The following is a 57450-nucleotide window of genomic DNA, read 5'->3' as shown; positions in this document are numbered from 1 at the left end:
GTCATTACTATTCCTTTACTCAATTACTTTAGGTACTAGGAAAAGACCGTCCATTTCATCGGGGGCATTCTTCATATTTTCTTCCCGGCGATTATGTTCGGTTACGTCATCCGGACGAAGGCGCTGAGCTCCGCCGAACGGGTGAGGCATAGGCTCAATCCCTTCGGTATTAATAGATTGAATTTGTTCAACCATTCCAAGAATGTCATTTAGCTGGCTCATTAACTCCGGGGCTTTTTCATCGGAGAGGTCGATACGAGCCAGATCAGCGATTCTGCGGACATCGCTTAAAGTCAAGGACATATTTGCACCTAATCAAATTAAAAATTTTTTGTTCTTTTTACGCCTGTTGTTTCAGCACGTAAAGAACGGTCACACAATCGAACAAGAATAACCTTTTTTAGTCTATCATTTTGGTTTATTTATTATTTATGTGCGCAGAGTGCCGCCTCTAAAGGCAGGGAGTTTTGATGTTTGGCAGCTTGAGAAATTATTTCTCCAACGATCTCGCAATCGACCTAGGAACCGCAAACACTTTAATTTATTGCCGCGGTAAAGGGATGGTTCTTAATGAACCAAGCGTAGTGGCAGTTCGTACTGATAAGGGAAACTCGAACAAATTGGACGTTCGTGCTGTCGGTAAAGAAGCAAAAAGTATGCTTGGCCGCGTCCCTGGAAACATCGACGCTATTCGTCCGATGAAAGACGGTGTTATCGCCAATTTCACCGTAACTGAACAAATGCTTAAGAGCTTTATTAAGAAAGTTCATACTCCCAGCATTTTTACTCCGCGCCCGAGAATCGTTATTTGCGTGCCCTACGGCTCCACTCAAGTTGAAAGAAGAGCTATTAAAGAAAGCGCTGAAGCTGCGGGAGCTAAGGAGGTCTTCTTAATTGAAGAACCAATGGCTGCCGCTATCGGGGCGGGGCTGCCGGTCTCCGAAGCTATCGGTTCCATGGTTATCGATATCGGCGGCGGTACAACTGAAGTCGGTGTTATTTCTCTCGGCGGTATCGTTTACGCTAACAGCGTTCGCGTCGGCGGCGATAAGTTCGATCAGGCAATCATTGATTACATCCGCAGAAACTACGGCATGTTGATCGGGGAACCGACGGCTGAATACATTAAGAAAGAAATCGGTTCTGCTTTCGTTTCAAGCGAAGTGAGAGAACTTGAAGTGAAAGGCCGCAACATCGCTGAAGGTGTTCCACGTGCCTTCTCCATTTCTAGCAACGAAGTTCTTGAAGCATTGAATGAACCGTTGAACCAGGTTGTTGGTGCCGTCAACAAGGCTCTGGAACAGACTCCGCCGGAATTGGGCGCTGATATTGCGGTCAGAGGCTTAATGCTTACCGGAGGCGGTGCACTTCTCAAAGACTTAGACCGTCTGCTGATGGAAGAAACGGGTTTGCCGGTTGTTGTCGCTGATGATCCTCTGAGCTGCGTTGTCCGCGGCTGCGGTATCGCTTTGGAAGGAATTGGCAAGATCGAAGACTCCATCTTCTGCTTCGGTTAGCGGTAATACAAACTAATGGCAGCACCCACTCCTGGTAAGAAGTTCTTCGGACCAAAGCCCTCTTCTGTAACCAGTTTTGCTTTCTTTGCAGTAATCTCCGTCCTTCTGATGGTCGTAGACCATCAGATGAGGATGATGGAGCCGGTCAGAAGCGGCTTGTCCGTTGTTTCAAATGCTGCCTACAACACCCTGAACGCTCCTGTAAGGTTAGCTGAAGGAGCGGCAGATCGTTTGCGATCCAAATCTTCCATGATTAAAGAAAACGAACGGCTTCAGGAAGAATTGGCTAGGAACAAGGTTCTGATCTCTCGTCTGACAACCTTGGACGAAGAAAACCGTATTCTCAAGCAGATGCTCGTCCAAAAGAAGACTTTGCCGGTTCGTTCAGAAATGTTTTCCGTCAGAAGAGTTTTGTCTGACGGCTTCACACAAAGATTCCAGATCGACGGCGGCTCTAACGACGGATTGGAAGTCGGTATGCCGGTCGTCTCTGATCAAGGTTTGGCAGGCCAGCTGATGCATGTTGCTCCTCGAGCCAGCCAAATCCAGCTTATCCAAGATAAAAACCAAGAAGTCCCGGTTCTCTTTGTTGATTCCGGTGTCCGCGGCATAGTCCACGGAACCGGTGACGATACGAGACTTCAGACCCGCGATCTGCCGTATACGGATAAAATCAAAGTCGGCGAAAAAGTCGTCACCTCAGGTCTTGACGGCATTTATCCGAAAGGTATCCCTGTCGGTACCGTCATTTCCGCTGTTCCGGGCGAAACCGGTGCTTATGTTGAAGTCACGGTTGAAGCTCCGAAGAGCATCGGCAAACAGGATGCTGTTTTGGTTTTGATGGTTGACCCGAACGTTAAGCCCCTTCCTAGCATGGAAGCAGAGGAGGAGAGCGCAGACGGTCAGACAAGAAGGAGGTCCCCTCGTGAGTGAGTTCTCTAAAGGCTATGAAACACGACGCAGGCCCGATCGGACTTTCTTTGATCCGGCTTTTTCCAGCAACTATTGGATTTACGGTTCTATAGCTCTGAGCTGGAGTATCGGTCTGCTTCCTTTTACGGAGTGGCCTTTCTTTCCTAATCTGCTGGTGATGACATTGGTTTTTTGGGGCATATATCAGCCTCAGAAAATCTACTACTGGCTGGCGTTTCTCTTAGGCTTGTTGGTAGATACGGATTCAGCGGCAGTTTTCGGACAAAATTCTTTAGCTTTTTGCTTGGTCGTATTCTGTGCGGAAGCTATGAGCCAGCGTCTTCAATGGCTGCAGCCTGTGGGTCAAGCCATTAATATTCTGCCCGTCTTCATGATTCCTCCGATTTTGCTGGTTATTGAAAGCTTCTGCTTCGGTTCCCTGCAAATTGATTGGGGATGGTTTACGCGTGCCTTAATGGGTGTAGTGCTCTGGCCTGCTTGGTGCTTTATTCTGACTCGTCGTTTTATCTCTCTCAAATCGTAAGGTAGAACGCAATGGCGACTCGCTTAACGGCCGAAGAACTAAAACAAATCTCAACTTTTCGGAGAAGATCGGTATTCTTCTGTTTTGTCACGATCATTCTCTTTTTGCTCTTGGCCAGTCGGTTCTTTTACCTGCAAATTCTTGAGTACGATAATTTCATCATCAAGGCGGAAGCCAACCGAAAAACAGAAACTGCTCATCCTCCGCGCCGCGGCATCATCATGGATAAGAACGGAGAGCTGTTGGCAGCAAACGAGCCAATCTACACCTTGGAAATTACTCCGGGGAGGGTAGTTGGGCTTTCCAAGACAATTGAAGCCTTGGAAAAAATTATTCCAATCACTAAGTATGACAAGAAGCGTTTTTATCGTTTAAAGGATGAATTGCCTCGTTTGAGTCCTGTGCCGTTAAAGAGCAATCTGACCGATGAAGATGTTGCGAGATTTATTGCGCAGGCATGGAAGTTTCCCGGCGTTGAGGTTCGCTCGCGCATGCATCGCTACTATCCGCAAGGAAAGGATGCGGCACACGTCGTTGGTTATATCGGACGTATCTCCCAGCGTGATCAGGCGGCTTTGGAAAAAAGCGGCAAAGAAGCTGAGTACTCCGGAACTCTTAACATCGGCAAACTCGGTCTCGAACAAAGCTATGAAGATGTACTGCACGGCAAGCCCGGTATTGAAGAGTTGGAGGTCCGTGCTTCCGGCCGTCCGATTCGGTCTTTATCTAAGAGTCCTGCAACCTCCGGTTCTAACTTGATTCTTTCTCTGGATATGGGTTTGCAGAGAGAAATTACTAAGGTTTTGGACGGCAGAAGAGGTGCAATCGTGGCGATTGAACCGGCTACCGGTGACGTGCTGGCTTTTGTTTCCAATCCTAGCTTTGACCCGAACCTATTCGTCGACGGTATTGATCAAGAGACTTGGGATGAACTCAATAACGATGAGGATAAACCGCTGCTTAATCGAGCATTGAGAGGCGCTTATCCAATCGGCTCCACCATTAAGCCCTTCTTGGCACTTTCTGCTGCACAGTTGGGGGTTAGAGATCCGAACCGCGTTATTCAAGACCGCGGTACTTTCCAGCTCGGCAACCACACTTTCCGAGATTCCACCCATGGAAGAGGCTACGGGCCGGTTGATATGAAGAGATCGATTGTGGTCTCAAGTGACGTTTATTACTACTCTTTAGCTCAGGACATGGGTATCGATAAGATTCATGATTCTTTGGCTCCTTTCGGTTTCGGTCAGATTACGGGCATTGACTTGAAAGGTGAGGTAAGAGGCATTCTCCCGTCTAAAGAATGGAAGGAAAAGAGATTTAAGCGCAAGTGGCTTACCGGAGACACCATTTCCGTTGGTATCGGACAGGGTTATAACGCCTTTACCATGCTTCAGTTGGCCCATGCGGTTGCAACTTTGGCTAATGACGGGGTAGTCATGAAGCCTCACTTGGTTAAGAAAATTGAAAATCCGACAACCGGAGAAGAGGAGTACGTAGCCAGAGAGCCGGTAGGAAAAATCCCGTTCAAGCCCGAATACCTGAAGTTAGTTAAAAGTGCGATGCATGAAGTAACGAAGAAGGGTACAGGGCGTTCGACTTTTGCCGGGGCTCCCTACGAGGTAGCCGGGAAAACCGGTACCGCTCAGGTCTTAGGTATTAAGCAAGGTGAAAAATACGATAAGAACAAGATTCGTGAAAGACACCGTGACCACTCTCTCTTCATTGCTTTCGCTCCTTACGATAAACCGGTGATTGCTTTAGCCATCTTGGTAGAAAACGGAGGCTTCGGTGCACAAGCAGCAGCTCCCGCAGCTAGAAAGATTTTGGATTACTACTTAGTAGAGCGTTTGAAGGCCAAAGAAGAAGCTGCACAGCAGAAAGAAGAGGCAAAGAAGGAAGACAAAAACAAAGAAAAGGACAAGGAGCAAAAAACAAAGAAAGTGCAGGCTGTTCGTAAAACTCCTACTAAAACAACTCCGGAAACAAAAGGAGCTCAACGATGAACCTCTACAAGAATTATTACGGAGACGCTCCCGTTCCTTGGTATAAAAAGGCCGCTATCGGCTTAATGGAGTTTTTGTTGGCCATTGACTGGCCTTTGCTTGTGATTGTCTCTCTTCTGACTGCGGTGGGCTTTGTGGCGCTGTATTCTGCGGGATACAGCTTCCCATGGCGTATCGAGGGGCAAATTCGAAATATTGCTGTAGCAGCGGCTGCTATGCTGGTGGTTGGCTTAGTCCCGATGAAGTGGGTAAAGAACATGTCTGTGCCTATTTACGTCATCGGGATCTTGCTGCTGCTGGCAACTTTGCTGTTTGGCGTCACCATTAAGGGTGCGACGCGCTGGCTTGATATTGGAGTGGGCAGAATTCAGCCTTCCGAGATTATGAAAATTGCCGTCCCTCTGTTTATTGCCTGGTATTTCCAGGTGAGAGACGAATACTTGCGGTGGTGGGATTACGTGATTGCATCCCTTTTCTTGGTCATTCCTGTGGCATTAATCTTGAAGCAGCCTGACCTTGGAACTTCTATCTTGGTATTCTGCGCCGGTTTTGCGGTCATCTTTTTTGCCGGACTCAGCTGGAAAGTTTTGGCGGCTTTAGTCTGCGGTGTTTTGGTCTCGATCCCGATTGCGTGGACTATGATGTACGACTATCAGAGACAGCGCGTGCTGACTTTGTTGGATCCGAGTTCAGATCCTCTCGGTGCAGGCTTCCATACCATTCAAGCCATTATTGCGATTGGGTCAGGCGGGATAGTCGGCAAAGGCTGGATGAACGGTACACAAGCTCACCTAGACTTTATTCCGGAGAGAACCAGTGACTTTTTATTTGCCGTTTACTCGGAAGAGTTTGGATTTTTGGGCGATGTGGGTCTTCTGATTTTGTATTCGGCTTTGATTTTCAGAACACTTTACATCGCCTGCCGTGCTAAGACCTTATTTGAGCGCTTAATTGCGGGTGCAATCGCGGCAATCTTTTTGATGTACTCTTTCGTGAACATGGGCATGGTCAGCGGAATTTTGCCCGTGGTAGGCGTACCTTTGCCGTTTATGAGCTATGGCGGAACGGCATTTCTTATACTCGGTATTTGCTGTGGCTTGTTGATGCGCATTTCTGCCGGAAGCAGAAGAAGACCGCGCAAGAAATAGTTTTTGTTGTCAGGAGAGAAGGATGAGAATCGTAGGTTGGATAGCGATATTTGCTGCATTTTCACTTCTTACGGCTTGTTCTTCAAATAAAGGCGGTAAGTATTTCGAAGATGACGGTCCTCCCGGAGTATTTTCTTTATCGAAAATGGACATGCGTGATGCCACGCCGGTTGTCGAAAAACCCATTGCTGCCACTAACAAACCTTATACGGTGATGGGCAAGCGCTACTATCCCGTCACCGGGGATAAGTCCATGGTTCAGATCGGCTACGGTTCTTGGTACGGTAAAAAGTTTCATGGTAAGAAGACTTCTTCGGGAGAAGTCTATGACATGTACAAAATGACGGCCGCCCATAAGACAATGGAACTTCCGAGCTACGCTAAAGTGACGAATCTTGAGAACGGCAGATCCGCTATTGTTCGCGTTAATGACCGAGGTCCTTTCTTGCATAACAGAATCATCGATCTGTCTTATGCTGCGGCGACTAAACTTGGCTATGCCGGTAAAGGGACGGCAAAACTAAAAGTAGAAAGAATTACGCGAGAGCAAATCGCCAAGGGTGAATGGGATAATGATTCCGCAGTCCGCAAGACTCTTCTTGCGGCAGCACCGGTTATTGTGCCGATACTGAAGTCCAACAGTAAAACGGCCACGGCTGCGGAGACTGGTCAGACCATTTCCGAAGCCTCTGAAAGCGACTTGGCAGACCAAGCCATCAGTCGTCTGATTCAAGAAAAGAAAGAGCCGACTCCTATCCTTACAGCAGAGACTATCTCGGTATCTGAGGAGAAGGCACCGGACCAGAACAATAAGTCAGAAGTGAAATATATCGAGGAAGGCGTGTTTGTCATGGCTGACGGCTCTTCCGGGGTCGGTAAGGTAGAAAAGGTTGTTCACAAGGCCGAGGCGAGCGGTTATTCCGTTCAGTTGGGTGTTTTTAAATCACAGCCTAATGCTGAGAACCTCAAAAAGAAGATTGAATCCGTTTTGAAGGAAAACACTCTTCCAACGGCTAAGATTGTGGATAAGGATGGTTTATATCGTGTGTTAGTCGGCGGTAACTTTCAGCACGATGCGGCTAAGGAACTTAGCCTGCAGCTTAAAGATCTGCTCCATCAAAATGCCGTAGTAGTCAAGGATATGAACTGATGATAGAGAAAATCTTCGAACAAGTTAAAGATAAGTGGAATCAGACGACAGAGCAAGGCATAAAAGATTTTATTGAGATTCCGGCTCTCTCTCCTGATTTTGATAAAAAGTGGGAAGAAAACGGAGTACTTCTCAAGGCCGTAGAGTTTGCTAAGGATTGGGTTGAAAAACAAGATATTAAAGGTCTCTCCACGAAAATCGTTCAGGAAGAAGGCTTTCCTCCGTGTCTTTACGTAGAAATTGAAGCCAGCGAGGGAAACACGGCAAAAGAGTCTGTATTTCTTTACGGACATTTGGATAAGCAGCCTCCTAACCTTGGGTGGGATGAGGATAAAGGTCCTTGGAAACCTGTTGTCCAAGATGGAAAACTTTACGGCCGGGGTGCAGCCGACGACGGTTATTCCTTCTTCTGCTCCTTATCCGCAATGAAGGCACTGCAAGAATTAAATATTTCTCATCCTCGCTGCGTAGGCCTATTTGAAACCTGCGAAGAGTCAGGCTCTGCCCACTACGAAACCTATCTGAAGCACGTGGAAGAGCAGTTGGGCGACATTGGTCTGGTTGTAGCTTTAGACAGCAGCTGCGGGGATTATGACCGTTTGTGGATTACAAATTCTCTCCGTGGAATGATTGGCGGCGCTATTAAAGTCGAGGTGCTGAAAGAGGGAGTGCACTCCGGAGAGGCCAGCGGGATTGTTCCGAGCTCCTTTATGATTCTCCGCAGTTTGCTTGACAGAGTCGAGGATTCAAAGACCGGGAAGGTCATTGGTATTCCTTTCCATACCGTTTTGACCAGCGATATTCTTAAGCAAAGCAAGAAAATTGCCAAGATTTTAGGTGATAAAGCTTGGGAACAATTCCCGTGGGCCGGAGAGACTTCTCCGCTCTGTGATGAGCCGATGGAATGCATCTTGCGTAGAAATTGGGAACCGGCATTGACGGTTACGGGAGCCGACGGGATACCTTCAGTAGAAAACGGGGGAAACGTTTTAAGACCTTGGACGAAAATCAAGATTGGCATGAGACTGCCTCCGAATGTGGAAGCTTCCTTAGCTTCTCAGGCATTTAAAGATGTTGTTACGGCACATCCACCGTTTAATGCCAAGGTGGATTATGAGCCCGTTGTGATGAGCAACGGTTGGGTTGCTAAAGAGCCGAAAAAGTGGCTGAAGAAATCTTTCAAAAAGGCCTCTAAGTCATTGTGGGGCAATGATTTCTGTTATTTGGGAATGGGTGCTTCCATCCCGTTGCTCAACGTTTTCTCCAGAGAATGGCCGAGTGCTGAATTCGTAGTTGCCGGGGTGTTAGGACCCAAATCGAATGCACATGGTCCCAATGAGTTCCTGCATATAGATTATGCTCAGAAGCTGACGGCTAGTGTGGCATATATCATTGCGAAGATGGCAAAGGCAGAGGAATGAGAAGAGACGTAGTAACACAGGTAATCGTGGAGTATTCGGACGGATGTGAAAATTTCGCGACCAAACTTGAGGCTGAAAGATTTATCAATGCCAATTTGGATATTGAGGAACCTCGTGCCGCATGGCTTGAAGAAATTAACGGCAAGAAAAAATACGATTATCGGTTAGTAGAAGACGGGGGAGAGATTCATTTAGTTGATTAATTTGAAGATGAATCCCTAGAGAAATCATTCAGACTTCCGATCTTCTGACCATAAGAAACCCGGCTGCGGCCGGGTTTCTTTTAGCTAGCTCGTAAAGGTTTTATTAAATTACGAACAATTGGACGATTGCAAAGGCAGACAACACTGCAATGGCTACCATCAAAATGCCGGGTAACTGGAAGGAGTGATTAAGGACGTATTTGCCAATATAAGTAGTACCGGAACGGTCCATACCAACTGCAGCCAATGCTGGGCCGGAAGTCGGGAGAATGAACAAGCAGTTAACAGCCGGGAACATTGCAATCAAGTACCAGGGGTTAATGCCAAGAACAAATCCCAGAGGCATGATGGCACGAGTAGTAGCACCTTGACTTGCCAACAAGGCAGACATACCGGCAAGAATGAATGAGAACAGCCAGGGAGCGGTTTGCGCTAATTGCCCAGCAACCTGAAGGAAGATTTCCTTATTAGCAGCAATGAAGGAGTCAGCCATCCAAGCAACACCAAATACGCATCCGAGAGAAACAACGGCAGCTTCCATGACGGGGCTCTTAACAACTTTTTTAACATCAGGTTTGCAGAAGAGCATCATGAGAGCACCGGCTGCGAGCATGACCGCTTCGATTACAAGTGCCATTCCAACGCCCTTGGTTTGACCCGGAAGTACTCTTAGTTCAGGGAAGAAGCCGGCTGCAACGATGACAACGATGGCGCCCAAGAAGATAAGAACAGACCATAAAGCTTGCGGAGGAAGCTTGTGATTTGAGATTGGTTGAGGAGGAAGAACAAGACCGGCTTTCAAACGTGCTTGATATTCTGGATCGTCATCTAAACCCTTACCAAACAGAAGGCAGATTGCAGAGCCGAGAACAACGCCGATTAAGCAGGCTGGGAAGGTAATCATCAAGATTGAGCCTAAGCCAATATCTCCGTGATTGTTTTGAGCAAACAAACCAATCATAGCAGCCATAGCAGCGGCAATCGGGCTGGCAGTAATGCCTACCTGACCTGCAACCGCAGTTCCGGCCATAGCCTTTTCAGGACGTACACCTGCGTTGTAAGACACTTCATAAACCACTGGCAGAATAGCGTAGACAGCGTTTCCTGTACCAGCAAAGAATGTTAGGAAGAAGCTGACAACCGGAGCGATAACTCCGACCATTTTTGGTTTTGCGCGAATGATGCGGGCAGCAATTCTAACAAGAATGTCTAAGCCGCCGACAGCTTCCATACAGGCTGCGCACATGCAGACAGCCAAAATGATGAGCATAACGTCGATCGGAGGGGCAGTAGGAAATACACCGAAGCATACGCCCAATACAACTAAGCCCAAACCGCCCCAAAAACCTAGAGCTAAGCTCCCGTGACGGACGCCCATGAAAATGGCTCCGAAGACGATAAGTAGTTCAATAAGAGTAATCATAAAAGCAGAAGGTACAGAGTCCTGAGACCTTCTTCCTCCTTGGATTGATAGTTGTTTTAGAAAGATGGTGCCCAAATATTCTCAAGACCTTAAATATTTGGTTCATATCCATTTTCTGAGAACCTCTGTCCGTTTGCACTTCTAATAATCCAAATTACATCGTGCCTATAAATTTGATTTATGGTTAGAGCAACGGGCGGATGATGCGCTCTTCAATGGAATGACACCACTCTAAAAGCGGGGATACGAGCAGCCAAGAAAATGAAGAGAGGTTTCTTTTTTAATTAAGTTCTACTTAATTTGTTTAGCGAGTTGAAAGAGTTCTGTATATTTAAAAAGTTCTTTTAAAAGCGGTTTAATTTCAGATTGAAGAACCGATTTGCATACCGACTCAATGGTATTAACTTCTGAGATAAAAAAATTCTCTTTACTCATCAAATAAAGGTGCCGGTCAAAACTTCCTTTAGGAAGCGGAAGTAAAGACACGCTAAGTTTGTCCTTTCGCGAAGCTAAGAGTGTTGAAGGGCGCGTTATCGCCCACCCTATTCCTGATTCAATCAATGAAATCATTATTTCATCAGAATCAATTTGATAGGGAGAAAAAAAATGAAGCCTGGAACTGCTTAAGAACCTCTCATTCAGTCTTTTTGCCTCACTCGATTCTGATGAAGAAAGAAGAGGCAGCTCTAGCTTTTGAAGGTCTTGCCAACTCCATTGTTTTTCAATTTCTCCAAATTTCGGAGGAAGGACAATTAAGGAAGGTTCCGTGAAGATCTTTCTACGGTAGAGCCCGCTTATTTCATCAAAGGAACCGCTGACCAAAATTACATCCAACTCGTTTGATATGAGCTTCTTGATAAGAATTCCTGAATTTGCGGTGATCTGTGAAAACTTAGAAAGACTGTCTCCAAAATGATTAATAAGAGCAGGGACGATGAAGCGGCATACACTGTCAACACAGCCAAAACGCAATGTAGGACGCAGATCTTTCTGAAGCCGCAGTTTCTTAATTTTTTCATCGATTGCTGCAGACATTACTAATAATTCTTCTCTCAGAAGTAGAGCTTCTGGCGTAGGAACAATCGGACGTTTAGTTCTGTCAAATAAAGGAAAGCCAAGTTCTGACTCAATACCTTTAATCGTTTTGGATAGAGCGGATTGTGAAATACCCACAGTCTCGGCTACATTGGAGAAACTTTGTGCCTCACAAAGAAGAAGAAAAGCACGCCAGCTCGGCTTCAAGGCTCCGGTTTCTTGTAGCTTCATGAAAATCTGCTCCCCATTTCTTCCAATGAGAAACTAGTGTACTAGACATCGGGAATTGTTGAAGAGCTCTGTATTTGCGAGATTTCTTGAGCCTTTGGATTAGAAGGTTTCTTCGGCTCTTTGGCAAAAAATACCAGAACAATGATAGATAAAAGGACGGAGGCAATTCCAAGTAGGGTTGTAAGCGAAGTTTCCTCCTTAAGAAGGAAGATGCCCCAGCAGACGGCACCTAAAGGCTCGGCCAAACAAAGAGTGGATGCGACGGCAGGACTTACAAGTCTGGCGCCTGAGGTTAAGAATGCAAATGCCATTCCTCCTGTAAATATACCGAGTCCAAGACAAACGAATATTCCGTTTAAAGAAGAGTAGGTCCAGGAAATAGGAAAGATAAAGAGGACGGGAGAGAGTGCTACGGCAATGATGGCAAGAATCAGCATAACTGCAGCATCGCTATCCAGCTTATCTCCGAGTTTTGAGCTGAAATTGATGTAGGCAGCATACGTCAACCCGTCGGTGAGGAGTATCAGGATAAAGAATAGTCTGGACTGATTTAGGTCGCCCCCATTGATAAGCGCGACTCCCGCTATGGCTAAAAAGGTAGCAGCGTACCAAGCCTTGGGGGGGGGAAATCTTGAAAAAAATTCTGGAAATAATGGCAGCAAATATCGGAGCAGAACCAATAGAGATCACAGCACCGGCAGCTACGCCGATATTGGCCATTCCCGTGAAGAAGCAAAGCTGACCTATCAGAAGGAAAATTGCACAGATGAAAAGTGATTTCCAAGGCAGGTCTTTGTAGCTATGGGGAAGCTTTTTAAAAGCTCGGCACCAGAAATAAAGGAATAAGGATCCGATGATCATTCGCATCTCCGTGATGATGAATGGATTGGACCCTTCCGGGGCAAGAGCTTGTAGAGTCCCGCTGATGCTGAAACAAAGCGCACTTAGCAGAACAAGGAGAACGCCTTTGATATAAGAACCACTGATATTCATTGTGACCTCTGAAAACTTAAGCCTTTTTGTTAATTTCCACGCCGCTAATGCATAGGTTGGTAAAGCAATCAATGGAACGCCTTAATAGTTCAACGCTTTGAAGGTAAGCCTTTAGAGAGAGAGAGGAGGTAGAAGCTGTCTCTAGCCATCCTGATTTGAGAGACATGCTGATGCCGGCGTGATCTGCATCCACTTGATCACATGTTCCGTAAATCATTTCTGCAATAACCGGATTCAGCTTTCCCGGCATGATGGAAGAACCGGGGGCAACTGCCGGAAGTGTTATTTCACTCAAGCCGCCTCTAGGACCGGAAGCTCGAATTCTGAGGTCGTTTGCAATTCTCCAAACCTGCGTGGAGAGGCCTTGCAGCAGAGCGTGCGAGTTAAGCAGCTTGACTCCGAAGTTCAAGAAATCTAAATGTCCCTGCAGATTGTCTAGTTTCATCCCAAACTGTTTTTCCAGCTCTTGTCCTAGGGCGTTCTGAAATCCCGGTATGTCTGTCGGAGCCTCTTCTAAACCTGGTCTGAAGGAGGTTAAATAATTGATATTCCAGCGGCTAAGTGAGCAGCCAATAAGTTCGGCTTGTTCGGAAATACCTTGCTCGAATATCTCGAATACGCTGGAGAAATTAATTTCATCTGCATCCCTCAAGTGGTCTCTTGCATATGTGTATTCTTTGGAAAAGGCTTTGGCTTTTTGCAAAAGCGTCTTTTTTAGATTGGTTGTTGAGTCAAGCAAAAGCCGAAGTTCTCGAAGAATGACATACTCTTTGGCAGTTAAGAAAAGCGCGTAGGGTGAATATCCCGCGGTTAAGGCCTCTCTGGCCTCAAGCTGTAAATTTCCAGGAATTTTTGATATGACGTCTTCAAGAATTTCCTTTGTCAAAGATAGATCTGAATTTCCTAAGATCTTCCAATCAAATGGAGCCTGCATAGCCCTCCGAATAGCTTCTTCAATTGCTCGAGAGGTGTCTTCAGAAACGAGTCCGATTTTGGATTTTGCGGTTACAATTACCTGAAGGATGGAGAGTATGGCACGAGGATATTCAGGGTAAGCGGACCATGTAATTGAGCTGGTAAGGTTTTTCATTTAGTGCCTCAACTTACTTAATGTTTCTCAAGGAACCGTATTTGGCAAACATCTGAACTAATGCCTCTCTGTCGATTAGTTTTTGGATATCGAATAGATCGTTTGCTTGCTCTTGAGTCAGAAGATTTTCTTCCAAAGCAGCCTCTCGACAAGAGATGCCTTCATTCCAAGCACGATGAGCAATTCTGGTACCGACCTGATATCCGAACAATGCACTGACCATCGTGGCCAAAGATGTTGACATTTCTGCATTCGTATTTACTTTTTCTTCATTTACCGTGATGCCGGAAATACAATCTTCTGCGAAGATTTTGAAGCCCTCCGTAATGTTGTCCAATGTTTCCATTAGACCCATGAAGCTTGGACTGTCTGTGATGGCTTCATCACTGTCATTTTCATTGACTGTTAAAGTAGCAGCCTGATCGGTAATAATGGACTGCTGCATAATTTCGAACATGAGCTGAGGCACCGAGGAATAATCCTCGTCTGCTTTTTGGGGAAGATTGATTTCTCCGAAACCGTGTTTCGGGCCTGATGAAAGGATACAGAGATCTTTAGAAATTCTTCCTGCCGCACAGCAAAGAGCTTTCAACAGACCTGCGAGGACAAGTGAATGGTCACAGTTTTGCATACCGTCAAAAGCCGCACTGTCCTGAATGACTTCCTCGTCCCATGAAGGCCACTGAACTTTCCAACCTAATACCTGGGAGAGGTTGTCCATAATATGTTCGGAATAGCCGGGCATTTGGCCCATTCCTGTACCGAGGACTGTTGCGCCTAAAACTACACTCGTGTACTCATCGCGATAGTCAGCAAGTCTGTTCTTCAAGCGATGAATCATGTGCTGCCAACCGCCAAAAACTTGACCGAAAGTATTGGGTACGGCATCTTGTAAACAGGTCCGACCGAGCCTTACGATGTTTTTGAATTCTTTAGCTTTGTGACCTAACGCGTCTTCCAACAGCTGGACGGATTCTAGGGCCTCGCCAATCTGTCTGTATAGAACAATGGACTGTACGGTCGGATAGACATCGTTGGAGGACTGACACATATTCACATGAGTGTTGGGATGGACTTCTTCATAGCCCTTGTGGCCAGTCAATATTTCATTGGCTCTATTAGCAATGATTTCATTGACATTCATGTTGGCCCCTGTTCCGTGTGAGCGCCAAACATTGATTGGAAACTGATCTTGGAATTTACCGGCAATAATTTCATCACAAGCTTGAACGATGACTTCCGCCTTAGCTTTCTCTAAGGCACCAATTTGTTGATTAGTTATTGCACAAGCTTTCTTTATCTCTGCAAGGGCTCTCTGGATTCGTGGAAGTTCGCAGAAAGTGTGATTGGTGACGTTGTGATTGGCTGCGCATCTGACAGTTTGAATGCCGTAATAAGCGTTGTCAGGAACCTCAAGCGTTCCTAAAGAATCTTTCTCTAATCGCATGACGTTGAACCTAAGATAGTTTGTTTTCTAAACTTTAAACTTAAGTACGAAAGGTTTTCTTTTTAGAATTAAAAAGACTACTAACTATAACTATACTTCATAATAAAAACAGACTACAAAGAGTCTAAACATATAGTTCATTTTTGAGAGGCCGAGGAAGTGCTGCTACCTCGGTTAAAGAACCAAAGGTCATGGATATACCTTAGGCACATTTGTAAGCCAAAAGATTAAACTGAAAAGACTTTCCCAAAAATTTCCTCATCGGAGAAGAGAATGAGTTTTTTATCTGATATGACTGAGAGCATGTTTTTCCGAGGAACATCGCTCCCTTATTGGAGCGCTCAGCATTACGGTTTAACAGCTGAGTATGGTGAGGCATCCATTTCAGATAAAGAGTCGGTTTGCTATCAAGTTCTCCAGCCAAGGTTATCTAAAGGGCAGTCTTGCAGAGGTTTTGTTCTCTTTTTCCATTCGGGGCAATTCAACATGTCCTACAACTTGCAGCAAGTCGCTTATTTGGCATTGGAAGGATATGCAGTAGGTCTCTTTGATTATCGCGGTATCGGCCATAGTCAAGGTTCAACGACTCTTGCCGGTATTGCCACAGACGGGGAAACTGCTTGGAAAGCCATAAATGAGGTTCCGGGAAATCTAGAAAAATACTGCATGAATCGTTTGGCTGTTCTGGGCCAAGGCGTAGGCGCAGATGCCGCCCTTCGTTTTGCTGCCGCTCATCCAAGCGAAGTGAAAGCGTTGGTTGTTGAGTCTATCTATGCGACCAGAAAAGGTTGGCTCAAAGAGAGGTACGGGCCCGTTGTTGGGGATGTGATTTCTAAATTACTTAAATCCGACGCATTGGAGCCGATGGAAGTACTTCCAACGATTCAATGTCCGTTAGTGGTTGTTAAACCTCAGAAAGATGACTTCGTTAGAAAAACGGAGCAGGCGCTGCTATCGGCAGTGCTGCCTGAACAAGCTGAAGTTTGGGACGTCCCGGGAAAGAGTTACCTTGGAGTTTTTTCAGACAATAATTCACCTTTCCGAGGCAGACTAGCAGAGTTCTTAAAACAGTCCTTCAAGTAGCCAAAGCATAAAAATTATTTATTGAACTTCCTTAAATTTTTAAATAAGGGACACCTAAGCAGCTGAACAATAGTACAGTGGTATCTCCTTCGGAGAATATAAAAAATGCTGTTAGGTGTTGGATTTGGCCTCCTTGCTTGTGCTCTGTGGGGCCTTACTTACTTGCTCCCGATTGTCCTTCCGGGCTATGACACTTTATATATTTCCATTGCAAGAGCCATAGTAATGGGGTTGACTGCGTTGCTCGGACTTTGGATCCAAAAGACGTACCTTTCTAAGATCAGTTTCAAAGATTGGAAGTTCGCTTTTGTGCTGACAATGATTGGCAACCTTATTCAGCCGTGGTTCCTGTTTACAGCGATTCAGTATGCAGGTGTACCTCTTGCAGCAACTTTCTTTGGCTTAATCCCTGTGCTGGTCGCTATTATTGCTAACGAAAGAGACCGGAAAAAAGGCAAACGTTACCTGCCTAATTCTCAGCTGGTTTTCCCGCTCGGCTTGATTCTTCTCGGATTGGCCTTTTCTAACTATAACGGCCTAGTCGAGTCCTTTTCTTCAGGAAATAGCGCGGTGAATTTCGCTATCGGAACCGCTTTTGCAATTGCATCCACGGTTGCTTGGACTTGGTACCCTATCAAAAATGCGGATTGGCTGTTAGAACATCCGAAAGTTAGTCCGGTGTTTTTCACAAGCATGCAGTGCAGTCTTCTGCTTCCTTTCGGGCTGGTTTTATATGTACTGGTATGGTATCTGAAGGGCGATATGCCCCAGTTCTTAGGCCCTCAGCCGGTCGACTTCGTAGGATGGAGTCTTTTTGCCGGTGTCATGTGTTCTTTTGTAGCAACGGCACTCTGGAATGCTATGAGCCAAAGAGTTCCGACAGCTCTCGTTGGTCAGATGCTGGTTTTCGAAACTATTTTTTCTGTGGTATGGGCCCATGTCTATGAGTGGAAGCTTCCTCCGGTCTCTCTTGTGGTTGGAATGGCCTGCCTTGTCGGCGGAGTTGTTTACGCATTAAAACTTTTCAGTGCTCTGGAAGAGAAAGATAAAAACGAGATTGTCCACGAATTGCCAACGGAAATTTAGAAGAAAAATTGGATGGAGAAGTTGGTCTTAAAACTTCTCTCATCCAAGGAAGGAAGAAATTACTGTTGAGCTTTGGTTTCTTTGACGATAGTCATGGCAGTGGCAATCATTGAGCCCATGTCGGCAAAGTTAGCAGGCAGAAGCATGGTATTGTTGGTTTTAGCGACATTTCCAAAGGCTTCTACGTATTTTTCCGCTACTTGAAGGTTAACGGCAGCTATGCCGCTTGGCTGGGCAATTGAGTCGGCTACTACACGGATGGCTTCAGCTTGTGCTTTGGCAACTGCTTCGATGGCTCTGGCCTCTCCTTCCGCTTTATTAATTGCAGCTTGCATTTCACCTTCCGATTGTGCGATTAAAGCGGCACGATTGCCTTCCGCAATATTGATTTCCTTTTGTTTTTGGCCTTCTGATGCCGCTACGACCGCACGTTTTTCCCTTTCAGCGGTAATCTGAAGCTGCATGGCTCTAAGAATTTCTTTTGGCGGTGTTAGGTCTTTGATTTCATATCTTAAGACTTTAACGCCCCACGTTTGAGCTGCTTCATCTACTGCCTGTACGACTCGCGCGTTAATTTCATCACGTTCTTCAAATGTCTTATCCAAAGACATGGTTCCAATAACACTTCTTAAAGAAGTTTGAGCTAGCTGGGTAATCGCCATCACATAGTCTGATGTTCCATAGCTGGCCAGCTCAGGGTTTGTGACTTGAAAATAGAGCACTCCATCGACTTGAAGTTGAGTGTTGTCTTTGGTAATGCAGATTTGGCTCGAGGTATCTAAAGGAATTTCTTTAAGGGAGTGACGGTAAGCGATTTTGTCAATTAAAGGGATGATGAAATTCAGACCCGGTTGCAAAACGGCATTAAATTTTCCAAAGCGTTCTACGACCCAAGCATCTTGTTGGGGAACTACCTTCACGGATTTGTAGATAAAAATGACGGCAAAGATAATTAAAACCGGAATGAGAGCCCCCCACTCCAATAACACAACATTTTCTGCTTCCATTCAAGTTCTCCTTATTTGTTATTGATAAATTTGATGATTAGTGTGTTTCCGGTCATGCCGATTATTTCCCATACGCCCGGAGTTGGAAGGTTCCCTTTGAGAGGGACGGCTTCCCAGTGAGACCCTCGGTAAAAGACTTTTGTTCTGCCGTACTTATCCCAATAATGGACTTCTACAAGCTGTCCTTCATTAATATTCTGAAGCTTTTCGGAATTGATTGTCTGCTTTAATGAGCTCTTCCTCCGGAGGCTGTAGAAAAGTACACCGATGACTGAAAATAGAACAAATCCCCAAGCTTGAGCTGTGAAAGAGTCGGTAAAAAGAGAAACCAGAAAAGCCAAAGCGGCGGCGATGCCGAGGATAAGAAGATAAGCTGTTCCGAGAAGCAAATCAGCGCATGCCAAGGATATGGCACAGATGAGCCAAAGATAAGTTAAGTTCATGCTTGTTCCTTAGGATTATCGTTTTTTCTAGTTGTTCTTTCCATGATAATGGAATGGTCCTCTTTGTCTAGAGAAGACTTTTCCTAGGAGAGCTCCTAAAAAAGAAAAGAGCGGCTTTCAACCGCTCTGTGCTTTTGTTAAGAAGAAAAGTTATTCAGCTTTTTTGTTTTTCAACAAACCTTTCTTTTCTCTTTCTTTCATGATGAAGCCCATGAAAGCCAGCATTGTCATAGCTCCCAGTCTTGGAGTGATGCCTGTCGGATCGTATTGAGGAGCAACTTCAACTAAGTCAAAGCCGATGACGTTGCCTTTTTTAGCGATGCCTTCGAGGACATCGGTGACAAAGTTGTAGTTCAAGCCTCCTGGAGAAGGAGAGCCAACACCAGGGGCGGTGCTCATGTCGTATCCGTCAATGTCAATGGTCACAAAATAATTCTTGGCTTCCGGAATCATCTTGATGACTTCCTGTGCTCCGAGTTCTAATGCTTTACGAGAAGGAATAACAACAGAACCATAAGCATAAGCGGCTTGAAAGTCTTCTCGGGTATTGCTGCCTAGACCTCTCATGCCGATTTGGCACATCTTTGTGAAATGTGGCATCTCGGAAATCATTCTCATTGGACTTCCGTTCGTCCAAGTTCTTTTTCCGAAGTCCAAGTGCGCATCAAATTGCACGATGCAAATGTCATCGTACATGTCCATTGCCATGGCTTGAGGGATGGTAACAGAGTGGTCTCCGCCCATCATGACAGGAATTGCACCTTTAGAAACGATCTTCCTGACAGCTTCTGTGACGTTTTCAAAGCTCTTGTGGAAATCCATCGGATCCATATCAACGTCTCCGGCGTCAACTACTTTGACCGGTGCTTCTAAATATTGCTCCATTCTTTCCGGATCCCAGAAGCCTGCGGGACCACGGCCGTAATGACAAGATACTTCACGGATTCTTCTTGGCCCGAACTTAGCACCGCTCAGGTAAGGAGCACCCATGTCGTAAGGAATTCCCATGACAACCATGTCGGCGTCGTCGATTTGGTCAAGATCTGTACAGATGGGATATTTAGCAAAGCTGGCAATGCCAGTAATAGGAAGATTGTGAATTACTTTCGGCATTCTTAGTTCCTTGAAAAATGAGGATTATGAAAAAAGTTTAGTTATTTATAATGAATTTGTGAATTAGAAGTGATTAATTTAATTAATAGTATTAGCGTTTACTTATGATGGCTATGGAAAACGATTCGCTCTTAGAGGATTCTCTTTTAACAAGGAATGCTGCAATTTTTCTTGAAGCGGCAAGCTCTCGCTCTTTTTCTTCCACTGCACAGCGTCTTCATGTCTCTCAGTCGTCAATTTCTCAGTCGATTAAAAGCTTTGAAACGAAACTGGGCTTCAGACTTTTTGAAAGAGACGCTCGTCCGTTACGACTGACGCATGAAGGAAGGCTATTACTTGCTGGTTTAGAAAAAGGTACACAAGAGTTAGGTGCCCTTTTACATCAGCTAAAAAACAAAGGTCAGACAAAACCTTTTTTGAAACTTGGAATGTTGGAATCTGTAGGTTCTTTCATAGGTGCGGATGTGGCCAAGGGGTTGTCTCAGGACATCAATGAGTTGGAAATCAAAACCGGTCCCTCGGATCGTCTTTTCTTCGCCCTCCTTAACCGTGAGATAGAACTCGGGGTTCTTTCCTCTCCAGTACTTTCTGACGATTCTCTTGCCTGGGATTTTTTATTTGAAGAGCCATGGGTACTTATTTTCCCTAGAGGCTTTGAAGTTCCTTCTCCTCTAACTTGGCAAGTGTTAAGCAAACTGGAACTCCCGTTCGTTCAGTATGGGAAAAATACTGCAAACAACAGAATAATCTCAACGTTTTTTGATCGTCTCTCTCTTCGGTTCTCCACGCGCTATAAAGTGGAGGATACCAATATGATCTTGAAATTCGTAAAGGCCGGTTTGGGTTGGGGACTCGTTCAGCCCTATGCTGTTTCGTCATTGGTTGGTTTGGAAGAGGTAACCATAGTAAAAGCACCCTCTCCGATATCACGGAGGAAAGTCTTTTTAGTCTCTAGAAATAGCTTTGACAAAGAATTGTTGGGGACCGTGAAGAACCTTCTTATCTATCTTATGCAAGAGAAGATTAAAGCCGAACTTTGTCCGATAATTCCTTGGATTTCAAGCGAGTATTTATTTGCAGAGTGAGACAAAGAAAAAAAGAGCCTCAGGCTTCAGAACCGAGGCTTGAGCTTTTTTATGGATTTCAAAAAGCTGGTATAAAAAACAGGAAGAAAGGAGTTTTCCTAAAAATTAAATAGCGTGCTTTTCTTTCTTGAAGGCGTCAACGACGGGTGCCATTGCATGAGGATTTGTCATCAGCATTGGATCAACCAACTTCTGCGCTTCTTCTTCAGTCATCAGACCCATTTCAATAACGGCTTCCTTAACTGTCTTATTGTTAGCTTCACAATAGTGAGCAACTTTTACGCCCATCGGATAGCCCAAAGCCGTAGCAACAACGGTTGATAGGGCGATAGAAGAGTTAGCTTCTTGGGCGCATCTTGCAGCGTTGGCTTTAATACCGTCTACACAATGAACACGCAAGATTTCAATTTCAGAGTTGACTAATTGGAAGCTTTCGAATAAGCATTTGTAGAATGTCGCATCCCAAACATTAAGGTCAAGTTCGCCTTCATCGTAAGCCATCGCTATAGCAACATCATTGCCGACAACCTGGTGAGAAATCTGAATAACCATTTCCGGAACTGTCGGATTGATCTTACCCGGCATAATGGAAGATCCAGGAGAAAGGGCCGGTAGTTGGATTTCCATGAAACCGGATCTTGGCCCAGAGCTCATAAGACGTAAGTCTTTGCAGATCTTAGACAAGGTCATGGCAACTTCTTTGACAGCACCGGACATTTCTACGATAAAGTCAGGATTTTGGAATCCGTCGAAGAGATCTTCCATCGGAGAAACTTTTTCACCGTATTGTTTGGTTAGCTCTTCATAGATAGCTTCTTTGTAGCCTGGTGCAGCGCTGAATCCTGTCCCAACAGCACTTCCGCCCATAACGATTTCGAAGCAACCAGGACGGAGATGTTGGAGTTTTCTAACCAAGCGTTCTGTAACGGATGCAAATCCGCCGAATTCTTGACCGAGGGTTAGAGGAAGCGCGTCTTGCCAGCATGTGCGGCCGACTTTAACGATATCTTTGAATTCTTCCTGTTTGTTTCTGAAGGATGTTGCAAGCTTGGTCAGTTCGCAGATCATTTTGTCTACACGGCCGATCATTCCAAGGTGTGTGGCAGAAGGAATGGTGTCATTTGTGGACTGTCCCATGTTCACATGCGTATTCGGGTGAACCTTGGATGTGCCTTTTTCGCCTGTAAGGATTTCGTTTGCACGGTTGCCGACAACTTCATTAACGTTCATGTTAACGCAGGTATAGCCGCCGCCTTGCCACATATCAAGGGGGAATTGATCGTTATACTTTCCTGTTAAAACTTCGTCACAGGCCTGGGCGATTGCGTCTGCAACTTCTTGAGACATTGCACCAATACGGCCGTTTGCTTTGGCTGCAGCTTTCTTGATCTGAGCTAACGCATAATGCATGTCGGGATAGAAAATGACAGGGAGGCCTGCACAGCCGGAAACTTTTTCCATGCGGTGCGTCTGGATGCCGTAGTAGTCGCTATCGGGGATCTGCATTTCACCGAGGCAATCTCTTTCAGTTCTGAAATTCGTCATTTATTTTCTCCATTGGATTCGAGAGAGTAAGCATAAAAATCTTTCTTGAATATGATTCTGTCAGAACTCTTCTTACCGGTCGATTAAAATGAGAAATACAATAAAGAAGATTCAGTTTTTCTTAACTTGGCTCCGCTTATGACTGAAAAAAAATGGATTGAAACTGATTTGTTAAGAGTCTTTTTAATAGTTTCAGAAGTCCGGTACTTGAAAGAAGCAGCCCATCGGTTGAATCAGACACCTTCGGCTATCAGCCAGAGCATTAAAGCCTTAGAAGAACATTTAAAAGTTAAATTATTTGAACGAGATTCTCGTCCGATGACTCTTACCGCGCCAGGGCGTCGCCTTTATTCTCAAGGCCAGGAGCTGATGCGGCTTTCGGAATCTTTGTACGATGAAATCCAAGATGAAGGCAAAAACTTAAGTTCTTTACGCCTCGGCCTAAGTGAATCTGCAGCCGGATCCTACGGACCATGGCTGATTAGCGATTTAAAAGGTAAAACTCATGAGCTGGAAGTTCAGTCCGGCTTAACTTATCCAATGAGCAGAGCCCTTCAAGCAGACAAAATCGATATCCTTCTTTCCCCTGAGGGACTTTTCGAAAACAATAGTTTCGAGAGGCTGGATTTGTTGGAAGAGGACTTTTTAGTCATCGTAAAGAAAGGAAGAGGAAAATTTTCAACGCTAAATGAGTTCCAACAGTTTGCTCTTACTCATCCTTTGATTGAATACAACAAACAAAGTTCCGACAGAATTCAAGTCGACAGAATTCTCCGCTCAATCGGGATGCATGCAAAAGTCCAGACCGCTGTCTCCACAAGTTATCTTTTAGTGGGTTTGGTGGCGGAGCTTGATGGATGGTCTATTGTTACACCCACAAATTTATGGACTTCCAGTAACTTCGTTCAAGATGTGGACTTTTTCACCATACCTGGGCGTCAGATGAGAAGGCAGTCCTGGATTATAGGAAAGAGCGGGGCGAGCAATCGGATGAGAACTGTGGTTCATGCAGCGGCAAAGAAGGCTATTCAGGATAACCTCATGCCAAAGATGGACAAAATTGTTCCGGGTCTATCATCGTTTATCCATCTTCTGTCTCATTGATTAAGTGTGCTTGATCGTTGCCGGCTCAACTGGCGCAATCATCGTTAAGATGGATGTGCTTTAACAATTCCGGCCACTCTTTAGCAATTTGCGGGAAGATTTCTTTTTTAAAGAGTTCTATGGATACCTTTCTGATTCTTTCTGCGATTGACGCATACCCATTTGACTGATAAAGAACAAAGTAACGACGGGTGGCTTCTACATTGAATTTAAAAAAGCTGACTTTGTTAGAAAATTCTTTTCCCATCCATATACTCAATGGCGGCAAAATGCACCATCCTCTTCTGTTGGAAATGAGGGACATCATGGCTTTGTTTGTATCAACTTCGATGCGCTGCACATCTTTAAAATGAAGTCCCCGATAAATTCTTTCGGACTGAACAAAATCGAAAGTTTCTTTGCCAAACCGCAGGTAAGGAAGATGTGACAGTTTTTCGTAAATTTCTTTGTAACAAGGACTTGGGCACGCCAGTATGTCTTTAGGGACCACAAAGAGAAATTCTTCAGTCAATAGAGGGAGAGCTTGAACGTTTTCTACTCCAATCATTGAATCGGAGGCCAATGCAATATCAATCTGGTTGCAGGAAAGCATCTGTGAAATGGTAGGGGTGCTTCCGGTTTTAACGCTTAGATTCTTGGTGAATTCTAAGGCAGCATTCATAAGACTTGGGCTCAGGGCAAAGCTCATGCAGTCTGAGCATCCCATTCTCAAATCAACCTTATGGCAGACAAGGGAGCTTTTAATGGATGGGGTGAGGCAATCAAATTGTTCTAAAAGATATGAGCCTCGATTCCACAGCATTCGTCCCGCTGTGGTTAGTTGAATAGGGCGGGTATTCCTATCAAAAACACTGGTACCAAGTATGGTTTCAATTTTTTTGATAGAGGCAGAGACCGCAGGTTGAGAGACACCGAGCGTCTGTGCGGCTCGACTCATGTTGCAGTCTTTTGCGGTCTCGAGAAATATTCTTAGACAGCCAATATCCAGCCCCGAATCTACAGTCATTTGTTCACTCCTAATTGGGCTATTACTTACCCCCATTTCCACGGGATAGTAAATACTGAAAGACTTTATCTAAGTTTTATCATTATTTGGGGTAATGATTGGTCTAACTGCGGGTAAAACCTAGTAGCACTTGCCTATGAGAGAGGAATTTCAACATCTGGATCTAGTGATTCTAAAGCTCGGAATTATGTCCGAGCGAAATATAAGTTTTCTGTTTTTGTTGAAAGCTTATTGAAAAATTTCTTCCGGACTGAGAATTTCTCCGACGTGGGAAAAGTCATAGCCCTGCAGCTGCTTCGAGTATGGCTCCCAATCAATGCCTTTTAAGAAGGATAAGAAATCTGTTCCTTTTTGAGAGGCTAAGAACTCTTTTTTGCAGGCAAGGTAATAGATTTCCTTTGCTAACGGAATGAAATCCAAGTGGAACTCTTCTGCGACATTGGCAGTACAGATTCCGGCATCAGCTCTGCTCGAAGCAATGGCAACTGCCGACATGGACGTCGATGCCGAGTAATTATCATATCCGCAGATATCAGAGGAGGGAAGGCCTGAGGCTTGTAAGAGCTTGTCAAAGAGAAGGCGCGTGCCGGTTCCTTCCTTGCGGTTGATAAATTTAGCTTTTTTGAAGGCAATATCCATGATGGAATATATTTTTTTTGGATTGCCTTTTGGTACGGCGAGGCCTTGGAGGCGCGTAGCAAACGTAATTACGGCCATGCTCTCAGGGTCCAGATAAGGCGAAAAGATTTTGCATGCTTGGCTGTCCTTTCCGGAGGAAAGGGGAAAGTTAAAACCGGCAATATCGCACTCATGATTATTCAAGCTTTTCAGCCCCTCAAGACTGGAACTGAAATTAACTTCCAGGTCTTCTCCTTTGTCAACGGCGATCTGGCGGAGAATGTCTATTGCCATATCCGGACAGCCGGAAATCTGGATTGGATTCCAGGTTTCCTTGATGGCTCTGGAGAATGTTTGCGCTATCCCTGCCTTCAAATCTAAAAGCTGTTTGTGATATTTGGCTTGAACCTCTTTATTCGCCCATAGAAGTCTTTCTGCAAAAGGCGTTAATTCTCCGTTCTTTCCTCTTCCACTGACCAAGAGATCAGCTCCAAGCTCTTTCTCCCATTCTTTGACTTCATTCCAGAGATGACGATATGAGTAGCCTAATTCTTTAGAAGCTGCGGTTAATGAGCCCGTGCGCTTAACAGCGTCAAGTAAGTCTAAAAGAGGATTGCTTAAAACTAATTTTGAATTTGGTTCTTTCTTAAACAAGGAGAAATTAAGTCTTACTTTGATAGGAGTCATTTGCAGAAACCTCACAGGAGAGAAATGTATTTTACTTCATAACTTTGGAATCAGATGTTTAATAACAGGATTTTGTTAGGGAAATTTTTTAATAAATTCATTTTGTATGAACAAAATATTCCTGTGTAATAATGGTAAATATGTACTTTACTTCATAATAAGTTTTAATTTATTATTACATCGTTCATAACTAAGGAGAACATTATGGAAGAAAAAAACGTTTTTATTACACGTCGTACTATCCTCAAAGGTTCTGTAGCTTCTCTTGCAACATCCGCTCTGGCAGGAGTAGGTACTGTCGCGGCAGCTCAAGAAAAGACTTCTCAGATCCGTCCACTGACCGGAAAGATGACTTATGAAGAAGTTCGTAATCGTGCACGTGAAATGATGATCCCGCGTTGCTATGTCTGTCCAGAATGCAACGGCAGAGGACCTTGCGTAGGCCAAGTACCGGGTTTCGGAGGTATGGGAGCTTCCCGCGGATTCCAAGCTAACTACGATTCTTTGGCCGCTGTTCAATTGAATTCACGTGTTGTACACGGTGTTCATGTTCCAGATACCTCCATTGACTTTTTCGGAACCAAAATTTCCATGCCGGTTATCGCAGCTCCGACAGGAGGCACAACCTATAACATGGGCGGAAAGTTAACTGAAGCGGAATTTGTGAATGCTATTTGTGGCGGATGCAACCAAGCCGGTACATTGGGTGCTGTTGCCGATGGAATCGGTGACCCGCTGGATGTCTACGAAAAACGTCTCCAAACTTTGAAAGAACACGGCTACAAAGCCATTGTTGGATTAAAGCCAAGACTGCAGAAAGATATCATCGAAAGAATGAGATTGGCTGAACAGGCCGGAATTATTGCTTTGACTATTGATTTGGACAGCGCAGGCCGTGCAGCTCGTGCAACAAAAGGTCAGACCGTTGAACCAAAGACATTTGAACAACTTAAAGAACTTGTTAAAGCTTCCAAGCTTCCGTTGCTCTTCAAGGGCATTATGACTCCGGATGAAGCAGAGTTGTGTGTCAAAGCTGGTGCAGCCGGTATCGTGGTTTCCAATCACGGCGGCAGAACACTCGCTGATACCCCGGGAACAGCAGCAGTCCTTCCGAAGATCGCAGATGTAGTCAACGGCCGCTGCTTCATTATGGTTGACGGAACGCTTGCTCGCGGTACCGATGTTGAAAAATATCTTGGTTTGGGTGCCCAATGCACTTTAGCAGGTCGTCATTTTGTTAGAGCCGCTCATGGCGGATTGGCCGACGGCGTAGCTCTGTTCGCTAACAAGATCAAGAATGAATTGGCAGTTGCTATGGTATTGACCGGGGCACAAACCGTCAAAGACATTAACCGCAATATGGTTGTCATTCCGGATTAGGAGTGCGGCATGAATTTTTTTAAATTAGGTGCCTGTCTTTCCTCTTTGGCTTTTGCTGTATGTGCGTTTGCTGCACCTGTTGCACAGAATCACCAGCTCAAAGGCCTGAGTTGTGAAGGATGTCATTCTCAAATGCCATTCGCCGATTACAACAAATGCATCGGATGCCATGGAGGAAAAGAAAGGCTTAGTACTTCAAATCCTCAGCATTCCGCATTGAAAACCGCAGATGTTCCATGTTCTGTTTGCCATAAAGGACATCAAGAGCGTTAACTAAAAATCTGCTGTCTTTGGAACAAGGCAGCAGACAAATAAAAAAGCCTTCGAGAGTTCATCGGGCTCTCGAAGGATGGAGGACTTATGTAAATAAGTCAAAACTTCAGGGAGGGAAATTTTTTACAGTTTTCCTTTTTGCTTCTTCCACTTAGCGATGGCTTCAGACATCCGGGCTGGGTCTACCAAGAGTGCCGGATCCAAGAGCAGATCTGCTTCTTCTTTGGTCATAATGCCCATTTCCAACACAGCGTCTGCGACGGCAAGGTTGTGCTCTTGAGCATAGTGAGAAACTTTAACGCCTTCCGGATAGCCGAGAGTTGCAGCGACTACGGTAGAAAGAGCAATAGTCTCTCTTGCTTCCTTACTGCAGCGTTCACGATTTGCTTCAATACCGTTGATGCATTTTTCGATGAACAGCGGAATGACTTTAGTAAGAAGGTCGAAAGATTCGAATAAGTTCTTGTAAAGAGTCGGTGCCCAAACGCTGATTTCTAATTCGCCCTGCTCAAAAGCCATGCTGATGACTACATCATTGCCGCAGGTTTGCTGCGCAACTTGAGAGACCAGTTCCGGAAGAATCGGATTGATCTTGCCCGGCATAATAGAAGAACCCGGAGAAAGGGAGGGTAGGGTAATTTCGCCAAAGCCGGCACGAGGACCGGAGCTCATAATACGTAAGTCTTTGGCAATTTTAGAAATACCACATGCCGCTTGTTTAACCGCAGCAGAGACCTTCACGCAGAAGTCATCGTTTTGCATTCCGTCGAAGAGGTTCTTTGTACTTCTGACATTTTCGCCAAGCTGTGCGGAAAGATGTTTGTAGAATGCTTCTTGATATCCCGGAGCTGCTCCCATCCCTGTACCTACGGCAGTAGCACCAACAATCAATTCAAAACATTCATCTCTAAGACCGCGGATATTGGCGGCTTGTCGTCTGCAGAATTCAGCATAGCCCCCAAATTCTTGGCCGAGAGTAAGAGGAACTGCGTCTTGAAGACAAGTTCTTCCAACTTTAACGACATCAGCAAATTCATCTGCTTTACGCTGGAATGCGTCAGCAAGTTTGTCGAGTTCAGGAGCAAGTAAATCCAGAGCTGGATAAATACAAAGATGTTCGGCGGAGGTGACCACATCGTTTGTTGACTGACCCATGTTGACATGAGTATTTGGGTGAACTTTATCCTGGCCTTTATGACCTGTCAGGTGTTCATTTGCTAAATTTCCTACGACCTCGTTAATGTTCATGTTGACGCAGGTATAGCCGCCGCCTTGGAACATGTCGAGGGGGAATTGATCGTCATACTTGCCCGTGAGAACTTGGTCACAGGCCCATGCAATAGCCTGAGCAATTTCTGGAGAGAGAGCCCCGATTTCTGCATTGGCTAAGGCAGCAGCTTTCTTCATTTGAGTGAGAGCTCTGTGAAGATATGGATATTTGATGACTTTTTCTCCGAGGACTCCAGAAACTCCCATAACACGGGTAGTTTGAATGCCATAATACAAATCGTCAGGAATTTCCATTTCGCCGAGACAATCTCGCTCGATTCTTGTTGCCATTATTTTTTCCTTTGGGTTGATGTTTGATGAGGATTTTTGAGGTTGAATCCATGATGACATTGTGATACGAGGCAGATAGGAAAGCGACTAAAATAAACCAAGTTAAACGATAACTATTAAAAAAACTTATGGTCTGCCGTTAAGTTCTCTCTTGATAGGACTGCATATGCTCGACTCTCCCTTAGAGATATCCTCGATTAAAATTTTCCTTGAAGTTGCTGCCGATGGTAGTATGACCAGAGCTGCAGAAACTTTAGGCCTAACTCAACCTGCCATTTCCAGTGTTATTAAGAAAATGGAAATGAACCTTGGTGCCGAACTTTTTACACGTGAAACACGGCCTATGAGACTAACTAAGGCCGGACGTGCCTTATATAACCGCGGTCCCTGTCTAATCAAAGAAATTACTCGGTTGGCTGAAAATATATCACTTGCCGGAAGTTGCGGAGACTTAGATTTGAGGATGGGATGTTCCGATGGAATCGCGGCAAATCTAATACCGTATGTGTTCGAGGATCTAAGGAAGGCAACGGAGTCTTTGTTTATTACGTCCGGAACCTCTCCGTATGTTGCGGATTTGCTGAAAAAGAAGGCAATTGATATTGCTCTTTGCACGGATCCTCTGACAAAGGAAAAGAATATTTTGTCGGCTCCTTTGTTTTCGGAAGAATTTCTCTTAGTCGTTCCGAACAGGCCGGAGTTCAAAGGCGGTTCCATTGAGGCGGTCAAACCTCATTTAGAAAATTTGTCTTTCCTCGGATTTCCACCCGATACGATGGACTTTTTTCAAGTCGAACGTATCTATAGAACACTTGGGTTAAAAGAGACAAGAAAGATTTCTTTTGGGTCCAAGTCAGGAATGATGGACATTATCAGTCAAGGGAATGGTTGGTCTATTCAACCGGCTCTCGCGTTATGGAGCACTCGTTTATTTAAGAATAATCTCAAACTGATTCCGTTTATGACGAATAAGGCCACCAGGACATTTTTTATTAATTATTACGATGAGATATATTCTCCAATTGCAGAGCTTCTAGCAGGAGAAATAAAAAATGCGCTTACCGAGAAGCTCTTCCATTCATTTGAAAAAGAATTCCCCGAGTTGCTTGGCCATGTGTATGTAAGATAGGAAAATTCTTAAATAGTGACTTAACAAGCCTTCGACGAGAAATGCGGAGAAGGCTACGGTTCCCTGTCCTCCGACAACTATGTTTGTAAAGAACAGCCCGAATTCGCATGTAGCTACTGAGGGCGCGGAGCTGCCTGGAGTAGAAAATCTTTAAATGCTACAAGTTCTGGGTTTTCTTTAAGGACTTTCTCGGCTATAAAAACTTTTAGATGCCTTTTTGCCCAGTCATCTTTTAACTTAATCAAAGTAAGCTTTGAGCAGTCGGCCTTTTCTAAAGATTTTTTCAGAATAATTCCTATCCCAATTCCTGAGGACACTAGATCAATTAGTATTTCCGGGTTATCTACTTGAACCTTGATGTTTAGCCTTTTTCCGATCTTTTGAGCATTGTCTTGGACAAACCTTTGCATTGCGCTTCCGGTGGTTAATGCGACAAAGGGGAAGTGCAGCGTTTCATCAAAACAGACTTGTTTGTACTTCGAAAGGACATGGCCTAATGGGGCGATTACGACAAGCTCATCTTCTTTGTATGGAAAGGACATAACTCCTTTTTTCATCCCATCGTAGGCGCAGACGCCTATGTCCGCTTCTCCGGAAAGTACCGAGTCAACAACTCTTGGTGAAGGCTGCTGAACGAGTTCGAACTTAACGTAAGGATAAAACTGTAAAAAATTACCTATTTCTTTAGGAAGAAAGTCCAATGCTGCGCCGTAATTTGCATGGACTTTGATATAGCCTGCAGTTTTTCTCACATACGGCTTTATCGACGACTTGAGAGCATCTAATTCCCACATGATTTTCCGGGCGGATTCATAAACCAGATCTCCGGCTTCTGTCGTTTCGACACCTTTTGTCGACCTCTTTAACAGTACGGTCTGAAATGCGTCTTCTAATTTTTTGATTCTTGAAGAGGCGGACGGCGCTGACAAGCCAAAGTTTTCAGCCCCCTTAGTTAGGTTCCCTTGATTGGCAATTGTTAGAAAAAGAGAAAGGTCGTTTAAATCAAAATGAAGCATCACTATCTCGCATGGGTAGTTGTCTATCAATGGAATAGTCTAGCGTTAGGAATATCCTAACAAGGACTAAGTAAAAACAAAATAGATTTTTACTCTCTTATCTCAAATAATGAAGAAGTCTTTTCCCAGGAGATAATAATGAGTAAGTTCAAAATAAAAACTTTGGTACTTTCACTTCCGTTGCTTGCTGCCTTATCAACAGCCGCTTTTGCTGCTGGTTTTTCCGATGCTCAAACAAAAACATTTGCCGCATCACCAAAATCCGACTATCTCGCTGGTACTCATCAAAAAATGGGTCTCCAGTGCGTTTCTTGCCATCCGTCTGAAGTTACTGATGGAGAAAAAGAGATTAATCAGAAGTGCACATCTTGTCACGGTGATCTGGATGCATTAGCCACGAAAACACAATCGCAGAACCCGAATCCGCATAAGAGCCATTTAGGCAAAATTCAATGCACTGCATGCCATTCAGGTCACGAGCCCAGTGTTGCATACTGCACCAATTGTCATGATTTTCCGTCAATGAAAACAATGAAACAGGGAAAAGGTGCAAATCAACCGAACTTTAAAGAAGATCTTGCTAAATACGACAATGCCGCACCCACAAAAGTTGAAAAGACTCAATTATTGGTAGTTGGGTCCGGTGCAGCTGGTTTTGTAGCAGCTATGACTGCTCGGGATGCCGGAATAAAAGACATCATAATGATCGAAAAAATGGCGATTCCGGGCGGAAATAGTCAACTTGCGGCAGGCGGCATGAACGCTGCGGGAACCAAATTCCAGAAAGAAAAAGGCATTGAAGACAATCCTGAATTGATGTTTAAAGATACGATGAAAGGCGGTAAGAACGCCTCTAATCCGGACTTGGCAAAAATCCTAGCAGAACAAAGCAATGCGTCTATTGAATGGTTGGCACAAAAAGGCGCTGTTTTGAGTAACGTTGGGCGCGGAGGTGGATCTTCTGCTGCCAGAATGCACGGGCCTGCAGGTGGTGCCTTTGTCGGTCCTTACCTTTCGAAATTCTTTAGAGATAAGGCCGAAGAAACCGGTCTTGACCTCCGTTTAAACTCTAAACTTGTAAAACTGATTACTGATAAGTCCGGCAATGTTGTCGGTGCATTGGTGAAAGGTAAGCATTCCGGCATATACAGAATTGATGCTAAAGCCGTTATCCTCGCAACCGGAGGAATCGGTGCCAACGCTGACTTAGTTCAGGCCCTGCGCTCGGATATCAGCAAAGATATCAAAACATCTAATCAGCCCGGAAGCCAAGGTGACGGCATGTTGCTAGCCCAAAAGATCGGTGCTGACGTTGTGGATGTTAAGGAAATCCAGTTGAATCCAACATTGCTCGTGGGGTCGCCGGTAATCGTCTCCGAAATTGTTCGTGGTGCCGGAGCTGTATTCGTTAATAAAGAAGGAAAACGTTTTATTAGCGAGCTGACTACTCGAGACGTCACGAGTGCTGCAGTTTCTAAGCAAACCGGTGGCGTTGCTTATGAAATCTTTGACCAAGGAATACGTGATAAGGTCAAACAATTGGGAGCCGCTTTTGAGCTCGGTCTGGCAAAAGAAGGCAACTCTTTGGCAGAGTTGGCAAAGAATACAGGCATAAATCCTGACAACCTAGTCAAGACTATCGAACAATACAATAAGTATGCAGACTCAGGAAAAGATCCTGATTTCAACAGACCAGGAATCTCTGTCAAAATTGGACAGCCTAAATACTATGCTATCGAGATTACTCCTGCGATCCACTACTACATGGGCGGTTTAAAAATCGATAAAAACTCTAGAGTTGTGAATAAAGACGGAAAGCCTATTAATGGACTTTTCGCAGCCGGCGAAGTAACCGGAGGGGTTCATGGTAAAAATAGATTAGGCGGCAACTCGATTTCTGAAACCATTACGTTTGGAAGGATCGCTGGTCAGAGCGCGGCAGAATTAATCCAAAAATAGTTAAATTCAGATAATCAGACCAATGGCAGGAGTGCTTAACGCATCCCTGCCATAACTGTCTTCACCATCTACTGGTGAACATGAATAAAAATTAATACCGCGTTTTTTTGACCGATTCTCCTATAAAAACAGTGCCCGCGACAGCCATGCTCCTTTGAATATTCAAGGCGTTTTGTGAAGTTAAAAAACATCTTCATCTTAAGAATCACAAAGCTTTCTCTCCCCCTCCCCACTTCGTTACCTTGAAGTATCAGCATGTAAGCAAGTCCTGATCTTCTTTTAATTGTTCTGGTACAGCATTTAAGAATTGTGGAAGTGATTTTTTTTATTCTGAATGATTATTTTTTTTTATTGTTTAAAAAAAAAAATAAGTTTTTCTATACAGTTCCTTTCATACGTCCAACAAGTAGCTTACTTCTTTTATTTCCGCTTAATAAGAGACTACTTGAGAAAGTTTTACAGCATTTATCCTTTATGAGGACAGCGTTATGTCAAAGAAAAAAGTACTTATTCTTGATTGCGGTTGCCAAATTTTTGGCAGAGGAGGGAACCTCAATCACTACTACTCCGACTTAGCTATGAAAGAACTTCAGAAAATGGGTCACGAGGTTCAGATTACGTTGGTAGGTGGTTCTTGGGAAATATCTGAAGAAGTCGAAAAGATCCAGTGGGCAGATTCGATTATTGTTCAGACTCCAGCCTGGTGGATGAGTCCTCCCTGGCAATTTAAGAAATACCAGGATGAAGTTTTCATTCAGCCGGGTATTGTGAAAAATGATGGTCGGCATCATGCCGATCCTTCAATAGGTTATGGCACCGGAGGAATTTTTACCGACAAGAAATACATGCTTAGTTCTACTTGGAATGCTCCTAAAGCCGCTTTTGAGAGAAAAGATGATTTTTTCGGAGGTGTTGGTATTGACGGTGTCCTTCTACCAGTTCATAAAGCTTTCCAATTTTTGGGAATGAAACCAATGCCAAGTTTTATGGCTAATGACGTTGATAAAAATCCTACCTTTGAAGAGGATAGACAGCGTTTCAAGGAGCATCTAAAGAAAGTTTTCGCTTAGGTAAAATTTAAAAACGCCGCATCCTTTCAGCGGCGTTTTTGAATATCTGTGGTGATTTTTTTCTCTGCAGAGGTGAGGTTTTGTGGCGTCGTTTGACTGCAAGAGATTAAAAACTTGTCATCCAATTGGAGCTCAATTTTCAACAAGCTAGGATAATACTCACCTTTTTGATGAATACTGGCTTCTCTATCCTGTCAGTCGGGAGATGTAGGACGGACCTACATCTCTCTCAAATGATTTTTTTCTACTGGTAAGACTCTTCGTAGATCTTTAAGCAATCTTCCTCGGAAAGCATAGAAGGATCGTTGTAGAACAGTTGTTCAAAGACCTTCTTCGCTTCGCGAGAAAAAATAGGAAGCTCTTCTTTTGTGATTCCAAAGTCACTCATCTTCAGTTGACCTACGCCGCAGTCGTCAAGAAGTTTATCGAGCACAACAAGGAAGTCCTCCGGCTTGTCGGCTGTCGGATTGCCTAACGCTCTTGCCATATTGATAAACTTCTGAGACTCATCCCCCTTACGTACAAAATGGCCGAAGTAAGCACGGCAAATCAAAATCAATCCTGCACCATGCGGAAGGTCGGGGTGGAAAGCACTCATTACGTGTTCCAGAGAATGCTGGCTTGTGAGCTTGCCTGTCGTCATGACGAGGCCGCCAAGAGTGTTAGCAAAGGCCATATGCTCTCTTGCTTCCAAATTGCTGCCGTCTCTGTAGGCTTTAACGAGATATTTTCCGACGTTTTCAATGGCTGTAATTGCAAACATCTCATTGAATAAATTTGCCTTTTTGGAGATATATCCCTCTGCACAATGGAAGAAAGCGTCTAAACCTTGATAAGCGGTTTGAACCGGCGGAACCGAGACCATTAATTCAGGATCCACCACTGAAATGGTCGGGAACATGGAGACATCTCCTATCCCGAATTTTTCGTTGGTATCCGTATTGTTGACCATGCCGCTGCAGTCGGCTTCCGATCCTGTACCCGCAGTCGTGGAAATACAGACGATGGGAAGAGGAGCCTTCTGAATCGGTTGTCCTTTCCCCGTGCCGCGGAGACAATAATCCCAGAGATCTCCGGGGTTTGTTGCCATCAGAGCAATAACTTTGGCTGAGTCCATTGGAGAGCCACCTCCGAAGCCGATGATGAAATCACATCCCTCGGCTTTTGCTTGGGCAGCTGCTTCCATAATGCTGGCTTTAGTCGGGTTTGGCAGAATTTTGTCAAAGAGAGAAAATTCAACGTTTTGTTCTTTAAGTTGTTTTTCCAGTTCCGCCAAATATCCGAAACGTTTTATGCTTTTACCGGAAGTAGTGACAACAAGAGCCTTCTTTCCGGGCATCTTGATTTTGTGAAGTTCTTTTAGGGCGCCGGCGCCGAAATATAAATCAGTCGGAAAATAGATTTGATACATAGGAAATCTCTCTATAGTTGGTCTTCCAAGATTTGGGCTTTAGGATCGAAGCCTTCTAACTGCATATAGTAAGCGCAAGAATCCATTAAGGCTTCTTTGGAAATCATGCCGCAAACTTCTGTTCCAATAATGGACAAACCATATCTTCGAGCTTCCATTCTGACCAGTTCGATGATTCGGTAAAGTGGAACAATCTTGTGATTGATCATGCAGCTGACCTGAACACACTGTTTTTCTTCAACAAAAACACCAATAGCACGAGCCTCTGCAAAAGCACCTTTTGCTTCTCTGATGCACTGAGCAATCTTTTTGGCGATTTTGACGTCTGTGGTGTTGAGGCTGATGTTGAAAGCAACAAGCGGTCCTCTGACTCCAAGCGGCATTGCGCCGGCGGTAGGATGCAGTTTTGCTTCTCCATAATCCGGAAGCCATTCCGGCTGAGTGATGAGTTGCTGAAGTCCTTCGTACTCAGGATGGCGTATGTTCTGCAGCTTTATTCTTTCTTCCTTTTTTGCTGCTTTTTCGTAGAGATATACCGGTACTTCCAATTCGCGGAAAATCCGTTCACCCAAACGATTTGCGTATTCAACGCATTCCTCAATAGTAACGTTTTCAACCGGAACAATAGGAGAGGCATCAATGGCGCCGATTCTTGGATGTTCTCCGTGATGGCAATTCATGTCAATTTTTTCAACCGCAACTTGACAGGCTCGGAAGGTGGCTTCAAGGACTGCCTCAGGTTCTCCGACGATCGTGTGGACACAACGGTTGTAGCTTGGATCGACATTAACGTTAATTAACTTGGCTCCCGGAACGGAGTTTGCAGCATTGCTGATGGCGTCTATAACGTCTTGCCTTTTTCCCTCGCTGAAGTTCGGAATGCATTCAATAATTTTGTTCATTTGTACTCCTTGAGAAGAAGATTTAAAGATAATTTTGTTGTTTCGCAAATTCCTCTGCTTCCGCGGAAAACTCATTTAAACCGCTTTGATACTCCGAACAAACTTTTTCCAGGTTGGTTTGTTCCTCTTCACTCGAGAGATGCGGAATGTTAATTTTGAGATTAAAAAGAGCTCCTTGTATGCCTGCTTCAAAAAGTTTTGCCGCACAGAGTGTGTCAGACAAGGCGTTCTGATTTCCATCGTGCATCAGAGCAATAATGTCGGTTCTGAGAGGGAAGGCGGCCTTAATCATGTTGAGAGGCGACTCAGCGGCTTCAGAGTACCTAGTGCGAATTTCAATTCGTCTCTTCTCGATTTCTGCGGGACTATTTTTTGGAAGCCGAAATGCAACAATTAAATCTAAGAAAATTTGGGAATCTTTGTCGGCTAGTCCTATTAGGAGCTCCCGCATTTTCTCCAGAGTCTTTAGCGATTCAGCATAGTTTTCTTTTTGCTTTTCGGAAGCATCCTTCATGCTTAAGGACATTACCTTGCTGATTAACGCAGCTGCCTGTGCCAGTGCAATAGCGGAACAGGATCCGCCTCCCGGAGCCGGGGCTGATGAAGCAACGTCGGATAAAAAACTAGATATTTCTGCCATGCAGTGAACTTAAAAGGAAGTTAGAAGAAAAAAGCCGCCATTGAGACGGCTTTGTTACGGTCTAGTTTACACTCGAGCTAAAAGTGACTGTATCAGTCTTTCAGTCTCTACCTTAGCGTCAGCAAGCTGATGAGTTCTTTCGACAACTGTCACTTCGCTTGCTTCAATGAGTCTTTCGAGTCTGTCTAATTGACGGGCTACTTCCTCAGGTGCTGAACCGCCTTGACTGGACTTAGAGTTGGCGTTCTTAACCGGATCCAATCCGAGCTGAATTTCTTCGTCAGTGACTTGAGAGTCAATATTGAAGAGCTCTTTTGCAATCGGGACAATAACTGAACGGTCAATTTCACTGGCTTTCTTGTTGTTTTCCAACATATGGTTAACAACGTGAGCAACGATATCGTGGGCTGTTCTGAAAGAGATGTGATCAGCACGGACGAGTGTATTTGCCAATTCAGCCATCGTGCAGAAGTTGTTGGAAGCGGTTTTGACCATCAACTCTTTGTTGAGCTTGATGCCGCGCATCGTAACGGCCAACAATTCAATACAAGCCTTCATTTCGGCAAATGCTGTCCACATCATTGTTGGGCCTTCACCGTTGGCCTCATTGTTGTGAGTGTAAGGGGTATTTTTCATTACCATCCAAGTGGCGATGCAGCACCCTTCAACATTGGAGGCTTTACCTTTGATGTGTTCCAAAGTCCAAGGATTCTTCTTCTGAGGCATGATGGAGGAGCAGACTGCAACCTCATCGGCTACTTCAACGTATCCGTAGTCAGGTGTGGCCCAGACATATAAGTCTTGGCACATACGTGTGAAAGTGTTTGCTGCGATGCCGAAGGCACTCAAGATTTCCAAGATGTAGTCGCGGGATCCTACGCTGTCGATGGAGTTGTCGATTGGGGCGTCAAAACCAAGCAGACGAGCGGTAAATTCTCTGTCGATATGCCAAGTTGTTGAACCCATGGAACCGCCTCCAAGCGGACAAATATTCAATTGCTTCCAAGCGGTTTCAATTCTGGCGTAGTCTCTATCCATTGCATTGAGAATCGCTGAGCAATACTGAGCAAATGTAATCGGTTCAGAAGGCTGCAAATGAGTATAGCCAGCCATCACTGCGTCAAAGTTATTACGAGCAACTGTAAGGATGGTTCTTCTCATCTTGTTGAACAACTTGCAGATTTCTAGATACAAGACGCGCACATCCATACGGCATACGGTTGCGTAAAGGTCATTACGAGAACGAGCTGTGTGCTGCTGACCGCCGATTTCAATTCCGACTTTACCGATTAAGTAGTTCTCGAGATTGAAATACATCTCTTCGAGTTCTGGACGAAGCTCAAAGGAAGGAGTAGGGCCCATTGCTGTCATTTCTTCGGCAACTTCAAGAATCTTAGCAGCAACTTCCGGTTTGATGATTCCTTGCTTTTCCAGCATCAAAACGTGAGCCTTATTGCATTCAACGTAGTTTTGGAAGGAACGGACTTGTTCTTCTTCATTAATGGTCGGATTAATCATGTACTTGACTACTTCAGCAGCTGGAGGCTGTTTGATTTTTCCGCGGTTGTTTCCTTGAATCATATTTCTTTCCTTAAGTTGAGGTTGAAGTAAATGTTGAAGTCATTGTGGCCGATTAGCCATTTCTCGACAATTGGAATTCAGATTCTTTATAGAGAGGTATCAAAAAAATTAATACAAGCTCGCTCGGAGAGAAAGGCTAGAAAAAGTTGTAACTACTACGGAAGTGGTATTTTCAAAAGATTTCAATAAGATTCGTTCTATAGAATGGTGAATTCGGAACAAAATTGGAGAGAGAAGGCTCTGAGCTTTCTCGTGTGAAACAGATTAAGAAGATGCAGCTCTGCATCGTTCATTGAATAGTTATGCTCAATCCGCTCGTATTAAGTATCGGGTTCATCGTCACTTTTGTGTTGGCAATTTTTATTTTTTATGCTTGCACTCAAAAGAATAAAGCCGTCTTGTCTCTTTCTTTTCTATTATTCCTTATTGCGTTGGTTGGAACCTCCGGCGCAGCATATCTAAAAATCGGCAGATTCTACGATTGGCAAACTGCTCAAGTAGACGTTGATCAAGATCCGCGGCTTGCCGCAAAAATTACAGAAGCCCGACAGCTTCTTCAAGAATCTCCCAACGATATGGTAGAGAGAAGAAAACTTATCTCCTTGTATATGGAGGCAGGCCAGTTTGGAGAGGCAATTAAGAATATTAATTCTTTGCTGGAAATCAGGAAGCAGGATCCTTCTCTTTATGCATTGAAAGCCAAAGCTCTCTATTATCGCGACGGTAAAAAACTGACTCCGGAAGTGGAAGAGGAAGTTCAGAGCGCCTTGAGACTCAATCCGAAAGAACCGTCAGTCAAAATGTTCTTAGCTGAAGATGCCTTCAGAAATAAAGATTATGAAAAAGCTATCGGTTACTGGAGAAGTGTCCTTGAAGCCGGTAATGCTCCTATGCAAGAAAAACTAATTCGTACTGCCATTGCTAACGCAGAGCAGCGGCTGAAAGCGCAGCAAAATCAATCAACATCGACAAGAAAAGGTGAGTAACGTGATAGGTGAGTTAGGAAGTTTTGTTTTAGTCCTCGCCTCTTTCTGTGCGGTGATTAGTTTTATTCCCATTGCCGTGGGAGCGGGAAAGCAGAACCAGTTCTGGACGGGGTTTTGGAAACCGGCGATGCTGGTGACATTCTTCGGTTTTACGGCAGCTTTGCTGTTCCTCGGCTATGCTTTTTTGACCAATGATTTTTCAATCGCCTATGTCGCAAATCACTCCAATAGGTCTTTGCCGGATTTTTATAAAGTCTCTGCGATTTGGGGCAGTCATGAAGGCTCAATGCTTCTATGGATTTGGACAATCTGTGTGTGGAGTCTTTGTTACGGTATTTTTTCAAGAGATGATGCAAACTTTAAATCTAAAGTCTTTGCAGCCATCCTCGGCATCATTGGCTTACTCGGCCTATTCTTAATTTTTACATCGAATCCGTTTGCCAGAAATCTGCCCTTTTATCCCTTGGACGGTAAAGATCTGAATCCTATTCTTCAAGATGTCGGCATGATCTTCCATCCGCCTCTTTTGTTCCTTGGCTACGCAGGTCTTGCTTTAGTGTTCTGCCTTGGTATCGCAGGATTGGTTAAAGGAAAGCTTTCTAGCCAGGAGGTGTCTTCTCTGACAACAGTATCCGTGGTTACCTGGCTCTTCCTGACAGCAGGCAATATGCTGGGATCTTGGTGGGCCTACAACGAATTAGGTTGGGGGGGCTGGTGGTTCTGGGATCCGGTTGAGAACTCTTCTTTCATCCCATGGCTGCTGATGACAGGGCAGCTTCATGCGTTGCTTCTTTTGAGATATAACCAGAAATTATTAAGAACCGTAATTGCCTGTTCCATTTTTGGATTTGCGTTTTGTCTTATCGGTACGTTTATCGTGCGTTCCGGAGTAATTCAGTCAGTCCACGCTTTTGCTTCCGATCCTAATCGCGGAAATTTCCTGCTGTGCATCTTGGCATTGATCGTGCTCCCGGCGATTTTCTACTTCGCGGCCAAATTCAATAAAGTCAGCGAGCCAAAAGACAGTTCATTTACCATCGCTGAAATCAGTGTCATTTTTGGTGTTCTACTGTTGGTTTTCAGCTCCCTGTGTATTCTCTTCGGGACTCTTTATCCGTTGATTTATCAAGCTATTTGGAATGGTTCTCTAAGCATTGGAGCACCCTACTTCAATAGTATTTTCGTTCCGATGGTTGTGTTAGCAGCAATTCTGATTAGTGCTGCGCAGCTGAGATATTCACGCTGGCCGATATGGGCCGGTGTTGTGTGCTGGAGTATCGCCATCGCTTGTTATTGCGGATTTATGACGGCTAACAATTCTCCCGTTTATACGGCTTTGGGTGTATTTAGTGCTTCGGCCATTATGCTTTCGGGTCTCTGCAGGATTATTCAATACAAAAACCAAATCAATTGGTTCGCCTTGGTTGCTCACTTAGGTATTGCAGTCAGCATCTTGGGTGTAGTCGGGGATACTCAATACCAACAAGAAGCAGTCGTGAGGATGGGGCCCGGATACGGACGTCCTCTGGGTAATCTAATCTTCGTCTATGATCGTACGGCTAAAGTTGATTACCCGTCTTTCTATGCCGATGAAGGCCATGTGATGGTCCTTAATGATAAAGAAGAGGTTCTGACCGAGCTTTACCCGCAGAGACAAACATTCAAGAGTAATGGTATGCAAATGACGGCGGCAGGTATTTCTCACGGGTTCTTCCGCGACTTGTATGTGTCGATGGGAAATAAATTAAGCTCGACGGATTATCTGGTACGAATAAGCATCAAGCCTCTTGTCAGCTGGATTTGGCTTGGCGGCTGCATCATGCTGTTGTCTTCTATTTTCTTTTTTGTCCGCAGGAGAAAAAATGTTTAAAAAGTGGTTCCTTGGATGCGCTTTCTTCTGTGCAGTCCTCTCAGCAGCTTGGGCCCAAAGCAATTCTTCCATAACACAAGAAGCAATCCAAATTTCTAAAGAACTGCGTTGCCCTGATTCTATAAATCAGAATTTATATGAATCCGAATTGCCGCAAGCCTCAAGAATGAAGGCTGAGATTTTTCAGCTTCTAAAGGAAGGTAAAACAAAAGAAGAAATTCTCAAAATTTTTGCGGACAAGTACGGCCAGCAGATTCGTTATGCTCCTGAGATGAATGGTTCCACGATAGCTTTGTGGGTTCTTCCTGCAGGTTTTCTGGTCTTATTTATCGGGTGCGGAGCTTATCTGTTTTGGAGAAGACGCAAAAGTTAACTTATTCAAAAGAAAGGTAAGTTCGTTAAAGGCGCCTTTTGAATTTGTATTCAATTTTCAAATCACCCAACGGCTTCAGGACCTATAACCAAAGAAAGGTTCGGGAAAATAAGTAGATCGATAGTTCCTAGAAAGTAATTTTTCTTTACATTTTAGGAATAGGATTATCAGTAAAGGTAGAGGAGCGGTTTTTATCAGTATGTATCTCTTCTCGGAGAATTGAGAGATGCAGAAAGGAAAACCCGCCGAAGTTTCATTATCTGCTCCGGAGGTAATGACGCTGGGCCGTAAGAAAACATCTTGCGGACTGTCACTTTTTAGTGGAGCGCTACCGGAACTCAACAGATATACCTCATCCTAACTCGCAGAGACACATTAACTATGTTGAGACCGGAAGGCTCAACCCTGTGAAATAAATATTTAGTGTCCCTGGAGGAACAAATGGCTAACTCTGAAAGCAAGCAACTAGCCCCTTGGCAGGCTATGTCAATGCTATTTCTTGGAATTGCAATAATTTTCTTTGGCCTGATGACACTTAAAGTCAACGCCAGAATTGTTTTGGCGGTTGACGGTGCCATTATGTGCTTGATGGCTTGTGCCTTCGGCATTGGCTACAACGAGATCCAAAAAGGCATCAAAGATATGATCGCCTCAATGCTGGTGGCAATGTTAATTCTGTTATCAGTCGGCGTCTTAATCGGTGCCTGGATGGCTGCCGGTACTATTCCGGTTATGATTTACTACGGGATGAAGGTCATTACCCCTGAACTTTTCTTGCCGGTTGCCTGTATTCTTTGTACTTTAATGAGTACTTTAGCAGGTACATCTTGGGGAACTTTGGCTACCGTCGGTGTGGCCTGTATGGGTGTGGCCGAAGGCCTGGGTGTTCCGGTTGAAGCAGCTGCCGGTGCCGTCTGCGTCGGTGCATTCTTTGGTGATAAGATTTCGCCGCTTAGCGATTCTCCCGTTATTACAGCAACTGTAAGTGATACTCCATTGCTTGAGGGTATCAAACATTCTTTGATTTCGACCGGTCCGGCTTATATCATCAGCTTGATTTTCTTCTTTGTTTACGGCCTGAGCTTTACCTCCGGTTCAATGGAAGGCGCCACTTATTCTGAAATTCTTCACACTATTGAAAAGAGTTTCGTTCTGAGCCCAATTACCTTGCTTCCTGTATTGGTAGTTATCGCTCTTATCGTTTGGAAAAAACCGACTATTCCTACTTTCGTAGCCGGTATTGCCGTTGCAGCCTTCATTGCCATGCTTCTCCAAGGCGTTACCCTTAAGAGCATCATGAACTTCATGTATAGCGGCTTTTCTATTCATACGGATTCCGCATTTGTAGACAAGATGCTTAACCGCGGCGGCTTTACCAGCATGCTCAGTACAATCGGTTTGTTGATGGCCGCAGCTATCTTCGGTGCTCCTTTGAGAACTGCCGGTGTTGCTCAAGTTTTATTGGATTACGTTACGAAGTTCGCAAAGAATGGCCGTATCATGTGCTTCGGTGTGATGTGCCTTCATACTCTGTTCTTTATGATTACGGGCGCCTATTACGTCAGCTATCCAGTAGTCGGCTCTATGACTAAGGATATGTTCCCGAAATACAAACTTCACCGTAAGAATTTGATGCGCATGATGTTGGATACAGGTACCGGACTTGCTCCGTTGGTTCCTTGGTCCACAACAGGTTCCTACACGGCTTCCACACTCGGCGTCGCCAATATTGCATTCATGGCATTTGCTCCGATGCTTTGGCTCTCCATCATTCTCTCTGCCGTCTACGCTTTAACAGGTATCGGTTTGGCCAAGATGGAAGAAGACGAAGCCAAACTTGAGGAAGAAGTTTTAACCGGTAATGCAGCTTTAGCAAAGGATTAATGATGGATACAGTTATTAAGAGATGGTACGACCTCATCAGCATCGACTCCGTCGACGGTCATGAAATCAATGCCGCTAATTATGTTGCTGAAGTTCTGAGAGGAATGGGAATAGAACCGCATTACAGCTACTTCCCGGATGATAAAGAACGCCAACGTCCATCCGTTTGGTGCGAACTCGATAGCGGAAAACCGGGTAAAACCATGCTGCTAATCGGCCACATCGACACGGTAGCGGTCAACTTAAAGAACTGGAATACCAACCCCTTTAAACCGACTGAAATAGGTGATAAGGTCTACGGCCGAGGTGCAATGGATATGAAAGGCGGACTTGCCGATATCCTTTGTTCGCTGGAGTACTTCGCACACCATAAAGAAGAGTTCTCCGGAAAGTTGGTGGGGTGCTTTGTTTCCGACGAAGAAATCCTCAGCAAAGGTACTTACCAATTGGTTGACGAAGATAATATTCATGCTGATTACGCCATTATGGCCGAATGCCGCTATGACAATGTGGCGGTAGGATTCCGCGGCAGACTAAGCTTTGAAGTTATCGTTCATGGCCGAGCCGGCCACACTTGCAGATATCCGGAAAGCGGAGAAAACGCCATTATTCTGGCAGGCAAGATGGCAGAAGCGATCGAAGCCCTTCCCACGGCAACCCATCCGAAACTGGAAAAAGGGACTTGGTGTGTTCGTTACATTGAAGGGGGCACTACCGCGACTTTGACGGTGCCGGATACTGTTCTGCTCTTCCTTGACCGCTATGTGGTCCCCGGAGAGAACGAAGAAAGCTGTCTCAAGCAGCTCACGGAAGCAGCTGAAAAGCTTGGACTGAAAGACAAAGTAGAGGTGCGTCTCAAACCAAGAAGCAGCCCATACATGAAATCTTTCGCTATTCCTGAAGATCATGAGCTTGTGCTTGCTCTCCAAGACAGTTTTACTGAAGTAACTGGAGAAAAGCTTCCATGCGCCTACGACCCTTCTGTTTGTGACTCCAATATTTTGGCTGTGTCGTTGGGAATTCCTGTCGTGACCTTCGGTCCGTCCGGCGGAAATATGCACGGCGACAATGAATATGGATATCCATATCAGGTCAGAAACTGCCTGGATATTTATATCAAGACTGTGAAGAAACTGCTTGGGTAATATACTTTTTCCAGTTTGATCCTCAAATCGCCTCAGTTCTTTAGGAACTGAGGCGCTGTGTTGCGCATTCGTAATACAATGCAAGAGACTTTTATAAAAATATGGATTAAGTATGGCCTACTGTACTGTCAGCGCTCGCATGGATACGGAAGTTAAGGCTGAATTTTTTCAGGTCTGTGAGGAACTTGGCCTATCTCCTTCCACAGCCATAAATATCTTTGCTAAAGCAATGATAAGAAAAAACGGATTTCCTTTTGTTTTGCAAATCGAAAAACCGTCTCAAGAAACCATGAAAGCTATCGAGGAAGCGATAGAAGAGAAAGATCTTGTCGGACCTTTCTCCACTGCCGATGACGTCATGGATTCGTTAAATGCTTCGCGTTAAGTATTGTTCTCAATTCAAAAAAGCTATAAGAAGGCTGTTAAAAGCCGAATTGAAAGCTGTTATTAATCTCCTCATTAACGAAAAACCGTTGGGTCGAAAGTAACGAGATTACTCGCTTCTGGATTTCCGTCAGAATAGAAATGTCCGATAGTGTCATATACAAAATGACTGGCTGATGGTGTACTGCTCAGATATAGAGAAGCTTGTACTTACCATGGTTCGGACTGGTACACATAGCGTTCTATTGGTGGTTTTTCATTGACGTAATAGATGTTCAGAATTGTTTTGTCTAGGTACAAAAACGCCGAGAACTATGAAGATTCTCGGCCCAATTTTTTCAGAACTATCTTGAGTTCCAGTTTCGGGCAAATTTTCTAAGACTGCCGACTAGATAGCCTGCAGTGTATGCCTTGTCTTTAATACCGTGGACGATCCCTTCGAGGTCAATAGCAGGGATGCGTCCTTCGATATATTTTTTGATTTCATCTCTTAGGACGTCTTCCGGTTCTCTGTTCTGCATTTCAGACATGACATGCAGGGCGGTTCTGGCTTGCGGAGGAAGCCTCGACATTACTTGTTCTACGCTTTTGTCAGAGATCGGGTCCATGATGAAAACAGTCCTTAATTATCCTAAGAACAGTTTATAAGCCGGATTGTCAGTTTCTTCAACATAGGAATAACCAAGATTCTTGAGGACATCATTGAGTTTTTCTCTATCGCTGTCAGGAACTTGCAAACCGACTAAGACTTTGCCGTAGTCAGCGCCTTGGTTTCTGTAATGGAACAAGGAAATATTCCAGTCAGGATTGACGCTGGAGAGGAACTTACCGAGTGCGCCCGGTCTTTCCGGGAACTCAAATCGGAAGAGTTTCTCATTGGTTGCCAATGCAGAGTGACCGCCGACCATGTATCTCAAATGGGTCTTAGCCATTTCGTTATCAGTAATGTCCAAGCAGGGGAATCCGTTATCCTTAAAGAGCTTAGCGATTCCCTCGGCTTCGCTTCTATGCTGAGTCTGAATGCCGACGAAAATCTGGGCGTCCTTGGCATCGGAAATACGGTAATTGAATTCGGTGACATTGCGGTTGCCGAGAAGAGAGATGAGTCTTCTGAAAGAACCTCTTTCTTCCGGAATAGTGACGGAGAAAAGTACTTCGCGGTGTTCACCGACTTCTGCTCGGTCTGCGACAAAACGCAGTCTATCGAAGTTCATATTGGCACCGGACAAGATGCCGACTAAAGTTTCGTTCTTGACTTGATTTGTTTTGACGTATTTCTTAATGCCGGCCACAGAAAGGGCACCGGCCGGTTCAAGGATGCTGCGAGTGTCTTGGAAGACATCTTTGATGGCGGCGCAGACTTCATCGGTAGTCACGGTGATGATGCCGTCAACGAATTTTTCACAAAGCTTGAAAGTTTCTTTACCGACGAGTTTTACGGCAGTACCGTCGGAGAAGAGGCCGACATCCTGGAGTTCAACTCTTTCACCTTTTTCAAGAGATTGGCGCATGCCGTCGGAATCAACGGTTTGAACACCAAAAACTTTAATCTCAGGGTACAGGGCCTTAATGTAAACGGCAATACCGGCAAGCAGTCCGCCCCCGCCGACCGGAGCAAACACTGCATCAATTTTTCTGCCGTTGGCTTGGCGAATAATCTCCATACCAATGGTGCCCTGTCCTGCAATCACATCAGGGTCATCAAAAGGATGAACTGGAGTTAGACCTTCTCTATTTTTTAGTTCCTCGGCATAAGCAGCGGCTTCAGAGAATGAGTCGCCGAAAAGGACGGCTTCACCGCCGAGGCGTCGTACTGTATTAACTTTTAAATCAGGTGCGGTAATCGGCATCACGATAACGGCTCTGCAGCCAAGTTTGCTGGCTGCTAAGGCAACCCCTTGTGCGTGGTTGCCGGCGCTGGCGGCAATAACTCCTCGTGCTCTTTCTTCTTCAGAAAGTTTTGACATCTTGTTGAAGGCACCGCGCAGTTTGAAACTGAACACGCTTTGAAGATCCTCTCTCTTTAGAAGTACGGTATTGCCAGTTCTGGCGGAGAGGAGTGTGGCCTTTTGAAGAGGGCTTTCTTTAGCTACCTCATAAACATTTGCCGTTAAAACGCGGCGAAGATATTCTTGTTCAAGCATTGATTTAACCGGTTAATAGTTGATTACAGGAACTTTCAAACATACCACTAGAAACGGTGAAAATTTGTTTTGTCGAGAAAAAATCTATTGAGATCAGTCTATTTTCAAGGTCAGAAGGTACAATGTTTTTCACTGACTTTGATAAAAGTTCGAAGAAAAAAGATTCTTCTAAACAATGACCTGGAGATAGGCCTGTGGAAAAGGAAAGAATTACAGCCAAAGAAACCGAACGAGAAGAGACTCATAGACAAAGGGAAATTCCTTATAACTACACTTCTTATTCAGATCGCGAAATTGTCATTCGTTTGCTTGGCAAAGAGGCGTGGGATATTTTAGAAACCCTGAGAGCTCAAAAGGGCAGAACGGGACGTTCTGCACGTATGCTGTTCGAAGTGCTGGGAGATATCTGGGTCATTCAGCGTAACCCGTATCTGCAGGAGGATATGCTCTTCAACAAAAAGAGAAGAGACCTGTTGGTTGATGCGCTTTATCACCGTATTAATGCCATTCAAAAGAGAATCGACGGCAGAAGTTCTTCTAGGCGCGAAGAGCTGATTTCTCAGCTGATTCAGAAAGCATTGGTGACCGTTGAAAAATTTAAGAGTTCTTTCGAACGCTCTTGGGATTTCCGACGTTTGGTTATAAAGAAACTGAAAAAACATACCAAGCCGGAAAATATCCGTTTTGACGGTTTCTCCCGCGCAATGCATGTGACAGATGCCACGGACTGGCGTGTCCACTATCCTTTTGTGGTTTTGTTTCCCGACAGCGAATCCGAAATTCCAGGTCTTGTTCAAGCTTGTATCTCTTTGGGTTTGACGATTGTTCCTCGAGGTGCAGGTACAGGCTATACCGGAGGCGCAGTTCCGCTTCATGAGAAAAGCGCTGTTATCAATACGGAAAAACTTAATGCCATCGCCGCTCCGGAAATGGTTCATTTGCGCGGCAGAGACGATGCGACTGCAACGATTTATGCCCAGGCCGGTGCCGTAAATAAACAAGTGGCCGATAAGGCAGCCAAAGACGGGTGGATTTTTGCCGTTGACCCAAACTCTAACTACGCTTGTTCCATTGGGGGCAACATCGCAGAAAATGCCGGCGGTAAAAAGGCTGTTCTTTGGGGCACCACAGTTGACAGTGTCTATTGGTATCGTATGGTTGGTCCCAACGGCGAATGGATTGAAGTCACTCGTCTAAACCATAACCTCGGCAAGATTCATAAACAAAAAGAAGTTGAATTTGAGGTTGTGTACAAAGAAGGTACCAAAGATCCTGAAAATGCCAAGGTGCTTCGTACTGAAATTATCAAGATTGACGGCAGCACAATCAGGAAGCCGGGATTAGGAAAGGACGTAACCAATAAGTTCCTCGGCGGTGTGCCGGGACTTCAGAAAGAGGGCACTGACGGCATCATTACCTCTGCCAAATTCGTTTTGTATAAGATGCCGCCGTTCACTCAAACTCTTTGTTTAGAGTTCTACGGAGCTGCCAGCAACGCCGGTCCGGCTATTTATGCAATTTCTCAGTTGCTTGATTCTCATCCCGAGGGCGTGATGCTCGCCGGTTTGGAACATTTGGACGACCGCTATCTTCATGCAATTAACTATGCCCCGAAGAGTGTGCGCGCCGAATATCCGAAGATGGTTATTGTCGGTGATGTCATTGGGGACAATGAAGAAGCTATCGACCGTCAAGTAGAGAAAATCAAACAAATTGCTCTTGAGGGCAACGGTGAAACCTTTATTGCAAAGACTCCTGAAGCCCGTCACCAATTCTGGCAGGAACGCTCTAAAACCTCAGCAATTTCCAAACACACAAACGCCTTTAAATTAAATGAAGACGTTGTCATCCCGCTGGACAAAATTGGCGAGTACACCGATGCCTGCGAGCGTTTTAATATCCGCTGCTCCATCCAGAATAAGATAGACATGATTGATGCCGTTGAAGCTTATCTTCGCGGGCCAATCGCCTTAGGCAAGTTGGCAGTATCGTCCCAGGGACTGAGCAAGGAGGAACTGCTAAAAGAAAGAATCCCTGCTGCAATTGCTCTTTTGGATAAAGTTAAATCCCAGTGGAAGTATGTCCTGAATCGTTTGGATGAAAACTCGGCTGAAGCGGTTCCCGCGCTTGAAAGTCTCGGCCGAGTCATCGAGGAGTCAGTTAAATCTCAAGAAAAGTACTCCACATTGTTGGGTCTTGTTCAGAACCACTTACTCCGTATCTCTTGGAAAAAAGAAGTTATCGCACCGTTGTACAACATTTTTGCCGGCGACAGCTTTGAAGCAGTCAGAGAGCAGATTAAGAAAATTCACAACAAGGTTCTGCGTGGCCGTGTGTTCATTGCGCTGCATATGCATGCAGGCGACGGCAACGTTCATACCAATATTCCGGTGAACTCCGACGACATCAACATGCTCAGAATCGCTAACGAAGCGGTTGCTTATGTGATGGGTGTGGCCAAGAAGCTCGGCGGAGCGATTTCCGGCGAACACGGTATTGGTATGACGAAAATTGAGTTTGTTGAACCGGGACAGTTCCATCAGTTTTATGAGTACTTAGACAGAGTTGATCCGCAAGGTCATTTCAACAAAGGCAAGCTTAGACCGGAGGCCAACCTTTCTTTGGCTTACACGCCCAGCTTTAATTTGCTTGGTCACGAGTCGATCATTATGCAAAACAGCGAAGCCAAGCAGATTTCTGATGAAATCAAGACTTGCTTGCGCTGCGGTAAATGCAAACCGGTCTGTACTACTCACGTACCCAATGCCAATCTGCTGTATTCGCCGAGAAATAAGATTATCGCGGTATCCCTGCTTCTTGAGGCTTTCCTCTATGAAGAGCAGACCCGCCGCGGCCTGTCTCAGAAGCATTTTGTGGAGTTCGCAGATTTAGCGGACCACTGCACAATTTGTCAAAAATGTCAGAAGCCGTGTCCGGTCAAGATTGATTTCGGGCACGTCACGATGATGATGAGAGACATGCTTCATCGTCTGAATAAAGAGAAGAAATCTCCGGCCAAATACTTCGGTCTTAAGTTCCTTGAGATTGAAAAGCCGATGCTTATTCGTGCAGCTAGAAAAGGATTGATTGAGTACGGCTTCAAGGCTCAAAGAATGGCGGCCGATACTTTGAAGATGGCGGCTGCTCCTTCGGCCAGACGTCCCGGATTCTCAACAGGCAAGCCGACTCTGAAGGAAGAGGTTATCCATTTGGTCAACCGCAAGCTTCCGAAGGTTGAGATTCCTACAACTTCTCGTAAGTTGCTCGACATTGAAGAAACAACATATGTTCCGATTATTAGAAATAAGGAAAGGAACGAAAAAGAAACCGTGTTTTATTTTCCGGGCTGCGGCAGTGAACGTCTATATTCTCAAGTCTCCGTAGCAGTCATCGGTATGCTCCATGATTTGGATATCCAAACGGTGCTTCCTCCGGGATACTTATGCTGCGGCTATCCGCAGGCCGGCAACGGCATGAAGCAGAAGAGCGAAGAAATCGTCACCCGCAACCGAGTGCTTTTCCACCGTATTGCCAATACTTTGAACTACAAAGATATCAATACCGTGTTGGTCAGCTGCGGTACGTGTCTGCATCAACTCAAAGAATACAACTTTGAAAGTATCTTCCCGGGCTGCCGAGTGATGGACATTCACGACTTCTTGAAGGAAAAAGGTATTGAACTGCCGGGTGCTAAAAACACGCGCTACATTTACCACGACCCATGCCATACTCCGTTGAAAGAAGGCGTTCCTATTAAGACTGTTAACCAGATTCTTAAACCTGCGGATGGTTCTTCTATCGAACTTTCTGAAAGGTGCTGCGGGGAAAGCGGAACTTTTGCTATCGGACGTCCTGATATTGCCAGCCAAGTTCGCAAGAGCAAAGAAGAAAGTCTCAAAGGCGCTTCGGCCAAACTGAAGAAAGACGACTTCCGCGGTGAAATTAAGATTCTGACAACTTGCCCCGGATGTTATCAGGGCATGAGCCGTTACTCAGATGCAGTCAAGACTACCAGCGAATTCTTGATTGTCGAAATGATGAAAGCTAAACACGGTAAGAATTGGATGCATAAGGTTCTGTCTGAAGTGAAGGACGGACTTATTGAAAAGGTGCTTCTATGACAAATTGTCCTCTTTGCTCTCCAACGGGTGAGAACGTACTTCTCAAAAATGATTTATTTCGGGTCATTCAAGTCAATGACGCGGACTATCCGGGATATTTTCGCGTGATTGCCAATGATCACGTTAAAGAAATGTCAGAGCTTAGTCCTGAAGCACAAATGCGCATTATTTCGGCTTTGAGCAGGATAGAAAAAATCGTTTTAGAGAACATGAGTCCTACCAAGGTTAACTGGGCTCAGCTCGGAAATATGGTGCCTCATCTTCATTGGCACTTGATTGCTCGCTATGAAGATGACGCAGCATTTCCGGATTCTATTTGGAGTTCGAGGCATCGTCAGACCGACACTGAAGTGTTAGCAGCTAGGAAAAAACTGGCAGATTTTTGTGCTGACTTGATTAAAGACTCGTCGGCTGAGTTCTAATAGTTGAACCGAGAGTATTTGTTTTTGAGAAAGAAAAGGCCCGCATCAGAGGTGCGGGCGAAAAAATTTTCTTCAATTGGAGAGACTAGCAGCTGGATTCGGAAGACGGAGTGCAACTTTCCAACCCTTCTCCGTCCTATTTTCCGAATTCAGCAGCAGGTGCTAGTTAGCTAATTAAAAGTTGTGGTTTAAGCCGATAAATGTAGTCCAGGGGCTCTTGCCAACTTTAGTTGCAGGAGCCGAAGAAGATCCGCCGCCACCATTGATGGTGTAATTAACATTTGCACCATTGTGCATATAGGCTGCACCGCCGTAAATAGTTGTACGTTTGCTCAACGGATAGTCGTATCGGGCTGATACGTTCCAGGCGTTGGCATGCTCTGTTGTGTTGTTTCTCAAGAAGGCGAGACCATTGAGTAAATAGCCGCCGGCCAAAGGTGTCTTGGTAGATACGCTGTAGACGGCAATATTTGGATTGGCGTTGCGATCCAAGGCTTTAGATCCGTCGCGGAAGACGAAATTGCCATAGAGTTTTGTGAATCCAAAATCGTAGCTGGCGCCGACATTGTAGAGTGACTCATGTGCGTTAATGGTTTGGAAATCATTGGGAGCTTTACCAGCCAGATTTTGATAGGTGTAGGTAAATCCGATTCCAAAAGCACCTTTGCGATAGACAGCTTGTGCGGCATAGGAGTTGCCGAGCTTGTTGGATGTTTCTCCATTAAGTTTGGTCTGTTCTCCTAGAGATACCATGGCGGAAACTTTTAAGCCGCCGAAACTCGGACTTTCATATATAAATGAATTGTCGCGTCTGGTCAGGTTATCAACACCGGATGCTCCATTGATTCCCGGAATGTGAGTGCTCGGAAGATAAGGAGCAGGTGACATGAAGTTGTTGATAGTACTGCCCAAGCTGCAGGCGAATGCATCAAACTGAGCAATACCTCCGAAATTCAGTGTGTACTGGCGGCCGAAAGAGAAGGTGCCCCAATCATTACTGGTTAAACCTAAAACAGATTCTCTTTGAAAGGCCCAGCCGTTACCGTTTCCGGCGGGAGTATTTGTGCCGTCATCCAGCAACAATCCGTTTTCCAAGCGGAAGAATACCTTGACGCCGTTTCCGAGATCTTCGGTTCCTTTGATGCCCCAGCGAGATCCGCCTTTACCGCCGCTTCCAATGTCCACTACGGTACCGTTACCGCCGTTGTAGACCTGAACGTATGAGTCGACGACCCCATAGACAGTGATGTCGGAAGCAAAAGCGAGAGAACAAGCGGATGCAAGGACTGCGGTGAGTAGTGAGCTATATTTTTTCATGATGTTCCACTTTTGATTGGTTGTTTTAATTATTTAACTTTGAAGTTAAATTTATGGCATTGAGCGCAGTAGTCTTCAGCTGGTTCATGTTGGAGATGGCAGTTAATGCAGTCTCCGTTATGAGGAGCTTTATGAGGATTGGCTCCCGGCAAATCTTTAGTTTTTTCTGCTAAAGCTTCTTTGTTATGACACTGTACGCAGGTAGCTTCTTCCGGGAATTGCGGATTTTTCATGTCATTGCCGTGGCAAGTCTGACAATTTAATCCCTTAGCGATATGACGGTCTGCTCCCATCTTAGCGTCTGCAGCATAAGAAGGCTGGCAGAGAGCAAAAGCGACGGAACAAACTAAAGAAGCCCATAAAATTGAAGATAGTTTTTTGGTTTTCATAAGAATCTCCGATGAGCTGTGAAGTGCCGTGAGGCACTTCACTGATTACATGGCTAATTAGCAGCCGCCCCATGCGTTTGCAGTTCTGGCAGCGATGCGGCCGAAGATGATGCAGTCAGCCACAGCAACTGTGCCGAGACGTACCATTCCGTGAACGCCGCCTGTTGCTTCACCTGCTGCGTAGAGGCCGGAGATTGGTTCGCCCTTAACATTGAGGACTTGGGCCTTTTCATTGATTTCCAAGCCGCCCATGGTGTGGTGAACGCGCGGCCAGAGTCTGATGGCGTAGAAAGGCCCTTTAACGTTTTGAACGCCGTCATTGAAGAACATGCAATCGAATTCCGGATCTTTCTTGGCTTTCATGTAGCCGTTGAAAGTTTCGTTTTCTTTTTCAAGAGTTGCATAGTCAAGCTTGTAGAACTCAGCTAAAGACTTCAAATCATCGAATTTGCGGATAACGCCGTTCTTCAGAGCAGCTTCGAACTGTTCCTGCTTCATGTTCTTGCCAACGACTTTGTTCATGAAGTTTTGTTCATTGGTATAAATGATGGCAGGAGCACCGATAGCAACGATAGCGTCAGCTCGAACTTTGCGGTTGCCGGTTTCTTTGATAAAGCGCTTGCTTGTCTTCGGGTTGATCATTGGCCCGTAGCCAACCATGGATTCAACAGCCAGAGGAGCTAAACCGAAGCCGGATTCGTCAGGAGAGGTCCATGGGCCAAGCTGAATCCAGTCCATATGAATAGTGTTGGCACCAATCTGCTGAGCTTCTTGAATCATTTCGCCTGTGGCACCCGGATGGTTGGTGGAAGTGAAGGCGTCGGTTAAGCGCGGATCATGGCTGGTGCGCATCTTAACGTTCTGGCTGAAGCCGCCGGAGGCAATGAGAACGCCCTTGGTAGCGCGGATGTATACAACCTTGCCGCTTTCCGGACGGTTGAAGCGATGGTTAATGCGAGCCTTAACACCGACTACACAGCCTTTGTCGTTAACGACGAGATCGTCAACGATTGTGCGGAGCTGAACCTTGATACCGAATTCTTTGCACTTGGCAAGCATTGGATTGATGAAGCCGGAGCCGTTGTTTTCCATAACAGCATGGCTGCGGGGAACAGAGTGGCCGCCGTGATATGTAACAGCTTTGAACTTAACGCCGATTTCGTCGCGAAGCCACTTGTAGTTGGAGACGGATTCGTCAGCAATTCTTCTGGCAAGGTTGGCATGGGCAATACCGCCGCCGGCTTTCAGAATGTCGGAGTAGAGGAGGTCAGCATTGTCTTTGATATTTGCTTTTTCCTGCATGTCGGTTCCGGCTGCTGCGATAGCGCCGCCGTTAATGATGGAGTTGCCGCCGGCAGATGGCATTTTGTCAACAACAAGGATGTCCTTCATGCCGAGATAATGGCTTTCGAGTGCAGCGCCAAGGCCGGCAAAACCTGTCCCGATGACAAGAAGAGAGCAAGTCTCATCCCATTTAACATCTTTAGGGAGGGCTTCAGCATGGGCTGTGCCGAGCATGCCGAGAGTAGCAACGGAAGCTGCTGCGGAAGAGCGGAGGAAGGAACGTCTTGAGATATTCATAATAGTTTTCCTTGTGTTAAGTGGTTGTGAGGTGAATCTTTAGTAACAATTCTAAAAATCAGCCGTTTTGCCAACTACCTAAGTATTTTGGTTGATGAATGCTAGGGTTCCCCCTAGATAGTGATAGAAGGTCACAAGATTAAGTGAGGATTAAGTGAGAAATAGTGATAAAAAAGATTTGAGATGGCTTGCCTCTAGCTATTTAAGACATTCCGGCACCGGAAAAAATTGCCCTATGCGATCAAAAGCCGAGTCTTTGGCAGAAAGATACGGCTTTTGAGGTTGAATAAGACGGCTTGAAAGTCTCTTCAGTAGAGCGGAGAGCGGATTTCATGGAGATGCTGGAAGAGTTCCAGAAGCGTAGGGGCATAAGAGTATGCACTCTGCTCCTCGGACTTTCTCATCCATTTATAGGTCTCTTCTAAGAAAGAGGTCGGACAAGAGACAAAATCTCCATTTCGAATCCAAACGCTGTTGTCTTTCCACCGTTTTAGATAAGTATCTGTTGAAACAGAGGATGCGTTTGCCAAAAGACAGCGGTTGCTTCGAGTTAAGGGTACGGGCATTGTTAGCCACGGCTTTCCGTCTCTTTCCGAAAGCTTTGCATAATGCACTGCCCAACTGATAACAAAAGCCTTCAGCCGTTCTTCGACCGGCGCAAACGCCATGAAAGCAAAGCCAATGCGGTCTGATAGTGCACAGCATTCAAAATGTCGAACAAGCAGAACAAAAAGTTCGGGATCGGCTTTCAGGGCTGGAAGAAGAAGTTCTTTGTTACAGACAACAACTTCCGCTTTTGTTAAAGCGAAATAATGTCCGAAAGCCGGCCGTTCGGTAAAAAAGTTCAAATTACCGAATGCAATATGGCCCGGAGGAGAGATAGCCGCAGCATTCTCCGTTCCTACGATGGGGTTGCCGAAATTCCGTGCTGTAACTCCGCTGGTCACGAGAGCGAGATGACTGATGCTTCGGTCTAGGGAAATGAGCTTGTCTTGGCGGGATAACTGGATTTTTCGACCGATTCTGACAATAAGATTCTGAAGTTTGGGATGAACCGGCGGATGAATCCATGGAACAATTGGAACTGCACAGTCAGGCGTTTTTGCATCAAGATCGTATTGTCGACCCTGCTGTACTGCAGAGAGCCACTCCCACGAAACATTACTCATTTCCGCCTCCCACAAAAATCCAACGGGTATTACTTGGTTTGGGACGCTCCCCAACCCAAGTATCACCCCTTCATTTTAGAAGAGGAGAAAAGAGTTAACTACCTTGGCAATTGGGAGGATGTTTTAGGTAAATACCCTTATAGATAGATGAGTTTGTTCAAGTGAGAATTGTGAATGAACAGCGCACATAACCTAGGTTTTTGATAGCTTTTTCTGAAAAGCCTCCAACACCACAGGGCTGACGAATTTGCTGACATCTCCTCCGAGAAGAGCAATTTCTCTAACGAAGGTCCCGCTGACAAATTGATAGCCGGGGGACGGCGTCAAAAATATCGTCTCTGCTTCCGGCAAGAGCAACTGGTTCATCCCGGCCATCTGAAACTCATATTCAAAATCGCTGACCGCTCTGGCGCCTCGGACGATGCATAAAGAATGATTTTGCTTGAGAAGGTCTACCAGAAGATAATCAAAACCGATAACTTTGACGTTAAGCAGGTCTTGAGTAACAGCTTTAACCAGTTCTACGCGTTCAGCTAAAGAAAAAAGAGTGTTCTTCTTCCGGCTTTCTGCAACGGCCACAATTAGCTGAGGAAAAAGTTTGGAAGCTCTGCGGATAAGGTCTTCGTGACCTTTGGTAACAGGATCGAAAGTGCCGGGATAAGTCGCAATCATTATCTATTCTCCGATTTTTGAGCTAAGAGCAAGTGGCTTGCTCCTCCCTTTGATCGTTTTACGGCCGTTAAGCCGAAAGAATCTAAAAATTCATCTGATATCTCCGTCGGGCTCTCCACATAGATTAGGCCTGAGGAATTGAGCAGCGGGACGGCTTTCTTTATGGCTTTTTCCT

General features: G+C 45.1%; 54 protein-coding genes and 1 riboswitch (2 of these 55 cut by a window edge). Of the genes, 26 read left to right on the top strand and 28 right to left on the bottom strand.

The features are described 5' to 3' along the window. Together gatA and gatC are read right to left on the bottom strand one after the other, a co-directional pair. Positions 1-5 carry the 5' end (the start) of an Asp-tRNA(Asn)/Glu-tRNA(Gln) amidotransferase subunit GatA gene (gatA, locus tag ACYQ4O_RS02650; RefSeq protein WP_308512920.1) on the bottom strand. The gene continues 1453 nt to the left of window position 1, outside the view, so the window shows 5 of its 1458 coding nt (coding positions 1-5); the start codon lies at positions 3-5; its stop codon lies off the left edge, out of view. A 10-nt stretch (positions 6-15) separates the two neighbouring features. Further along, on the bottom strand, positions 16-303 hold the full coding sequence (gene gatC / locus ACYQ4O_RS02645; RefSeq protein ID WP_066594448.1) for an Asp-tRNA(Asn)/Glu-tRNA(Gln) amidotransferase subunit GatC: 288 nt from the start codon (positions 301-303) through the stop codon (positions 16-18). Between the two features lie 167 nt (positions 304-470). On the opposite strand from gatC, the gene ACYQ4O_RS02640 reads away from it, so the two are divergent. From ACYQ4O_RS02640 to ACYQ4O_RS02605, 8 genes are all read left to right on the top strand, one after another. Next, complete coding sequence (locus ACYQ4O_RS02640) at positions 471-1517, top strand: rod shape-determining protein (protein WP_308512918.1); 1047 nt, start codon at positions 471-473, stop codon at positions 1515-1517. 15 nt (positions 1518-1532) lie between these two features. Continuing rightward, on the top strand, positions 1533-2450 hold the full coding sequence (gene mreC, locus ACYQ4O_RS02635; RefSeq protein ID WP_460174666.1) for a rod shape-determining protein MreC: 918 nt from the start codon (positions 1533-1535) through the stop codon (positions 2448-2450). Next, on the top strand, positions 2443-2973 hold the full coding sequence (mreD, locus tag ACYQ4O_RS02630) for a rod shape-determining protein MreD (protein ID WP_460174665.1): 531 nt from the start codon (positions 2443-2445) through the stop codon (positions 2971-2973). The genes mreC and mreD overlap by 8 nt, the downstream gene beginning before the upstream one ends. 11 nt (positions 2974-2984) lie before the next feature. Continuing rightward, positions 2985-4979, top strand: a complete 1995-nt coding sequence (gene mrdA / locus ACYQ4O_RS02625) for a penicillin-binding protein 2 (protein ID WP_460174664.1) — start codon at positions 2985-2987, stop codon at positions 4977-4979. Between the two features lie 65 nt (positions 4980-5044). Further along, positions 5045-6127, top strand: coding sequence for a rod shape-determining protein RodA (gene rodA / locus ACYQ4O_RS02620; RefSeq protein WP_308512973.1), 1083 nt, complete (start codon positions 5045-5047; stop codon positions 6125-6127). 22 nt (positions 6128-6149) lie between these two features. Further along, positions 6150-7277: a septal ring lytic transglycosylase RlpA family protein gene (locus tag ACYQ4O_RS02615; protein ID WP_460174663.1), complete on the top strand. Its 1128-nt coding sequence runs from the start codon at positions 6150-6152 to the stop codon at positions 7275-7277. After that, entirely contained in the window at positions 7277-8698 is a 1422-nt protein-coding gene (locus ACYQ4O_RS02610; RefSeq protein ID WP_460174662.1) for a M20/M25/M40 family metallo-hydrolase, read from the top strand. Before ACYQ4O_RS02615 ends, ACYQ4O_RS02610 begins: the two co-directional genes overlap by 1 nt. Continuing rightward, positions 8695-8901: a hypothetical protein gene (locus ACYQ4O_RS02605; protein WP_308512912.1), complete on the top strand. Its 207-nt coding sequence runs from the start codon at positions 8695-8697 to the stop codon at positions 8899-8901. The genes ACYQ4O_RS02610 and ACYQ4O_RS02605 overlap by 4 nt, the downstream gene beginning before the upstream one ends. 103 nt (positions 8902-9004) lie before the next feature. On the opposite strand, the gene ACYQ4O_RS02600 is transcribed toward ACYQ4O_RS02605, so the two are convergent. The 6 genes from ACYQ4O_RS02600 to ACYQ4O_RS02575 form a co-directional block, all read right to left on the bottom strand. Beyond that, positions 9005-10324 (bottom strand): anaerobic C4-dicarboxylate transporter family protein, encoded by a 1320-nt coding sequence (locus ACYQ4O_RS02600; protein WP_460174661.1) that lies wholly within the window; start codon positions 10322-10324, stop codon positions 9005-9007. 291 nt (positions 10325-10615) lie between these two features. Then, entirely contained in the window at positions 10616-11590 is a 975-nt protein-coding gene (locus tag ACYQ4O_RS02595) for a LysR family transcriptional regulator (RefSeq protein ID WP_460174660.1), read from the bottom strand. A gap of 41 nt (positions 11591-11631) precedes the next feature. Next, positions 11632-12114 carry an EamA family transporter gene (locus tag ACYQ4O_RS02590; protein WP_460174689.1) on the bottom strand — a complete coding sequence of 161 codons (483 nt, stop codon included), beginning with the start codon at positions 12112-12114 and terminating at the stop codon, positions 11632-11634. Next, the gene (locus ACYQ4O_RS02585) at positions 12050-12583 is read right to left on the bottom strand and encodes a DMT family transporter (RefSeq protein WP_460174659.1); all 534 of its coding nucleotides are present in this window, start codon (positions 12581-12583) and stop codon (positions 12050-12052) included. Before ACYQ4O_RS02585 ends, ACYQ4O_RS02590 begins: the two co-directional genes overlap by 65 nt. 16 nt (positions 12584-12599) lie before the next feature. After that, a complete protein-coding gene (locus tag ACYQ4O_RS02580; protein ID WP_460174658.1) occupies positions 12600-13673 on the bottom strand; it encodes a lyase family protein in 1074 nt (357 codons plus the stop codon). 13 nt (positions 13674-13686) lie between these two features. Continuing rightward, a complete protein-coding gene (locus ACYQ4O_RS02575) occupies positions 13687-15120 on the bottom strand; it encodes a lyase family protein (RefSeq protein ID WP_460174657.1) in 1434 nt (477 codons plus the stop codon). Positions 15121-15393: 273 nt separating this feature from the next. Here ACYQ4O_RS02575 and ACYQ4O_RS02570 point away from each other — a divergent pair, with 273 nt between their 5' ends. Together ACYQ4O_RS02570 and ACYQ4O_RS02565 are read left to right on the top strand one after the other, a co-directional pair. Continuing rightward, positions 15394-16203 (top strand): alpha/beta fold hydrolase, encoded by an 810-nt coding sequence (locus tag ACYQ4O_RS02570; protein ID WP_460174656.1) that lies wholly within the window; start codon positions 15394-15396, stop codon positions 16201-16203. 105 nt (positions 16204-16308) lie between these two features. Continuing rightward, positions 16309-17289, top strand: coding sequence for a DMT family transporter (locus tag ACYQ4O_RS02565; protein WP_460174655.1), 981 nt, complete (start codon positions 16309-16311; stop codon positions 17287-17289). Positions 17290-17348: 59 nt separating this feature from the next. Here ACYQ4O_RS02565 and ACYQ4O_RS02560 read toward each other — a convergent pair whose 3' ends face one another. The 3 genes from ACYQ4O_RS02560 to ACYQ4O_RS02550 all read right to left on the bottom strand — a co-directional run bounded on the left by ACYQ4O_RS02560 (position 17349) and on the right by ACYQ4O_RS02550 (position 19852). Next, the gene (locus tag ACYQ4O_RS02560) at positions 17349-18296 is read right to left on the bottom strand and encodes an SPFH domain-containing protein (protein WP_308512904.1); all 948 of its coding nucleotides are present in this window, start codon (positions 18294-18296) and stop codon (positions 17349-17351) included. 11 nt (positions 18297-18307) lie between these two features. After that, positions 18308-18739, bottom strand: a complete 432-nt coding sequence (locus ACYQ4O_RS02555; protein WP_066594417.1) for an NfeD family protein — start codon at positions 18737-18739, stop codon at positions 18308-18310. Positions 18740-18889: 150 nt separating this feature from the next. Beyond that, positions 18890-19852 carry an agmatinase gene (locus ACYQ4O_RS02550; RefSeq protein WP_066594415.1) on the bottom strand — a complete coding sequence of 321 codons (963 nt, stop codon included), beginning with the start codon at positions 19850-19852 and terminating at the stop codon, positions 18890-18892. Positions 19853-19965: 113 nt separating this feature from the next. On the opposite strand from ACYQ4O_RS02550, the gene ACYQ4O_RS02545 reads away from it, so the two are divergent. Beyond that, positions 19966-20937, top strand: coding sequence for a LysR family transcriptional regulator (locus tag ACYQ4O_RS02545; protein WP_460174654.1), 972 nt, complete (start codon positions 19966-19968; stop codon positions 20935-20937). Between the two features lie 105 nt (positions 20938-21042). Here the strand turns inward: ACYQ4O_RS02545 and ACYQ4O_RS02540 are convergent, their stop codons facing one another. Continuing rightward, positions 21043-22482 (bottom strand): aspartate ammonia-lyase, encoded by a 1440-nt coding sequence (locus ACYQ4O_RS02540; protein ID WP_460174653.1) that lies wholly within the window; start codon positions 22480-22482, stop codon positions 21043-21045. 138 nt (positions 22483-22620) lie between these two features. Here ACYQ4O_RS02540 and ACYQ4O_RS02535 point away from each other — a divergent pair, with 138 nt between their 5' ends. Continuing rightward, entirely contained in the window at positions 22621-23586 is a 966-nt protein-coding gene (locus ACYQ4O_RS02535) for a LysR family transcriptional regulator (protein ID WP_308512901.1), read from the top strand. A gap of 25 nt (positions 23587-23611) precedes the next feature. Here the strand turns inward: ACYQ4O_RS02535 and ACYQ4O_RS02530 are convergent, their stop codons facing one another. Next, positions 23612-24592, bottom strand: coding sequence for a LysR family transcriptional regulator (locus ACYQ4O_RS02530; protein ID WP_460174652.1), 981 nt, complete (start codon positions 24590-24592; stop codon positions 23612-23614). 228 nt (positions 24593-24820) lie between these two features. Continuing rightward, positions 24821-25897, bottom strand: a complete 1077-nt coding sequence (locus tag ACYQ4O_RS02525; RefSeq protein WP_460174651.1) for a substrate-binding domain-containing protein — start codon at positions 25895-25897, stop codon at positions 24821-24823. 204 nt (positions 25898-26101) lie between these two features. On the opposite strand from ACYQ4O_RS02525, the gene ACYQ4O_RS02520 reads away from it, so the two are divergent. Both ACYQ4O_RS02520 and ACYQ4O_RS02515 read left to right on the top strand, forming a co-directional pair. Then, entirely contained in the window at positions 26102-27277 is a 1176-nt protein-coding gene (locus ACYQ4O_RS02520) for an alpha-hydroxy-acid oxidizing protein (protein WP_282163418.1), read from the top strand. 9 nt (positions 27278-27286) lie between these two features. Then, complete coding sequence (locus tag ACYQ4O_RS02515) at positions 27287-27550, top strand: cytochrome c3 family protein (protein ID WP_460174650.1); 264 nt, start codon at positions 27287-27289, stop codon at positions 27548-27550. Between the two features lie 123 nt (positions 27551-27673). On the opposite strand, the gene ACYQ4O_RS02510 is transcribed toward ACYQ4O_RS02515, so the two are convergent. Further along, a complete protein-coding gene (locus ACYQ4O_RS02510) occupies positions 27674-29110 on the bottom strand; it encodes an aspartate ammonia-lyase (RefSeq protein WP_282163420.1) in 1437 nt (478 codons plus the stop codon). A 166-nt stretch (positions 29111-29276) separates the two neighbouring features. Here ACYQ4O_RS02510 and ACYQ4O_RS02505 point away from each other — a divergent pair, with 166 nt between their 5' ends. Continuing rightward, positions 29277-30239, top strand: coding sequence for a LysR family transcriptional regulator (locus ACYQ4O_RS02505; protein ID WP_460174649.1), 963 nt, complete (start codon positions 29277-29279; stop codon positions 30237-30239). A gap of 113 nt (positions 30240-30352) precedes the next feature. On the opposite strand, the gene ACYQ4O_RS02500 is transcribed toward ACYQ4O_RS02505, so the two are convergent. Further along, positions 30353-31255, bottom strand: a complete 903-nt coding sequence (locus tag ACYQ4O_RS02500) for a LysR family transcriptional regulator (protein WP_460174648.1) — start codon at positions 31253-31255, stop codon at positions 30353-30355. A 138-nt stretch (positions 31256-31393) separates the two neighbouring features. Here ACYQ4O_RS02500 and ACYQ4O_RS02495 point away from each other — a divergent pair, with 138 nt between their 5' ends. After that, positions 31394-33214 carry a flavocytochrome c gene (locus tag ACYQ4O_RS02495; protein ID WP_460174647.1) on the top strand — a complete coding sequence of 607 codons (1821 nt, stop codon included), beginning with the start codon at positions 31394-31396 and terminating at the stop codon, positions 33212-33214. 488 nt (positions 33215-33702) lie between these two features. Next, positions 33703-34284, top strand: a complete 582-nt coding sequence (locus ACYQ4O_RS02490; RefSeq protein ID WP_308512893.1) for an NAD(P)H-dependent oxidoreductase — start codon at positions 33703-33705, stop codon at positions 34282-34284. 244 nt (positions 34285-34528) lie between these two features. Here ACYQ4O_RS02490 and ACYQ4O_RS02485 read toward each other — a convergent pair whose 3' ends face one another. The 4 genes from ACYQ4O_RS02485 to argH form a co-directional block, all read right to left on the bottom strand. Next, entirely contained in the window at positions 34529-35695 is a 1167-nt protein-coding gene (locus ACYQ4O_RS02485) for an iron-containing alcohol dehydrogenase (protein ID WP_308512892.1), read from the bottom strand. An 11-nt stretch (positions 35696-35706) separates the two neighbouring features. Next, positions 35707-36597, bottom strand: a complete 891-nt coding sequence (gene ftcD / locus ACYQ4O_RS02480) for a glutamate formimidoyltransferase (RefSeq protein WP_308512891.1) — start codon at positions 36595-36597, stop codon at positions 35707-35709. 22 nt (positions 36598-36619) lie between these two features. Beyond that, a complete protein-coding gene (locus tag ACYQ4O_RS02475) occupies positions 36620-37237 on the bottom strand; it encodes a cyclodeaminase/cyclohydrolase family protein (RefSeq protein WP_308512890.1) in 618 nt (205 codons plus the stop codon). A gap of 66 nt (positions 37238-37303) precedes the next feature. Continuing rightward, positions 37304-38818: an argininosuccinate lyase gene (gene argH, locus ACYQ4O_RS02470; protein WP_460174646.1), complete on the bottom strand. Its 1515-nt coding sequence runs from the start codon at positions 38816-38818 to the stop codon at positions 37304-37306. A 302-nt stretch (positions 38819-39120) separates the two neighbouring features. Between argH and ACYQ4O_RS02465 the strand changes: the two genes are divergently transcribed. From ACYQ4O_RS02465 to ACYQ4O_RS02435, 7 genes are all read left to right on the top strand, one after another. Next, positions 39121-39804 carry a tetratricopeptide repeat protein gene (locus ACYQ4O_RS02465; protein ID WP_460174645.1) on the top strand — a complete coding sequence of 228 codons (684 nt, stop codon included), beginning with the start codon at positions 39121-39123 and terminating at the stop codon, positions 39802-39804. Between the two features lies 1 nt (position 39805). Next, the gene (locus ACYQ4O_RS02460) at positions 39806-41674 is read left to right on the top strand and encodes a heme lyase CcmF/NrfE family subunit (RefSeq protein ID WP_460174644.1); all 1869 of its coding nucleotides are present in this window, start codon (positions 39806-39808) and stop codon (positions 41672-41674) included. Then, positions 41667-42047, top strand: coding sequence for a cytochrome c-type biogenesis protein (locus ACYQ4O_RS02455; protein WP_460174643.1), 381 nt, complete (start codon positions 41667-41669; stop codon positions 42045-42047). The genes ACYQ4O_RS02460 and ACYQ4O_RS02455 overlap by 8 nt, the downstream gene beginning before the upstream one ends. Before the next feature lie 169 nt (positions 42048-42216). Next, positions 42217-42386: riboswitch (Lysine riboswitch) on the top strand. 102 nt (positions 42387-42488) lie between these two features. After that, on the top strand, positions 42489-43931 hold the full coding sequence (gene nhaC / locus ACYQ4O_RS02450; protein ID WP_460174642.1) for a Na+/H+ antiporter NhaC: 1443 nt from the start codon (positions 42489-42491) through the stop codon (positions 43929-43931). Between the two features lie 2 nt (positions 43932-43933). After that, positions 43934-45076 (top strand): M20 family metallopeptidase, encoded by a 1143-nt coding sequence (locus ACYQ4O_RS02445; protein WP_460174641.1) that lies wholly within the window; start codon positions 43934-43936, stop codon positions 45074-45076. A 112-nt stretch (positions 45077-45188) separates the two neighbouring features. Beyond that, entirely contained in the window at positions 45189-45461 is a 273-nt protein-coding gene (locus ACYQ4O_RS02440; protein ID WP_308512883.1) for a type II toxin-antitoxin system RelB/DinJ family antitoxin, read from the top strand. 157 nt (positions 45462-45618) lie between these two features. Then, a complete protein-coding gene (locus tag ACYQ4O_RS02435) occupies positions 45619-45723 on the top strand; it encodes a type II toxin-antitoxin system RelE/ParE family toxin (protein ID WP_374041550.1) in 105 nt (34 codons plus the stop codon). A gap of 81 nt (positions 45724-45804) precedes the next feature. Here ACYQ4O_RS02435 and ACYQ4O_RS02430 read toward each other — a convergent pair whose 3' ends face one another. Further along, a complete protein-coding gene (locus ACYQ4O_RS02430) occupies positions 45805-46068 on the bottom strand; it encodes a hypothetical protein (RefSeq protein WP_066594383.1) in 264 nt (87 codons plus the stop codon). A gap of 18 nt (positions 46069-46086) precedes the next feature. Beyond that, complete coding sequence (gene ilvA, locus ACYQ4O_RS02425; RefSeq protein ID WP_308512882.1) at positions 46087-47604, bottom strand: threonine ammonia-lyase, biosynthetic; 1518 nt, start codon at positions 47602-47604, stop codon at positions 46087-46089. A gap of 194 nt (positions 47605-47798) precedes the next feature. Here ilvA and ACYQ4O_RS02420 point away from each other — a divergent pair, with 194 nt between their 5' ends. Together ACYQ4O_RS02420 and ACYQ4O_RS02415 are read left to right on the top strand one after the other, a co-directional pair. Then, on the top strand, positions 47799-51725 hold the full coding sequence (locus tag ACYQ4O_RS02420) for a DUF3683 domain-containing protein (protein ID WP_460174640.1): 3927 nt from the start codon (positions 47799-47801) through the stop codon (positions 51723-51725). Further along, on the top strand, positions 51722-52147 hold the full coding sequence (locus tag ACYQ4O_RS02415) for an HIT family protein (protein ID WP_460174639.1): 426 nt from the start codon (positions 51722-51724) through the stop codon (positions 52145-52147). The genes ACYQ4O_RS02420 and ACYQ4O_RS02415 overlap by 4 nt, the downstream gene beginning before the upstream one ends. A 174-nt stretch (positions 52148-52321) precedes the next feature. Here the strand turns inward: ACYQ4O_RS02415 and ACYQ4O_RS02410 are convergent, their stop codons facing one another. From ACYQ4O_RS02410 to rsmD, 6 genes are all read right to left on the bottom strand, one after another. Then, positions 52322-53464 carry a porin gene (locus ACYQ4O_RS02410; RefSeq protein WP_460174638.1) on the bottom strand — a complete coding sequence of 381 codons (1143 nt, stop codon included), beginning with the start codon at positions 53462-53464 and terminating at the stop codon, positions 52322-52324. A 29-nt stretch (positions 53465-53493) separates the two neighbouring features. Then, the gene (locus ACYQ4O_RS02405) at positions 53494-53853 is read right to left on the bottom strand and encodes a cytochrome c3 family protein (protein ID WP_308512878.1); all 360 of its coding nucleotides are present in this window, start codon (positions 53851-53853) and stop codon (positions 53494-53496) included. 57 nt (positions 53854-53910) lie between these two features. Next, a complete protein-coding gene (locus ACYQ4O_RS02400) occupies positions 53911-55434 on the bottom strand; it encodes a flavocytochrome c (RefSeq protein ID WP_308512877.1) in 1524 nt (507 codons plus the stop codon). A 308-nt stretch (positions 55435-55742) separates the two neighbouring features. Next, positions 55743-56603, bottom strand: coding sequence for a cyclic nucleotide-binding domain-containing protein (locus tag ACYQ4O_RS02395; RefSeq protein WP_460174637.1), 861 nt, complete (start codon positions 56601-56603; stop codon positions 55743-55745). 192 nt (positions 56604-56795) lie between these two features. Then, positions 56796-57278: a pantetheine-phosphate adenylyltransferase gene (gene coaD, locus ACYQ4O_RS02390; RefSeq protein WP_460174688.1), complete on the bottom strand. Its 483-nt coding sequence runs from the start codon at positions 57276-57278 to the stop codon at positions 56796-56798. Next, a protein-coding gene (gene rsmD / locus ACYQ4O_RS02385) for a 16S rRNA (guanine(966)-N(2))-methyltransferase RsmD (RefSeq protein WP_460174636.1) crosses the window boundary here: on the bottom strand, positions 57275-57450 show its end. 403 nt of this gene lie beyond the right edge of the window; only the last 176 of its 579 coding nucleotides appear in the window; its start codon lies beyond the right edge, outside the window — the gene reads right to left on this strand; it ends in the stop codon at positions 57275-57277. Before rsmD ends, coaD begins: the two co-directional genes overlap by 4 nt.

The sequence above is a fragment of the Turicimonas sp. TL08 genome (assembly GCF_054660695.1).
This window is presented reverse-complemented; position numbering and strand designations above follow the sequence as displayed.

Bases quoted from the DNA above. Each gene is read 5' to 3' on its own strand.
- gatC (WP_066594448.1), bottom strand. From the start codon at position 303: ATGTCCTTGACTTTAAGCGATGTCCGCAGAATCGCTGATCTGGCTCGT.
- ACYQ4O_RS02640 (WP_308512918.1), top strand. From the start codon at position 471: ATGTTTGGCAGCTTGAGAAATTATTTCTCCAACGATCTCGCAATCGAC.
- mreC (WP_460174666.1), top strand. From the start codon at position 1,533: ATGGCAGCACCCACTCCTGGTAAGAAGTTCTTCGGACCAAAGCCCTCT.
- mrdA (WP_460174664.1), top strand. From the start codon at position 2,985: ATGGCGACTCGCTTAACGGCCGAAGAACTAAAACAAATCTCAACTTTT.
- rodA (WP_308512973.1), top strand. From the start codon at position 5,045: ATGGAGTTTTTGTTGGCCATTGACTGGCCTTTGCTTGTGATTGTCTCT.
- ACYQ4O_RS02615 (WP_460174663.1), top strand. From the start codon at position 6,150: ATGAGAATCGTAGGTTGGATAGCGATATTTGCTGCATTTTCACTTCTT.
- ACYQ4O_RS02610 (WP_460174662.1), top strand. From the start codon at position 7,277: ATGATAGAGAAAATCTTCGAACAAGTTAAAGATAAGTGGAATCAGACG.
- ACYQ4O_RS02605 (WP_308512912.1), top strand. From the start codon at position 8,695: ATGAGAAGAGACGTAGTAACACAGGTAATCGTGGAGTATTCGGACGGA.
- ACYQ4O_RS02600 (WP_460174661.1), bottom strand. From the start codon at position 10,324: ATGATTACTCTTATTGAACTACTTATCGTCTTCGGAGCCATTTTCATG.
- ACYQ4O_RS02595 (WP_460174660.1), bottom strand. From the start codon at position 11,590: ATGAAGCTACAAGAAACCGGAGCCTTGAAGCCGAGCTGGCGTGCTTTT.
- ACYQ4O_RS02585 (WP_460174659.1), bottom strand. From the start codon at position 12,583: ATGAATATCAGTGGTTCTTATATCAAAGGCGTTCTCCTTGTTCTGCTA.
- ACYQ4O_RS02580 (WP_460174658.1), bottom strand. From the start codon at position 13,673: ATGAAAAACCTTACCAGCTCAATTACATGGTCCGCTTACCCTGAATAT.
- ACYQ4O_RS02575 (WP_460174657.1), bottom strand. From the start codon at position 15,120: ATGCGATTAGAGAAAGATTCTTTAGGAACGCTTGAGGTTCCTGACAAC.
- ACYQ4O_RS02570 (WP_460174656.1), top strand. From the start codon at position 15,394: ATGAGTTTTTTATCTGATATGACTGAGAGCATGTTTTTCCGAGGAACA.
- ACYQ4O_RS02565 (WP_460174655.1), top strand. From the start codon at position 16,309: ATGCTGTTAGGTGTTGGATTTGGCCTCCTTGCTTGTGCTCTGTGGGGC.
- ACYQ4O_RS02560 (WP_308512904.1), bottom strand. From the start codon at position 18,296: ATGGAAGCAGAAAATGTTGTGTTATTGGAGTGGGGGGCTCTCATTCCG.
- ACYQ4O_RS02555 (WP_066594417.1), bottom strand. From the start codon at position 18,739: ATGAACTTAACTTATCTTTGGCTCATCTGTGCCATATCCTTGGCATGC.
- ACYQ4O_RS02550 (WP_066594415.1), bottom strand. From the start codon at position 19,852: ATGCCGAAAGTAATTCACAATCTTCCTATTACTGGCATTGCCAGCTTT.
- ACYQ4O_RS02545 (WP_460174654.1), top strand. From the start codon at position 19,966: ATGGAAAACGATTCGCTCTTAGAGGATTCTCTTTTAACAAGGAATGCT.
- ACYQ4O_RS02540 (WP_460174653.1), bottom strand. From the start codon at position 22,482: ATGACGAATTTCAGAACTGAAAGAGATTGCCTCGGTGAAATGCAGATC.
- ACYQ4O_RS02535 (WP_308512901.1), top strand. From the start codon at position 22,621: ATGACTGAAAAAAAATGGATTGAAACTGATTTGTTAAGAGTCTTTTTA.
- ACYQ4O_RS02530 (WP_460174652.1), bottom strand. From the start codon at position 24,592: ATGACTGTAGATTCGGGGCTGGATATTGGCTGTCTAAGAATATTTCTC.
- ACYQ4O_RS02525 (WP_460174651.1), bottom strand. From the start codon at position 25,897: ATGACTCCTATCAAAGTAAGACTTAATTTCTCCTTGTTTAAGAAAGAA.
- ACYQ4O_RS02520 (WP_282163418.1), top strand. From the start codon at position 26,102: ATGGAAGAAAAAAACGTTTTTATTACACGTCGTACTATCCTCAAAGGT.
- ACYQ4O_RS02515 (WP_460174650.1), top strand. From the start codon at position 27,287: ATGAATTTTTTTAAATTAGGTGCCTGTCTTTCCTCTTTGGCTTTTGCT.
- ACYQ4O_RS02510 (WP_282163420.1), bottom strand. From the start codon at position 29,110: ATGGCAACAAGAATCGAGCGAGATTGTCTCGGCGAAATGGAAATTCCT.
- ACYQ4O_RS02505 (WP_460174649.1), top strand. From the start codon at position 29,277: ATGCTCGACTCTCCCTTAGAGATATCCTCGATTAAAATTTTCCTTGAA.
- ACYQ4O_RS02500 (WP_460174648.1), bottom strand. From the start codon at position 31,255: ATGCTTCATTTTGATTTAAACGACCTTTCTCTTTTTCTAACAATTGCC.
- ACYQ4O_RS02495 (WP_460174647.1), top strand. From the start codon at position 31,394: ATGAGTAAGTTCAAAATAAAAACTTTGGTACTTTCACTTCCGTTGCTT.
- ACYQ4O_RS02490 (WP_308512893.1), top strand. From the start codon at position 33,703: ATGTCAAAGAAAAAAGTACTTATTCTTGATTGCGGTTGCCAAATTTTT.
- ACYQ4O_RS02485 (WP_308512892.1), bottom strand. From the start codon at position 35,695: ATGTATCAAATCTATTTTCCGACTGATTTATATTTCGGCGCCGGCGCC.
- ftcD (WP_308512891.1), bottom strand. From the start codon at position 36,597: ATGAACAAAATTATTGAATGCATTCCGAACTTCAGCGAGGGAAAAAGG.
- ACYQ4O_RS02475 (WP_308512890.1), bottom strand. From the start codon at position 37,237: ATGGCAGAAATATCTAGTTTTTTATCCGACGTTGCTTCATCAGCCCCG.
- argH (WP_460174646.1), bottom strand. From the start codon at position 38,818: ATGATTCAAGGAAACAACCGCGGAAAAATCAAACAGCCTCCAGCTGCT.
- ACYQ4O_RS02465 (WP_460174645.1), top strand. From the start codon at position 39,121: ATGCTCAATCCGCTCGTATTAAGTATCGGGTTCATCGTCACTTTTGTG.
- ACYQ4O_RS02455 (WP_460174643.1), top strand. From the start codon at position 41,667: ATGTTTAAAAAGTGGTTCCTTGGATGCGCTTTCTTCTGTGCAGTCCTC.
- nhaC (WP_460174642.1), top strand. From the start codon at position 42,489: ATGGCTAACTCTGAAAGCAAGCAACTAGCCCCTTGGCAGGCTATGTCA.
- ACYQ4O_RS02445 (WP_460174641.1), top strand. From the start codon at position 43,934: ATGGATACAGTTATTAAGAGATGGTACGACCTCATCAGCATCGACTCC.
- ACYQ4O_RS02440 (WP_308512883.1), top strand. From the start codon at position 45,189: ATGGCCTACTGTACTGTCAGCGCTCGCATGGATACGGAAGTTAAGGCT.
- ACYQ4O_RS02430 (WP_066594383.1), bottom strand. From the start codon at position 46,068: ATGGACCCGATCTCTGACAAAAGCGTAGAACAAGTAATGTCGAGGCTT.
- ilvA (WP_308512882.1), bottom strand. From the start codon at position 47,604: ATGCTTGAACAAGAATATCTTCGCCGCGTTTTAACGGCAAATGTTTAT.
- ACYQ4O_RS02415 (WP_460174639.1), top strand. From the start codon at position 51,722: ATGACAAATTGTCCTCTTTGCTCTCCAACGGGTGAGAACGTACTTCTC.
- ACYQ4O_RS02410 (WP_460174638.1), bottom strand. From the start codon at position 53,464: ATGAAAAAATATAGCTCACTACTCACCGCAGTCCTTGCATCCGCTTGT.
- ACYQ4O_RS02405 (WP_308512878.1), bottom strand. From the start codon at position 53,853: ATGAAAACCAAAAAACTATCTTCAATTTTATGGGCTTCTTTAGTTTGT.
- ACYQ4O_RS02400 (WP_308512877.1), bottom strand. From the start codon at position 55,434: ATGAATATCTCAAGACGTTCCTTCCTCCGCTCTTCCGCAGCAGCTTCC.
- ACYQ4O_RS02395 (WP_460174637.1), bottom strand. From the start codon at position 56,603: ATGAGTAATGTTTCGTGGGAGTGGCTCTCTGCAGTACAGCAGGGTCGA.